This is a genomic window from Arthrobacter sp. Cza30, assembly GCF_059090765.1.
Genome location: NZ_JBNHGA010000008.1, coordinates 55932 through 113602, shown reverse-complemented (window position 1 = coordinate 113602; position 57671 = coordinate 55932). Strand labels below are relative to the sequence as shown.

Here is a 57671-nt window from a genome sequence, read left to right as displayed (position 1 = left end):
GGCCGCACAGCGCAAAGCACCAGACCTGGGCGAGAATACGCATCCGGGTGACGTTGCCGCCCGCCGCGATCAAGGCAGTCGGATGCTCCCCTGCTGCCTTCAAGTGCCTGACCAGGACGGTGTAACGGACCGCGAGCACTGCCGCAACGATAATGGCCCAACTGGCGTAGGTCAGGATTGAATGACCCGACAGGACAGCCCCCAACACCGGGATACCGTCGATGCCGGGGATGCTGACCGACGCCATGGCGGGGATTCGGTCGTCGCTGAGGGTTCCCTTGACGCCGAACAATGACCGCAACAGGTAGACCGTGGCGCCCGCGGCGAACACATTCAGAACGATGCCGGCCACAAAGACGTTCACCCGCAGGTACGTGATGAGATAGCCAAAGGCAGCGCCGCAAGCCGCGCCGATTAGGACGGTAAGTCCCACAGCTGCAATCCCGGATTCGGTGGACATGCCTATGACGACGCCGGAAAAGGCACCAAAGAGCATGGCCCCCTCGAGCCCAACATTCAGGTCCTTGGTCCAGGCGGTGGGAAGACAGGCCAATGCAGCGAGCAGGATCGGTGTGGTAAACCGAATCCCCGAAGCGAGAAAGGCATCAATCCAATCCATGTCTCAGTGTCCTTTCAGGTGGGCGAACCGCTGCTTCAGGGCGGTGAATTGACTAAAAATACCGGCACGGGCGGCGGCGGCGATGATGATGCCGGAAATCAGGACCAGCGACAGTTCCGACGGCACGGTGGACACCTGCTCGATGCCGCGCGCGGCGGACCTCATGACGCAGTACACGGACACCCAGATGATCGCTGGCACTGGACGCGCCCGGCTGATCAAGGCGATCAGCACGGCATCCCAGCCGATGCCCGTCCCGATTTCGGTCCAGAAACGGCCTTGGGACGCGGTGACCAGGAGTGCGCCACCGATGCCGCAGAGGGCACCACTGGTCGCCATCGACGCGATACGGGACTTTTTCACACTGATGCCCGAGGCGGCGGCGAAATCCGGGCTCTCGCCGGTCATCCGCCAGCGGTAGCCGGCCACCGAGCGTTCGCTGAGCCACCAGGTGGCGGCGCAGAGGACGATCACGACGAAAAGCGCGGAGGTCAGCTGGGTGCGCGGCATGATTTCGCCAAACATGGCGGTATCGAACACTTCTCTTGTTGTGCCGCTTTGCCGTGCCGGATCCCGCAACGGGGAGGTAGCCAGGTAGGCGCAGAACAGCATGATGATGTAGTTCGATAGCAGGGTGGACAGGACTTCGTCCACCCCCCAGACCGCGCGGAGCCATCCCAGACCTGCCGCTATGAGTCCGCCTGCTACAGCCGCGAAGACCAGGCAGAGGAGCAGGTGAAGGCCGCTGAACATGGGGCCGATATACGCGCCGGCCACGGCGGCCGCCATGGCCCCTGCATAAATCTGTCCTTCGGCTCCGATGTTGAACATCCCCGAGCGATACGCCAAGCAGACGCCGATCGAGGCGACAAACAACGGCAGCCCCCACGCCAGGGTCCGGGCAATGCTGGCCGGATCGCCCAGCGCGTAGCTGAGACCTGCGGCCAACGTGGAGAAGGGTTCGTAACCTTGGGCTGAAATCAGCACCACGGCCATGAGCAAGCCGGCCACAAGAACGAACGCAGGCTGGATCAAGCGGCGTGCCAAGGGCTTGGCCGCCAGCCCGCCCTGGGTCTTCGCCCGGTGCCGCCGGTCATGCTCGGGGACCGGGTTTGCCGTCGGAGAGCCGGTCTTCTGTGCGGGAGCGGTCTGGGTGTTCATTCTGCTGCTCCTAAGGCTTTCGCACCGGTCATATGCATGCCGAGATCCTCGCGTGTGGTTTCGGTCGCCTTTTCCTCGGCGACAATCCGCCCCCCGTACATCACCAGCACGCGGTCGGACAGCCGGAGGATCTCGTCCAGGTCTGCCGAGATCAGCACCACCGCACAGCCACGCGCCGTTGCTTCGGCAATGCGGTCATAGAGGAATTCAATGGCGCCGAGGTCCACGCCCCGGGTTGGCTGTGCCAGCACGATGCATTTGGGCTGTTCTTCCAGTTCCCGGGCCATGACAATCTTCTGCTGGTTTCCGCCAGAGAGGGTGTGGCACTTGGCGCTGCGGCCCGACGTCCTGATGGCGTATTTGCCGATCATCTCGGTACCCCACGTCTGCAGCGTGCGCGGGAAGGCGTTGGCAAGTACGTTCCAGCCCCTGTGCCGGCGAAGCCGGCCGGCCGCGAGCCCCTCGAGGACAGACCCGTTGATGGGAATGCCTTCACGGTGGCGGTCCTCGGAAACGTAGGAAAGCCCCAAGTTCCGGCGCAGCGACACCGCCAGCCTGGTCAGGTCGCTTCCGGCAAGTTCAATTTTTCCGGCGAGCGGGACCGCGGTACCAATGAGGGTTTCGGCCAGGGCAGACTGGCCGTTGCCTTCAACGCCGGCGATTCCGACCACTTCTCCCGCCCTGACGTGGAAACCGACCGAATCCAGCGCCGCATCGTGCTCGAATTTTCCGGTGCTGAGCCCGGAAACCGACAAGACGACGCCGTCTTCCGGCGCGTTCCGGGTGATTCGTCCCAGGTTGACGTCGCTGCGTCCCGTCATGGCGGCCACCACGGCGGCCGCGTCGAGGTCCTGGGCAGCTGCGGTGCTGACCGTGCGGCCGTTGCGGAGGACCGTGATGCGGTCGGCCACGGCAAAGACCTCCCGCAGCTTGTGCGAGATGAAGATGATGGACGAACCGTCAGCTGCAAGTTTCTTCAGCAGGACGAAGAGCTCGTCGGTCTCCTGCGGGGTCAAGACTGCCGTGGGCTCATCCAGGATGATGATTTTGGCTCCGCGGTACAGAACCTTCAGGATCTCAAGCTTCTGCTGCGTCGCCACGTTGAGACTGCCGGTGATCGTGTTCGGGTCGAGCACCATGCCTAGGCGTTCCATCGGACCGCGGATCGCATCCTCCGCTTGCCCTCGATCGAACAGCCCGCCGCGGCCGGGCTCTGCACCGAGGGTGATGTTCTCCAGGACCGAAAAGCTCGGCACCAGCATGAAGTGCTGGTGGACCATGCCGATGCCGTGCTCAATGGCGTCCATGGGCTTCTTGAGCTCGACTTCTGTGCCGGCGAGCCGGATGCTTCCGGCATTGGGCCGGTACATGCCGAACAGAATCCTCATCAGCGTGGTCTTTCCCGCACCGTTCTCTCCCACCAGAGCATGGATTTCACCCGGGTGCAGATCGAAATTGACGTTTTCATTGGCGACGACGTGGCCGAACGTCTTAGTGATTCCGTGCAGTTCCAGCACGGGGCTGGTGTCATGGTTATTGGACATCGATGGTCACTTCTCCGCTGGCGATCTTCTTTTCCAAACCGGTCAGCATGGCCGCGTTGTCGGCACCAACAAGCTCCTCGTCGTAGACCATCGCCCAACCGCCTTCGGCAAAGCCGTAGCTCTGCTGCGATCCGTGCTCCAGGTTTCCAGCCGCGAAGTCTTCGGTGAGCTGCTCGATGACCGCATCGACCTTCATTTCCACGCTGCCGGGCACTTTGCCCGGAGCGAGTGCCCCCTTGTCAGCGACGATGCCGATCGGAGCAATCTCGACGCCGGACTTTGCCGCATCGAAGATGCCTGCTCCGGAAAGACCCGCGTAAGCGTACTGTGCGTAGGCGCCCTTGTTCTTCAGGGCCAAACCGATCTCCCGGCCCTTGGCGGGATCCACGAAGGAGCCCACGTATTGGGCTGCGACCTTCATCTCGGGTGCGATGTGTTCAACGCCTTGGACGTAGCCCGATTCGCAGTTCTTGATCACGGGGGCGTTGACACCGCCGATGAAGCCGGCGGTGTTTTTCCCTGCGTCTTCATTGACCGTCGCCGCCAGTGCACCGGCCATGAAGCAGCCTTCGGCCGTGCGGAACTCTGCGGAAACAACCTCGGGACTGTCCACCACACCGTCGAGGAAGACAAAGGTCGTGTCGGGGTTTTGCTCGGCAGTATCGACCATGGCGTCGATAGCCTCGAAGCCCAGGACAAACACCAAATCGTTGGCATTCGCGGCGTCCTGCAGCAACGGGGCGAAGTTCTGCGCCTGCAGCTGCCCCTCGTAGGTGTTGACGACCGTTCCGTCGGCTTCCAAGGACTCTTGCGCCTTGGCCGCCTGGTCGAAGAAGTCGCCGTCGCCGAAGGCGTTGTCCACGAAGATGCCGACGCTGAGCCCTTCCTCCCCCTCTCCAGCAGTCGCAGGCGCTTTGCCGCCGCAACCGGTCAGCAGTATGCCTGCGCACGCCAGACCCGCTACGCCCGTCCAGGCTTTGAAGCTCAGAGCGCGGCGGCGCTCGGTAGGTGATGCAGCATGGGTTTGGATGGCGTTCATGGTCGTGCCTTTCATACGGGTGAACGGGGACTAATTGGCATTTACCGTGGTCTTCTTTCCAAGAAACCGCATGGCTTCCCGTGACTGGTGTCACACGCTAACATACAATCATCATATGATGTGATCAACTGGTTTACGGGATCATTACTCTGCTCAGCGAGTAGGACCTAAGCCTCAACAAGAACCTAGGGAGATGAAGCGATGAAGCGAGTTGTCGTAACAGATCACGCGTTCCGCGATGTCACGATCGAGGAATCGGCAGCAGCGGAGATCGGCGCCGACTTCGCCTGTTTCGCCTGCACTGATGAGCAGGAAACTGCTGACGCCGTGGCGGGCGCGGACGTCGCCATCGTGAATTTTGCTCCGATCACTCGTGCCGTCCTGGAGCGCATGCATCCCGGCGCGACGGTGGTCAGGTACGGGATCGGCTATGACAACGTGGATCTGGAGGCGGCGCGCGAACTCGGCGTGCAGGTGGCAAATGTTCCGGATTACGGAGTGGAGACCGTGGCCGATCACGCCGTCGCTTCGCTGTTGACCGTGTCCCGGCGCATCCCCCTTTACAACCACAGAATTCAGGCGAACGGTTGGGCCCGGCCCGGCGACGTAGGACCGATCCCGGGGTTCCGGTCCATGACGGTTGGCTTGGTGGGGATGGGGCGCATTGCTCAGGCCGTGCACAAGCGGCTCACACCATTCGGCTTCAGCTTCGTTGGCTTCGATCCGTTCTGTCCGCCCGAAGTCTTCACGGATCTAGGGATCGAGCAGGTGGGTCTCCAGGAACTGGCCGCACGCTCCCATGCCGTATCCCTGCACGCTCCGAGCACCCCGGAAACCCATCACATGATCGGCCCCGATTTCTTCGCGCATGTTCAGGGAGGCATCGTCCTGGTCAACACAGCACGCGGTCCCCTTGTCGACCTTGACGCCTTGGCCTCGGCCGTTAAAGACGGAAAAGTGGCTGGCGCCGTTTTAGACGTCACAGATCCTGAACCATTGCCGGCGGACTCACCTCTCCGTCTGATGCCCGAAGTGGTCTTTACACCCCATGCTGCCTTCTACGATGAAGATTCCTTACGTAGTCTGCAGCAGTTGGCCAGCGATGAAGCAGTCCGGGCTGTGCGAGGAGAGGAACTACGTTGCCGGGTTGCCTAAAGGGACCATTTTCCACGTCAAGCAGAGGGGAGCTGCCGCGATGGTAGCCACGAACAGCGCTGGGACCGTGGCTGTACCACGCAGCCAGTCCAAGACGGCACGTAATCGACGAAACCGTTTGTCGGACCAGATCGCCGAAAAAATCAAGAACAAGCTCATTGCCGATGGGCTCCAGCCCGGCGACAAGCTGCCCACTGAGCCGGAACTGGCCGATCTCTACGACGTTAGCCGCAGCGTGATTCGTGAGGCCGGCAGGATTCTCGACGAGCGCGGCCTGGTCGACATTCGCCCCGGCAGGGGGATGATTGTGGCCGAGTTTGACGGCACATCGATTTCACGGCAGTTCGAACTCATGCTTGAACTGAAGCACGGCGCCTTCCCGGACCTGATGGAGATGCGTCTGGTGCTGGAAGTCGGCATGACGGAACTGGCCGCCCAAAGGCGGACGGCGGCGGACGTAGCCCGGATACGCACTGCCCTGGATGAATTCTCCGCTGCCGGGGATGACCATGTGGCGGCCCTCGCATGGGACCTTGAATTCCACGAGGCCATTGCCGCGGCGTCCGGCAACCAGTTTTTCGTACACATCGTCAATCCGATCAACGAATACCTGCACCGCGTGTACGAAACGAGTCTCGGCTACGAGGCCGCGCAGAACCAGACGATGACGGAGCATACGCAGATTGCCGAGGCAATCTTTGCCGGCGACGCCGCAGCCGCACGCGAAGCCTCCTTACGCCACCTCACCCGCATCTACGACTCGGCTGAGCAACTCCTCGATCCACGCAGTGACGCCTAAGCGCTTGCCTCGGGCCTCCATGCAACTTCCGCTTACCCACCCTCTAAGGAGCAATTCATGACACAGGTCGCTGCCGACCCCACGTTCCCGGAAGACCTCGCCTGCACGCCATCGGACTTCAGCCTGTCCGGACGCCATATCGTGGTCACCGGTGCCGGCCGCGGGCTAGGCCAGGGCATGGCTCTGTCCGCAGCGCTGGCGGGTGCCCGCGTTACCCTCGTCGCCCGCTCGGCTAATCAACTCGAAGAAACTGCCGATCTGGCAAGGCGTGCCGGTCGTCCCGATTGCTTTGCCCATCCTGCCGACTTATCGAACCTTGAAGCGATCCCGGAACTTGTCGAAGCCATCAGTGAACGTGGCCCGATCGATGGCGTAGTACACGCCGCAGGCGTCCAACGCCGCAAGGACGCAGTGGACGTTACCCCTGAGGACTGGCGGTTCGTCCAGACGATGAATGCGGAAGCACCCTTCTTCCTCAGCACCGCCATCGCCAAGCGCCAACAGGCCGAATCCCGGCCAGGTTCCCACGTCTTCATCGGCTCCCTGAACAGCACAATTGCCCTGCCCCGGATCGCGCCATACGTGGCCTCCAAGACAGCCATGGTCGGCATCGCCCGCATCCTGTCAACGGAGTGGTCCCGCTTTGGCATCCGTTCGAACGTTATTGGACCCGGCTATTTCCAGACCGCATTGACCGAGGACCTGTTCAGCCAGCCTGGACAGCGCGAACGGATCATGGGCCGTATCCCGATGGACCGCTTAGGCACGCCGGCCGACCTCGGCGGGATGGCGGTCTTCCTGCTCTCGGACGCCTCCCGCTATGTGACCGGCCAGCTCCTGAACGTCGACGGCGGATGGCTCGCCGCCTGATCCGCCTTCAAATCAGCCACCCCTTCCCTCATGACTGAAAGAAACAACATGCCCATCACCGGACGATCGATCATCGCCAGCGAGCCCACCATCGGTTCCCACGGCCGCACCCGGGCCATCAACCCGGCCACCGGGCTAACCCTCGACCCCGAATTCACCTTCGTCGGCCCTGCCGACGTCGACGTCGCGGCGAAACAGGCAGCGGAGGCATTCGACACATACCGAACCACGACGCCAGACCAGCGCGCCAAGTTCCTCGAAACTATTGCCGCCAACCTGGACGACATCAAAGATGAAGTCGTCCAACGGGCACATGAGGAAACCGGGCTACCGCTGGCCCGGCTGCAGGGCGAGCATGGCCGCACCACGGGTCAACTACGGATGTTCGCGGCCGAACTCCGGTTGGGTGCCCACCAAGAGGTCCGGATCGACCATGCACAACCCGACCGGCTTCCAGCGGCGGCACCAGATATCCGACAGCGCCAAATTCCTTTGGGGCCCGTTGCCGTCTTCGGCGCCAGCAATTTCCCAATGGCTTTCTCTACCGCCGGCGGCGATACCGCCTCAGCCCTAGCGGCCGGCTGTCCCGTGATAGTCAAGGCACATAATGCCCACCCCGGCACGGCCGAACTCGTCGGCCAGGCCCTAACGCGGGCTGTCTCAGACAACGGGATGCCTGCCGGGACCTTCTCCATCCTGTTCGGCTCCGGCCGCACCATCGGTCAGGAATTGGCGGCCCACCCCGCCATCAAAGCCATCGGTTTCACCGGCTCCCAAGCGGCCGGAACCGACCTCATGCGCACAGCTGCGGCCCGGCCGGAACCTATCCCCGTCTACGCCGAGATGTCCAGCATCAATCCGGTGGTTATTCTTCCCGAAGTTATGGAGGCAGATACCGAGTCCCTCGCCGACGGATTCGTCGGATCGCTGACTTTGGGAGCGGGCCAATTCTGCACCAACCCCGGCCTCGTCTTTATCCCAAAGGGGTCGCAGCGGTTCCTTGAACGCGCCAGCGCAACGATCACCGAGGCGCACGGCCAAACCATGCTGTCCCCCGGCATCGCCGCATCCTACGATGAGGGGCTCGCGGCCCTGAATCACGCCGGAGTGGAATCGTTGGCTGCTGGCCTCCCCGGGGACACTCGCAACGCTCCTGCCCCTGCTCTCTTCCAGACCACGGTGAGTCACTTCCTGCAGACGCCTGAACTCCAGGAAGAAGTCTTCGGCTCGGCCGCGCTCCTGGTCGAGTATGCAGATGCCGCAGAACTACGCGAGGCGCTTGAGGGGCTCCAGGGCCAACTAACTGCCACCATTCACTCGGCAACAGGTGACGGGACGCTGGTCCATGACATCCTGCCGGTATTGGAACGTAAGGTTGGGCGAATCCTGTTTAACGGGTGGCCAACCGGAGTGGAAGTCAACCACACCATGGTTCATGGCGGTCCGTTCCCTGCTACGTCGGACAGCCGAACAACGTCCGTCGGCTCATTGGCTATCTATCGATTCCAGCGGCCTGTCAGCTATCAGAACGTGCCGGCCGAGTTCTTGCCCCCGGCCCTCCAGGAGGACAACCCGTGGTTGCTCCCCCGAAGGATCGACGGGGCCCTCCAAACCAACTGACGTTAGGACGCCCGAACATCCAGTGACAACAGCGGGGAGACCCTGGGATGGTCTCCCCGCTGCGCCGCAGTAAGGTGTGGTGCATGGGAAGGCGGGGCCGAGCATCTGCCCGGCCCCTCCTTCGCCGCCTGTCCACCTTGTATCGAGTGCTACCCCGCGAGGACGGGCTCGGACGGCCGCACCGGTTTCCACCGCAGGTGAGCGTTGGCCGTCGGGTCGTCGGTTTCCTGCAGCAGCGACAGGCGCGGGCGGACGGCGTCGGTCCGGGCGCTCGGCGGCTTGCGCCGTCCGGCGCGGAACTGCGGGACCCAGGCCACTCCGTCGCCCCGGTATTCCTGCTCGGCGGCTGCGTGCAGCGTCCAATGCGGGTCGTAGAGGTGGGTACGTCCCAGCGCAATCAGGTCGGCGCGGCCGGCCAGCAGGATCGAATTGGCATCGTCGTAGGTGGAGATCGCCCCTACGGCGATGACCGCGATCCCGGCCGGAACGGCCACTTCCTGCCGGATCCGGTCCGCGTACGGCGTCTGGTAGCTGCGGCCGAACCGCGGCTTCTCGCCCTTGGCAATCTGGCCGGTGGAGACGTCGATCCCGTCGGCACCGTGGTCGGCGAAGGCCTTGGCGATGTGGACGGCATCGTCCAAGGTATTGCCGCCCTCGATCCAGTCGGTCGCCGAGATGCGCACGGTCAGCGGCTTGTCCGCGGGCCAGGCCGCACGGACGGCGTCGAAGACCTCGAGCGGGAAGCGCAGGCGGTTGTCCACGCTGCCCCCGTACTCGTCGGTCCGCTGGTTGGCCACCGGGGACAGGAAGGACGAGAGCAGGTAGCCGTGAGCCGCGTGCACCTCCAGCAGGTCGAATCCGGCCTCCTCGGCCCGCCGTGCGGCGGCGATAAAGTCCGCGACGACCTTGTCCATGTGGGCACGGTCCATCTCCCGCGGGACCTGGTTGTCCGGCCCGTAGGGCAGCGGCGACGGGCCAATGACTTCCCAGTTGCCCGTCTCCAGCGGCTGGTCGATGCCTTCCCACATCAGCTTGGTGGACGCCTTGCGGCCGGCGTGGCCGATCTGAAGGCCGATCTTGGCCGCGGAGTGGCCGTGCACGAAGCCGACGATGTCCTGCCAGGCCGCACGCTGCTCGTCCGTGTACAGTCCGGTGTCGCCCGGCGTAATGCGGCCTTCTTCCGAGACGCAGACCATCTCGGTCATGACCAGTCCCGCGCCGCCCATCGCCTTGCTGCCCAGGTGCACCTTGTGGAAGTCGGTCGGCACCCCGTCGACGGCGGAGTACATGTCCATGGGCGAGACCACGATGCGGTTCTTCAGCTCCAGCCCGCCGATGCGGTACGGCTGGAACATCGCCGGCGCGACGGAATCCAGGCCCTGCGAAGCGGCGAAGTGCTCTTCCACCTGCTGGGCGAACTCGGGATCGCGCAGCCGCAGGTTGTCCTGCGTGATGCGCCGGCTGCGGGTGAGCAGGTTGAAACTGAACTGGACCGGGTCCTGGCCGGTGTACTGCCCCACGCGCTCGAACCACTCCAGCGATGCCTGCGCGGCGCGCTGGGTGGACTCGACCACCGGGCGCCGCTCGGTTTCGTAGGCCTCCAGCGCCGACTCCAGGTGGGGGTGTTCGTGCAGGCAGGCCGCCAGCGCCAGCGCGTCCTCCATGGCCAGTTTGGTGCCGGAGCCGATGGAGAAGTGCGCGGTATGCGCCGCGTCGCCCAGCAGCACCACGTTGCCGTGCCGCCAGCTGGTGTTGCGGACGGTGGTGAAGTTCAGCCATTTCGAGTTGTTGGCCAGCACCTTGTGGCCCTGAAGTTCGTCGGCAAAGATGCTGCGGATCTTCGCAATCGCCTTCTCATCCGAGACGCCCGGCGGGAACACCTCGGTCTCGGTCTCGTCGAAACCCGCGGCTCGCCACGTGTCCTCCGGCATTTCCACGATGAACGTCGATCCCTCGTCGGAGTACGGGTAGCCGTGGATCTGCATGACCCCGTGCTCCGTCTCCTTGATGAAGAACTTGAAGGCCTCGAATACCAGGTCCGTGCCCAGCCACATGAACTTGTTCGGCCGCGGATCAAGCTCCGGCCCGAAGGATGCCGCGTACTTGGAGCGGATCTGCGAGTTCACCCCGTCGGCCGCCAGCACCAGGTCGTAGCCGGCCTCGAGTTCCTCCACCGGCGGGGCCAGCGTGGAGAAGCGCACGTCCACACCGAGCTCCGCGCAGCGGCGCTGCAGCAGTTCCAGCAGCTCCTTGCGGCTCATTGCGGCGAAGCCTTGGCCGCCGACTGTGACCGTCTCCCCCTGATAGTGGATGTCGATGTCGGCCCAGCGGGCGAAGCGGCGGCTCATATACTCGGCCACCACCGGGTCCGCGTTGCCGATGCCGCCCAGCGTCTCGTCCGAGAACACGACGCCGAAGCCGAACGTGTCGCTGGCCGCGTTGCGCTCCCAAACGGTCACCTCGTGCGCCGGGTCCAATTGCTTCATCAGGGCCGCGAAGTAGAGGCCGCCGGGGCCGCCTCCAACGATTGCGATTTTCATGTCTGTTGTCCTTAAGGTCTGTCTACGCCGTGCTGCCGGCCAGGTCGGTTTCCTGCTTGCCGACCTGCTCACGCAGTTTGAAGTGCTGGAGTTTTCCGCTCGGATTGCGCGGCAGCTCGGTCACGAACCGCACATCCCGCGGGTACTTATAGGGCGCTATGGCCTTCTTGACGAAGTCCTGGATGTCCTTGCGCTTGGCATCGTCGCCGACGACGCCGTCGCGCAGCACGATGAAAGCGCAGACCACGCTGCCGCGCTCCTCGTCGGGCCGGCCGACGACGGCGTTCTCCACCACGTCCGGATGCTGGTCGATCGCCGCCTCCACCTCGGGGGCACCGATGTTGTAGCCGGAGGAGACGATCATGTTGTCCGACCGCGCCTGGTAGACGAAGTAGCCTTCCTCGTCGCGCAGGAACGTGTCGCCGGTGATGTTCCAGCCGTTCTGCACGTAGTTGGCCTGGCGCGGGTCGTCCAGGTAGCGGCAGCCGGTCGGTCCGATCACCGCGAGCCGGCCCGGCTGGTTCACCGGCGACTCGTTGCCGTCCTCGTCCAGCACCGTGGCCCGGTAGCCGGGGATGGCGACGCCGGTGGCCCCGGGCCGGATGTCGTCTCCGGCGGCGGAAATGAACACATGCAGCATTTCCGTGGCGCCGATCCCGTTGACCAGGGCGAGCCCGGTGGCCTCGTGCACGGCCTCCCATGTCTCCTTCGGCAGGTGCTCGCCGGCGGAGACCGCGATGCGCAGGCCGCGCAGCAGGTCCGCCCGCCCTTCCTTCAGGATGGCGCGGTAGGCGGTGGGGGCGGTGAACAGCACCGTGGCCCCGGCGGCGGCGGCTTGTTCGGCCAGTTGCACGGGGGTGGACCGTTCCGTCAGCAGTGCCGAGGCACCGAACCGCAGCGGGAAGACCACCAGCCCGCCCAGCCCGAACGTGAAGGCCAGCGGCGGCGAGCCGGCGAACACGTCGTCGGCGGTCGGCCGCAGGATGTGCCGGGCAAAGGTGTCGGCGTTCGCGAGGATGTCCCGGTGGAAGTGCATGGTGATTTTGGGCGTGCCGGTGGTGCCCGAGGTCGGTCCGAGCAGGGCCACATCGTCCGCGGCGGTCGGAACGTCGTCGAACAATCCGCTCTTGGCGGCGCAGCGGGCGGTGAGATCATCGGCGTCGTCCGATCCATAGGCGACGACGGCGGTGCCCTCCCCCACGGCCTCGGCCATGCCGCCCAAAAAGCGGGAGTCGCTGATCGCCACGGCCGGTTGGGTCAGGCGGCAAATGGTGGCCACTTCGTTGGCGCGCAGCACCGGCATGGTGGTGACGACGACGGCACCGGCCTTGAGCACGCCCAGCCAGGCGGCGACCAGCCAGGGATTGTTCGGTCCGCGCAGCAAGACGCGGTTGCCCGGGACAACGCCGAAGTCCTCGGTGAGCACTTGGGCGACCTGGTTGGCCCGCTGCAGCAGTTGGCTGTACGTCCACACCTCGCCGTCCGGAGTGAGCAGGGCCGGCCGGTCGCCGCCGAACTGGGCAGCGGCGTCAGTAATCAGGACCGTCGCGGCATTGAGACGGTCGGGGTACTGGAGCTCGGGGAGGGTGAATTCGAAGACGGGCCACTGCTCGTCGGGGGGCAGATGGTCGCGCGTGAACGAGTCCACATGTGCTGACGGGGACAGTTCCATGGCGTTCCTTTCAGTGGGTTGAGTGGACGGCGTGAGTCCGCCCTCCATCCGAGGGCCCGGATGGAGGGCCGGGTCTCAGCGCGCGGGGCGGATCATGCCTTCTTGCGCCACGGTGGCCAGCAGCCGCCCTTCGCGGTCGAAGAACCGGCCGGTGGCCAGGCCCCGGTTGTGCTGGCCGGAGACCGCTTCCTGGGCATACAACACCCAGTCGTCGGCACGGCCGTCGCGGTGGAACCACATGGAGTGGTCCAGGCTGGCGGTGACCAGTCCCGGCTCGGCCCAGTAGTGCCCCTGCGCGCGCAGGATCGGCTCAAGGATGGTGTAGTCGCAGACATAGGCGAGCGCGGTGCGGTGCAGGTCCCGGGTCGCACGGTCATCGGCCTGGTCGGGCAGCTGCGTGAACGCCTTCACCCAAACCGCCTGCTGCGGCACCTGCTCGCCCTCGACGCGCACGTACACCGGGCCGGGGACATGCCGCATGTCGAAACTGCGGCCATGGGACCAGTAGGCCGCGGCGTCGCCCTCGACGCCCGTCAGAACCTCGGCGGCGCTGCGCAGCGAGTCGGGGTCGACGGTGGCGGGCATCTGCGGCTGGAACTCCGGGCCGTCTTCGGGCACGTGGAAGGAACCCATGGCTGCATACACGGTCTTGCCGCCCTGCCAACCGCGCACGCTGCGGGTGGAATAGCCGCGTCCGTCCCGCAGCTTCTCCACCTCGTAGCGGACGACGGCGCCGATATCCACCGGCCGCATGAAGTAGCTGTGCATCGAGTGCAGCTGCCGGTCATCGGTGACCGAGCGCATCATGGCCGCGGCGGCCTGGGCGACCATGTCGCCGCCGTAGGCCTTCGGCCACGGCACGTACTGGGTGGTGGCCTCGTAGGCCTCGTCGTGGATTTGAGGTTCGACGGCCGTCAGTTCGACGGCCTTGAGGAACGTCTCGGCCGTGGGAACCTGGGTCTCGGAGGCGCTTGCGGCGTTCATGCCCGGCGGTATCCTTCCAGCATTTCGTCCGGAACCTCGTCCAGGTTGACCACAATGTTTTCCGGCGTGCGCGTGGTCAGCCAGACCAGCTCCTCGGTGACCGACATGTTGGCTTCCACATGCTGCATGAACGGCGGAACGAAGACCCAGTCCCCGGCCTTCATGTCCAGGTATTCGGAGTAGTTTTCGCCGAAGTAGATCCGGCCATGGCCGCGCAGTACGTAGCCACCCGTTTCCGCCTCACCGTGGTGGTGCGGCAGGGAGCGGTAGCCCGGGACGTTGGAAACCTGCCCGAACCAGATCTTGGTGGCCGGGGTGTGCTGGATGGAAACACCCGAAACACGGATGCAGTCCCCCGACTGGGCTGTGTTGGTGTCCTCGCTCCCCGCGCGGGTGACAACCGGGGCGACCTTGCCGTCGGCGCCTGCGTACATCGAGTTGTCGCCTTCGGTGCGGTATTCCGTTGTCGCATCCGTCATGATCGTTCTCCTTCTCGAGGGGTTAAAATGGTGCCTTAAGCGCGGGCGGCGGGCTCCGCCGTCGTTGTTCCGCCGAAGGGCGTCGTTGTTCCGCCGAAGGGCGGTGCCGGCTCGTGCGTGGAGCCGGCCGCGTGGATCCGGACGCGGTTTTCCAGCCGGCCGATGCCGTCGATCTCGGTGACGAGCACGTCGCCGTCGGCCAGGAAACGCGGCGGGGTCATGCCCATGCCCACTCCCCCGGGCGTGCCGGTCAGGACCACGTCGCCCGGGCGCAGCGTGGTGAACTGCGAAATGTAGGACAGCAGCCGGGCGGGACCGAACACCAAAGTGCCGGTGTGGTCACGCTGCACCAGCTCGCCGTTGACGTAGCCGCGGACCTCAACATCGGTCCCGTCGACCTCGTCCGGCGTGACCAGCACGGGACCGAGCGGGGTGGTCGCGTCGAAGGCCTTGCCTTGGAACCACTGCAGGGTCCGGCGTTGCCAGTCCCGCATCGAGACGTCGTTGGCCACCGTGTAGCCGGCGATGGCGGCCGCGGCCTGGTCTTCGTCCGCGCGTGTGAGGGCGGTTCCGACGACCACGGCCAGTTCGGCCTCCCAGTCCACGCTTTCGCTCCCGGTGACCGTCAGGTCGTCCGCCGGCCCGGCGAGGGTGTCCGCGAACTTGGCGAACAGCGTGGGGTACTCGGGCAGGTCGCGGCCCATCTCCTGGATGTGGTCGCCGTAGTTCAGTCCGCAGCAGATCACCTTGCCCGGGCGGGGCACCACCGGAGCCAGCTCCGTGGCCGAAACGCTGACGACGGCGGTGCTTGCGGCGGTGCGCACCGCCTCCTCTGCCCGTGCCCGCCAGTTCGGGTCCGCCAGCAGGGTTCCCACATCGGATGCGGGCAACGGCAGGTAGGCGCCGTCCGCCAGCTGGACGGCGGCGGTCGTGCTCTGGGGGCCGGTTCGCAAGGTGGCCAGTTTCATTCGGAGTCTCCTTCGGATTTTCATGTGTCGACTTTTTTACGGCCGTCACATATGCTCAACCTACACGATCGCAACGATCTGCACCAGAGTTTTTTCCGACGAATCAAACCGGCATTCCCATCGCCAAGGAGAGAGCACATGAGCAACGAGACAGCCCTCGGAAACCGCACCATCAACCCAGCGTCACTGCCCAAGCCGTCGGGCTACGCGCACGGCATCCTGGCCGGAAACACTGTTTACCTGGGCGGCCAGACCGCCCTGGACAAGGACATGAAGATTGTCCCCGGCGGCATCGTGGAACAGTTCAAGCAGGCATTTTCGAATGTGCTGGCCACCTTGGTAGAGGCCGGCGGACGCCCCGAAGACCTCGTCAGCGTCACCATCTACCTGACCGATGTGGACGACTACCTGGCCAACGGCCGGGAGATCGGCCGCCTCTGGCGTGAAATGGCCGGCACCGAATACCCGGCGATGGCCGGCATCGGCGTCTCCCGGCTGTGGCAGAAGGAGGCTCTCATCGAGATCCAGGGAGTTGCCGTTATCCCCACCCGGTGACCGAAGCGCGGCGCGGCGCGCCGGGGTACCGAACATCCGGGGGTACCGAACAACGGCGGCAGCCGGTCCGTGGTTTCCCCGGACCGGCTGCCGCCGTGAGCGACGGTTACGCCACGCCCAGGAGGGTCCGCGCCAGCGGCTCGTTCCGCCGGAAATCCGCCGTGCTGCTCTCGTGAACGATCTCTCCCTTGCGCATGACCGCGAGCCGGTCGGACACCGTGAAAGCCAGCCGCAGGTCCTGCTCCACCAGCAGGATTGCCATGCCGGTACCGGCCAGGTCCAGGATGATGTTCCCCACCTGCTCGACCACCGCGGGGGCCAATCCATCGGACGGCTCATCGAGGAGCATCAGCCGGGGCGAGCCCTGCAGCGCCCGCCCGATGGCAAGCATCTGCTGCTCCCCGCCGGAGAGCTGCGAGCCGAGGTTCGTCCGGCGTTCACGCAGCCGCGGCATGAGCTCGTAGACCCGCTCAACCGTCCAGTCCCCGGAACGCTTGTGCAGCGCAATCTCGAGGTTTTCTTCCACGGTCAGCGGCGCGAAGACGCGCCGTCCCTGCGGCACTATCCCCACGCCCGCCCGTGAGAGCACATGCGGGGCCTTCGCGGTGACATCCTTGCCGTCGACCCGGACGTGGCCGCCCTTGGCGCTCACCATCCCCATGATGGTTTCGACCAGGGTGGTCTTCCCGGCGCCATTGCGGCCGAGCAGGGCCACCGCCTCGCCCGAATCGACCGAGAGCGAGACCCCGCCGAGCACGCGGCTGCCGGCATAGCCGGACACCAGGTCCTCAACCTCCAGAAGCGGCCGCCCGCTCATGGTGTCGCCTCGAAGAGGTCTACGCTTTGCGTGCGCCCGAGGTAGGCCTCCTGCACGGCATCGCTGGTCCGCACTTCCTCCGGCGTCCCATCGGCGATGAGCCTTCCGGCCGCCAGCACGCTGACGCGTTCGGCCAGGCGGAAGACGATGTCCAAGTCATGCTCGACGACGACCACGGTCACCTCTCTCGGTAACGATTCCACGATTTCGGCGAAGCGGTTGGTCTCCGCCACGGACATCCCTGCCGTCGGCTCATCGAAGAGAACCATCCGGGGCTCGCATGCCAGCACCATGGCCACCTCGACCTGGCGCCGTTCACCGTGGGACAGCGCGCCGCACAGCGACGAGGCCCGGTCAAGGAGCCCCACGTTTTCCAAATGTGCCATGGCGGCATCGGTCACGGCACGGTCGGCGCCAAAGCTCGGCCAGGGACGCTTGGGCCGGCTCGTGGCCCGCTCCACCGCGAGGCGCACGTTGTCCAGCACGCTCATGTTGAGGAAGAGGCTGGAATGCTGGAACGTCCGCACGAGGCCGGCCCGCGCACGGCCCGCTTCGCTGAGCCCCGTGATGTCCTGCCCGTTAAACATGAGTGTCCCGTCCGTGGGGCGAAGGCGCCCGGCAATGACCCCGAAGAGTGTCGACTTGCCCGCCCCATTCGGCCCGATGAGCGCGTGCCGAACACCCCTAGGGATGTTCAGCGTCACCGCGTCAACCGCAGTGAGCGAGCCGAATTTGAGCGTGAGGTCGCGGATTTCCAGCATCGGTTCGTCCGCCGTCGTCATTTTGATTCACCTGCCTTTCGTCGCAGGGGACGCCAGCGGACTCCCGCGACACCCTTCGGCAGGACGTAGACGCCTATGACGAAGACAATCCCGAGCAGGAGCGTGCCCCGGCCCTCGAGGTATCCGCCCAGCCAGTCGCGCACGAAGATGACCAGGGCCGCTCCGATGACCGGCCCCCAGAGGCTCCCGGCCCCGCCGAGCACGACGCTGAGGAGCGCGAACGCGGCCATGTCGAAGCCCAGGTCGCCGGGGGAGATGAACTGCGTCTGCGCAACCCACGCCGTTCCCGCGGCACCGGCGATTCCCCCGGCGATGGTGTACGCGAGCAGCTTGACCGCGTACGTGTTCTGTCCCAGGGCGCGCAGTCGAAGCTCGCCGTCGCGCACCCCGCGCATGGAGCGGCCCAGAGGCGAGCGGCTCAGGAGCATCGCCGCACAGTAGCCGACGACGAATACCGCCAGGATCCACCAATAGACGTAGCCGGGCACGATCAAGGGCTCTCCGCCGGGGAACACGCTGATGGGCGGGATGCCGGTCAGGCCATTGCTCGCGCCGACCACTTTGAGGGAGTCGGCGCCGCGGTGGGCGAGCTCACCGATCGCGAGAGTGACCATCAGGAACACAATTCCGGCCGTGCGCACTGCCACGGCCCCGGTCACGAGCGCAAGCACCGCTCCCGCGGCCATGCCCACGATTACTTGGACCAGGCCGCTCGCGGAGAAGTGGATGCCCACGAGGCCGGCGGAGTAGGCGCCGGCGCCGAAGTAGGCCACCTGGCCCAGGGTCGGCATGCCCAACACGCCGGTCACCAGGTCGACGCTGACCACCAGCAAACCGAAGGCCAGCGCACGCCCCGCCAGGCTGAGGGGGTATGGCGCCAGGAAGAACGGCAGTGCCGCGAGCAGGAGGAGGATGACCACCCCGATCGCGCACTCCAGCATCGTGCGCCGGGGATCGCGGAGCAGAGGCATCCGCGCCTGCCCCCGCCCAGTAGCGAGGCCTGAATCTGTCACCGTCGGACTCATGCGTGCGCTCCTGCCCGTGCCGGCAGCAGCCCCTGCGGCCGGAGCAGGAGGACCACCGCCAGTGCTGCGAAGAGAAGGAAGGTAGCAAACTCGTGGACCATGACCACTCCGACCGTTTGCACCTGTCCGACCACCAGCGCTCCGAGCAATGCTCCGCGCAAGGATCCGAGGCCGCCGATGACCACGATGACCAGGGCGAGAAGGAGGATCTGGTCATCCAGGCCCGGCTGCGCACCCAGGATGGGCGCGGCCAGCAGGCCACCCACGGCAGCCAGCGCCGCCCCGCAGCCGAAGACGAGGGTCAGGACGACCTTGGTGCGGATGCCGATGGCCTCGACCATGGCCCTGTCCGCCACCGTGGCCCGCACGATCGCCCCGGCGCGGGTGCGCTCGAGCACGATGTAGAGGACAACGGCGACGACGATCCCCGCGCCGACCATGGCGAGCCGATAGACCGGGTAGGGGTTGCCGAGCATCGTCACCGTGCTGGAGAGGAAGTCCGGCGGGGGTACGGACCGCACGTTCGCACCGAACACTTCCTGGATGAGTTCAGCAACAATAAGCGCCATTCCCAGCGTCAGCATCGCCTGCCTGAGATGGTTCCGCACCGGCGACGTCATCGCCGCCAGCAGGCCGCCGGCGGCAAAGCCGATGACGGCCGCGACGACCACGGCCAGGAAGAACATCCCCGCTGCCGGCGGCGCACCAAACATCGCCACCCCCACATAGGCACCCACGAGCGACACGGCCCCGTGCGCCAGGTTCAGCACATCCATCGTGCCGAAGACGAGGGACAATCCGATGGCGATCAGGAACAGCACGGAGCCGAGTGCCAAGCCGTTGAGAATGGTTGCGGCGTTCGCATCAAGCCAACCCACGTCTGGCTGTCCTTTAGCCCTGTAGTTCTTGGAGGACGACGTTCTCGAGCGTGCCGTCGACGTCCTTGACCTCGCGGAGATAGTACGGCTGGTCGGGATCATGGTTTTCGTTGAAGCTCCAGGGGCCACGCGGGCTGTCCGTGAACTCCCCCACCTTGCCCAACGCGGCGGCGATACCTTCACCGTCAACGGACTCGGCCACTTCCAACGCTGCGGCGACGGCGGCGACGGCATCGTAGGTCGCCATGGCGTAGGTCGTCGGAACTTCGCCGTAGGCGGCCTTGTAGGCTTCCACAAACTTTTTGTTTTTCTCGGAGTCGATCGTATGGCTGTAGTTCAGCGAGGTCTGGATGCCGAGGGCGGCCTTGCCCTGGGCCTCCAAGACGTCGCCCTCGACCAGGAACCCATTGCCGTAAAGCTGGATATCCTTCGCCAGACCGAAGGTGGAGTACTGCTGAACGAAGTTGGCGGCTTCCGCTCCGGCGTAGAAGGCAAAGACGGCAGACGCCCCCGAATTGCGGATCTCACTGAGGTACGGCTGCCAGTCGCTGGTCGTGCCGAAGGGGGTGCGGGTTTCTCCGGCGATCTTGCCGCCGGCGGCCTCAAACTCCTCACGGAATGCTGAGATGTGCTCTTCCCCGGCGGCATAGTCGGCCGTGATGAGGTAGACCGATCCGTCTCCGACTTCCTCCGCCACGTGCTTGCCGATGATCCCGCTGACCATGCCGTTGCTGTACGACGTGCGCCAGATGTAGGGGGAGGGCTCGGCCGTGATGTCGTTGGCGCCCGCGTTGGCGAGGATGAGCGGCACCTTCGCCTGCACGAAGGTGTCCTTGAGGCCCAGGGCAGTCGCGGAGTTCACAATGCCGACGACGACGTCGGCCTGGTCCTGCGTGACCAGGCGAGAGGCAGCCGGGACACCCGTTTGCGGGCCCTCACCCGTGTCGGCAGAAACCACCTTGACGTCGTGGCCGCCGAGCTTGTTGCCCGCCTCCTCCAGGTAAAGCTCAAAGCCCTGCTTCATGTCCTCGCCGAGCCCCGCGTACACGCCGGACTGCGGGACGGCAAGGCCGATCGTTACGGCTTCACCGCTGTCTTTGCCGCCGCTGCCGCCGTCGCCGCCGCCGGTGTTGAGGCTCCCGCCGCCGCACGCTGAGAGCAGCATCATCGCGAGCGCGCTGGAAAGCAGGACGGTGGTGCGGCGTCCCGGGCGAGAGCCCTTCGAGAATGTTTCAGGCATGGTTGCATTCCTTCTGCGCATGCAATGCGCGGGTCGGTGCGTCAGTGAGATGTCGACGAGCGCGAGACCGTCTGGAACTGCGTTGTCCCTTCCTTCAGGCCCCAAGGCTGAACCCCGGCCGTGATGTGGGCCCTTCGCCATCTCGTGGTGATGAGTCTGGTGTTCCTCAGCATCGCACCGCTGCGCGTGATATGCAACACATATTGCGGGCGTAATTTTATCGTGATATCGGGGCGCCGAAGTTGATTCCCGGAGATGACCGGATCCCGCCATCCGGACGTGGCCGGGTGTCCGCCTTTTTTGTGCCGGCTCAGGCTGCCGCTGAGGATTCCACGAGGGAGAGCGCATGCGCCTCAGCCAGCGGGCCGATGAGGCGGTGAATGCCGAAAAACACTTCGCGGGCTTCCGGTCCGCGCCAGCCTTCGGGCAGGTACTTTAATGGCAGGCCGGGGTCACGGTACGGCAGCCGCCGCCACAGTGTCAGCATCGGAACGTAGTAGCGGAAGGCATCACGGCTGGCCTCCGGACCGGAGGCCGCCAAGGCGGCGGCAGGGTCCTCGCCAACGCGGGCGGTCCAGGCGGCCAGCGCTTCGCCGTAGTAGTCCATGAACTCGTCGATCTGGCCCGCGAGTGCCTCCAGGTCCCACCATTGCGCGACCTTGTCGCGCATATTTGATTCCTCTGAGTAGTCTCCGGTGAAAAATTCCACGTACTCGGCCAGGCCGCGTTCCGTGAGCCGCCTGCGGGCACCCTCGCGGACAGCGGCCGGCGCGATCCCCACGCCCGCCGACATCGAGCCGAAGCCGAGCCGGGCCAGTTCGGCGCGCAACTGGTGCCGGCGTTCGCGCATCGATTCGGGCACGGAGAAGATCGCCAGCACCCAGCGATCGTCCGAGTCGTCCGGGTGCGGATTGAAGATGCGTTCATCGCCTTCGCGGACCATTTCAACAGAGCGCGGCGACAATTCGTAGCGGGCGGCTCCCCCGCTGCGCACACTGTTGAGCACGCCCTTGGCTTTCATCCTCGACACCGCCGAGCGCACACCTGGCGGGTCGTGACCGAGGTCGCCGAGCATCTCGATCAGGACGGATACCGGAAGCGCGGATCCTCCCCGGCGCCCGTACAAACCGAAGATGGTCAGGATCAACTGCTGGTGCCGGAGCGGAGGCGCGGGAATCTGCATGGTTTGTTCCCCCTTAGCTCAGTACGCTCGTGCCGCAGATCGCAGTCCTGATGTTTTCGGGCCAGGGCTGCGCCTTGTCGCTGCCGGCAGGAACGAAAACGGTGGTGAATGTCCCGTCGGCAGCGAGCCCGCCGGCCGACTTCTCGTGTGGGTGCCCGTGCACCTCGAAGCCAAACGTCATGGACGTGCGCCCCATGTCCTGCACGGACAGGTTAACGGACACACGCTGTCCGAACCAGAGCTTGGCCCGGTAGTTGATGACCTGCTGCACGCGCGGGGCCTGCGGAAAGTAATCGGGCAGCTCCAACCGACGGATCAGTTCGGCCTCGGCCGCCTCAACCCAGCGCATCACGACCGAATTGTGCTGGTGCCCGGACGCATCCGTGTCGACCCACTCCACTGTGCAATCGATGTTTATCTCGACCAGGCCGCCCGCCTTCCCGCCCATCGTTTTCCCTTCACCGCCGAAACTCACCTGAAACCATCATATGGCCCAAAGATGACGGGCCAGATATCCGGTCGATATCCTGCCCGCAGTTCATCACGTGCTTAGCCTTCCTGGTCGCCGGCCTACTCTTTCGAGCCGATTGCGCAGCTCCGGAAAACCAACCGACACCGTCACCCACAGTGCTTGCTCGTCCACGCGGTCGTAATGGTGCACGATGAAGTCCCTGTTCCTGGCCGCCTGCCGCCAGATCGGCTCGAAGAAGGTCACGGATTCCGCGGTAAGGAGCCTTTTGCACAGGTCTCCGACACGGTTGCACAAAGCCTCGAAGGCCAGACGAAGCGCGGGATCGGAATCGAACGCTTCGCGGCCCCGGTTCACGAGCTCGGCCGCCAGATCAAGGTTGACCGCCAGGTCCTCCAGCCATCGTTGCGTCCGATCGGGACGGTCTGTCACAGGGGCATCGCTTCAGCCAGGATCGTCGCGTCGCGACGAGAATCCAGCTCCCGGCGCGAGACGACATCCACCCGGCGGGAGACCAGTTGCTCCATATCCTCGGCGAACTGCGCCAGATCGAACAGGCTGGCCTCATCGCATGGATCGAGCAATAGATCCACGTCGCTGTCCGGCTTTTCTTCTCCGCGGGCGACCGACCCAAACACTGCAACAGCTTCAATGCGGTTAAACGTAGCCAGGCGGGAGATCAGCCGGCGCCGCTGCCTGAGGAAATCCAGCATCGGGAGCGCTTCGCCGCCCCGGCCGGCGTCCATGCCGCGGTAGAGACGGATCGGCACAATCGCGGCATCAGCTTTTCGATGGGATCCAACCAGTACGGGGCGCGCACCCGGGACCGTTCGGAAGTGCCGCAACGTTGCCGGCAAGGCGGCGCGAGCCTCAGCTACCGTAAGGACGTCAGCGTCCGGCTGAACATCCAGTTGGTCTGCAGCAGCCTTCAGCTCATTCCGCATAAGGCCATCCTAGTTCCGGCAGTGGAAGATGAACATAAATCTGTACGTCTTCTCGCGCAGCGGATTTGCGAGGGGCGGGCGTCGAACGCGACGCCGGACCTCCAATATGGGTCGGCGGAGAACTCTGCGGTCCATGGCTCGTCGCAGACAAAGCGACGACGCTTGGCTCCAACGGCGAAGCGGTCCCCGGATCCGAAGACCCCAGGGACCGCTCCGCCCCAAAAGTTTCGCCGTCGAACTACACCTCAGAGTCGGACGACCTTCTTGTCCATGAATTCGGCCCCTGCCAAGCGGGCAGAGTTCGCGGCCGACGCCCGAACGCTTGATGTCGCCGAACGGCAGATCGGCTTGCGATCCGCCTGCCTCGTTGATGTAGACCATACAACTCGTCCGAGCGCTCATTGAAGACCTCGGCATTTCGCTGCACGATCTTGGAGCGGGTTTCTACCGGGGCGTCCTTCCAGGACAGGTAGCCCCGATGCGCCCGTTCGATGGCTTCCACGATCTGCTCATCGGTGGCTGTGGGGAATTCCTCGATGACTGTGCCTGTGGCCGGGTTCGTAACTTCATACACGAAGTCTCGCTTTCGTTGTCGTGTTCGTGGGGAAGGTAAACGTTCAGATAAGAGAGCGCTGACGCAGGTTCTTGATAAGAGCCCGAGTACCGAACTTCCACCGGGGGGCTGTTTCAGAGTGCTGAACCTTGTTGATCAGCGCGGTCGTGGATCCGAAACGCTGACGGGTATCGCCAAGTTCATGGGTGAATCCCACTTCCGGCGCTTTTCGGTCCTGGGTCGGCGCGTACAGAGTGCCGGTGAACAGCACGAGGCCGTCGGGATACTGGTGGTGGTCGCCGTAGGCATGTCCAATCAGGCTGGCGGGATCACGGCTGATGTTCTTCATCGAGCTCTGCCCGTCGAGCGTGAATCCATCCGGTCCCTGCACCCGCAGGCTAATGTCGAGTTCCCGCACGTCGTCCATTCCGAACCAATCGTCGAAGAGCCGGATGAACGGTCCAATCGCATAGGAGGCGTTGTCGTCCTTGGCTCCGGTCAGCAGCAGGGCACTGCGTCCTTCGAAGTCGCGGAGGTTAACGTCGTTGCCCAATGACGCACCCACTGCAGTGCCGTCGGAGCGCACGGCCAGCACGACTTCCGGTTCCGGGTTGTTCCGCGTGGACCGGGACAGCACCCCGATCGGCTCGCCGGTACCTACCGCCGAGAGGACCGGTGCCTTGGTAAAGATCTCCGGATCAGGTCCGATGCCAACTTCCAGGTACTGTGACCACAGCCCTTCGGCTTTGAGGATCTCCTTGGCCCGCGCTGCTTCCTCCGAGCCTGGCTGCACGCTCGAAATGGCACCGCCGATGGCGTCGGCCAGCTGCTCGCGGATGGCCGCCGCCTGGCTGGCGTCCCCCCTGGCTCGTTCTTCGATGACGCGTTCCAGCATGCTCTCCACGAAAGTCGGTCGGGCGGCCTTAATGACCTGCAGATCGATCGGTGCAAGGAGTCGCGGCTCGGCATCAACAGTGGCGGCGATGACATCGTCCAGTGCCCACCGGCGGCGGTTTCCCAAATCCTTTACAGCCGAGAGCAGGTCGGCCCGCTCGATGAGGGACGAGACTGTCGGCTCTACGTCGGTGATATCAACGACGTCCGTTCCGTCAACGACAACGAGGCACGGCTTATTTGCTTTCGGATCGAAGATCGTCCGATAAGGGTGGCTTGCTCCGCGTCGAGTGGTGGGCGCCCCGAAGACCTGGTCAGCGTCACCATCTACCTGACCGATGTAGACGACTACTTGGCCAGCGGTCGGGAAATCGACCGCCTCTGGCGCGAAATGGCCGGCACCGAATACCTGGCGATGGCCGGCATCGGCGTCTCCCGGCTTGGCAGAACGGCACCCCCGGCATTGGCTTCTGCTTGAAGCTGTAAGCTCCCTGGCGGAGAAGCCCGATTTGGGCATTTAGTGTCGCCACAGAACCGAGTGCAGGTCCTCGAAATGAACGACGACCCGACGGCCGGTGTGCGAGGCCTGCGACTACGGAGGTGTGGAAGGAGGGCAGGGGGAACCCGGCCCTCCTACTCTTGGCGGCCTAAGTTACGCCGCCTCCGCTTTTGACACCAGCGACATCGCGTGGGCCTCAGCCAATGGTGCGATCAGCGAATGCGTTCCGAAGAAGATGCGCCGCGCTTCAGGCCCCTGCCAGCCCTCGGGCAGGTACTCCAGCGGCAGACCCGGGTCACGGTAAGGCAACCGCCGCCACAGCGTAAGCATCGGCACGTAGTAACGGAAGGCGTCCCGGCGTAGCTGAGCCGAAGGCTCTGCCAGGGCTGTCACGGGATCATCGCCGACTAAGGCGGACCAACTGGCGAGAGCATTCCGGTAATAATCCATGAATTCGGCGATTTGACTGCGCAGAGCCTCCAGATCCCACCATTGAGCAACACGCTGGCGCATTTCCCCCTCCGCAGCGTAATCGCCGACGAAAAATTCCACATAGTCCCCCAAGCCACGGTCGGCCAGCCGCCGCTTCGCACCCTCGCATACGTCGGCCGGGGCAATCCACACGCCTGCCGCCACGGAACCGAATCCCAGTCGTGTCAATTCCGTTCGCAGCTGGTACCGCCGCTCCCGCATCGCCTCGGGAACCGAGAATATCGCCAACACCCACTCGCCGTCGGGCGATCCACGGTATGGGGCGAAGATCCGTTCATCGCCCTCGCTGACCATCTCGAGCGACCGTGGGGACAGCTCGTACTTTGCGATGCCACCGGACTTGACGCTGTTGAGGACACCCTTTGCCTTCAACCTGGACACCGCTGAGCGTACGCCAGGGGCGTCATGGCCGAGGTCGCCGAGCATGTCGATGAGGACCGATACTGGTAATGGACCTCCTCCACGGCGCCCGTACAAGCCGTAGATGGTCAGTATCAGCTGCTGGTGACGAAGAGGAGGAGCGGGGATTTCGATCATCGCACCAGACCTACCGTCAATACGAACGGCCGTATTCGGACCTCAGAGCCGTCTTGGCGGCCGCTCAGGGGGTAGTCCGTCCCAACGACCTTCGGGCCCCCTTCCCAACTCATCCGATGTTTCCCCCGGAGCTTCCTCCACGACAAGCCAGTCAACCTCCTTAAGCCAATGCCGAGTGGGCTTGCACTACTGCGGTGCGAATGTGCTCCGGCCACGGCAGTGCCCGCTCGGCTCCCGCCGGGACATAGGCAGTAGTGAATGTTCCGTAAGCGGCGAGGCCACCCTCTGACGTCCCGAGCGCCTGTCCGTGCACCTGGAAGGCGAAGGTCATAGATGATCTGCCCACGTTCTGCACGTGCAATTGAGCGGTAATTCGTTGCCCGAACCATAGTTTTGGCGCGATAGTTAATCACCTGCTGCACCCGCGGCGCGCGGGGAAAATATTCCGCAAGTCAAGCTGCCGGAACAGTTCAGCTTCGGCTGCCTCCACCCAGCGCATGATTGCGGAGTTGTGCTGGTGTCCCGCGGCATCAGTGTCGACCCATTCGACCGTTCGCTCCACACTGGCTCTAGCCGTGCCACCCGCTAGCTTGCTCGGCAACTTGCCCCCTTGTACTAGTACTTCTCCTTCACTCTATCCCCCAATATTGACGATCATCAATTGAAGATAATACCGCCCCCTGGGAAGGCGGAGAGCACTGACTGCGAAGGTGCTCGAAGAGGATGGGATGGTTACGCAGGCCACGAGCGTTCGAGGACCATGTGATGCCTTCACTTTGAGGAAGCGGGAGCCGCCCGTCCACAAAGGAGGCCAACGGACCGAGGACGCAGAGTCGGCCTGCGCCGAGAAGGCGCCACAAAACGAGGCAAGGGCTTCCCTCAGTCACTGAGGTTCCTTTTCCACGGGCTGGTATGTGGGAGACGATCCGCAGCCAACCGGACGGATGACCTGAAATCTCAAGTCGTATGGCCGGGGTCAGGAGGGAGGAGAGTTCGCGACGGGAATCGCACAGAGCTAGGTGTTGGGCCGTTATAGTTACCTGTCACTATCTGCCCTCACGCCCCAGTGTCGGCGGCGAATGTGCTTAATCCAGGTGGCCGGCGGCTAAGCTTGCGTGACCATACCTACCAACGGAGACCGCACATTCAGTGCGCGGCCTCCGTTGGAAGTAATGTCGCAATCTGTGCCGGTATCAGAATTCAGTCGACCCTCGACGCCCGATGGTATTCATTGCGAGCAGTTGAATTACGATCACCGGGCAGGGTCGCCCCGTTTCGTGACTTCAATCAGTCATGCGTTGTGATAACCACAACTGCGAGGACACCAGCAAATTCTCATTAGTTGAAGTATCCATCCGGGTCGTGCACTGCCCGACCACCCATCACTGTGAAGGCAGGAGACAAGGAAGGCAGATCGTCCAGATCGACTTGAAGCGGATCCTCCCGGTAAGCGACTATATCCGCCGAATAGCCCGGCATAAGCCGTCCCCGTACATCCCCCTCTCCGGTGAGCCGCCATCCGGCTTCAGTGTAGAGAGAGAATGCGGTGCGTCTGTCGATCGCCTGACGGGGACCTTGGACTCCCCCGACCTTCGTGTCGCGGGTGATGAACCCCCATATCGCAAGCAAGGGGTCATACGGAGCCACGTTGCAGTCCGAACCACCAGCGATAAGGCCTCCGTCCTCGAGCCACTCGGCTACGGGCATCACTTGTGCCGTTCGATCCGGCCCCCAGTGTGTGAGCATGTTGCCGGCCAATGCATACAGTAAGGGATGCTGGACCGTCACCGGGATACCGGCTGCAACCGCCCGCGCTCGCGACTCGGCGTCGGCCATGAAGGCGTGTTCGATGACCAGTTGGCCCGGGCGAACTTTCCCAAGCCTATTGATCACCCTTTCGTAGACATCCAGCACGAGACGCACGGTCTTGTCACCCACCGCGTGCGTCCCTACCGTCCACCCTTCCCGTACGGCGGCCTCAACCATCGATTCCAGTTCGGGCTCCGCGAACATCGCATGGCCGCAGTAGTCGGGCTGGTTCGTGTAAGGCTCGGAGAGCCACCCGCCCTCGACGCCGCCATCGGCCAACAACTTTATGCCTTCAACACGCAACACATCGTCTCCGTCATGCTGGCGGACGCTAAGCGATCGGAGGTATTCGATGTTCTCCTCTGCCGGTTTGGCCGGGTCGAGCATGAAGAGAGGTCGTGCGCGGACGGTTAACTCTCCCCGTGCGTGCACTTCCTGGTACACACGGAAACTGGCCTCGTCAATGCCTGTGTCACGGACAGCGGTCAAGCCGCGCGCACTAAACTGGGCAGACGTCGCCGCGAGACTGTCCGTATTCACCCCGGCAAGAAACCCTGCCGCATTGTCGGAATCGGGATCCCCTCCGAGGATCGCGTGAATTGGAGCCATTGCAGGAAACTCAATAAGGGGCCCGAGAGGCGCGCCATCGTGATCCCTTACGATTGTGCCGCCCGGCGGGTCGGCACGCATGGAGTCGATGCCCGAAAGTCGCAGGGCTATGCTATTGGCCGTCCCCACGTGGCCTCCGCGCTGCACGAAAACCGGGTGGTCAGTGGACACTTCATCGAGTTCGCGTGCTGTTGGCAGCCTACGTTCAGCGATGGTCGACTCATGCCAGCCTCTTGACGCAACTACCCAATCGCCCGGTCTGGTCTTTGCGGCCCGTTCCCTCAATGTGCTGATTATTTCCGGGATGGAGCCACAGTTGGAAATGTCCACGTTGTATACGTCTGCGCTGGCCATAGTCAAGTGATTGTGTGTATCGAAGTACCCGGGCAGGAGCGTCAGTGACGAATCGTTTACGACTTTCGTCTCAGTGCCAATTAATGCTTGGACCTCAGCAAGCTCATCTGCAAAGGCGACCACCTCGCCGCCTTTCAGTGCGAGTACGCGTCCCACTGAATTGTCCGATCGGAAGTCATGCACCCGACCGGCAACAATGACAGTATCTGCTTTTTGTGACATCACAGCTCCTAGCTTTTCGATTTTGATGATCACCACCACAGCGTGGGGACCGTTTAGCACTGCTCAGATACGGATTGACCTAGACCATGTCACAGGCTCCGTCGAAATGAGCCTGGTCCCCTAGAGGCTCCGATCAACGTATCGCGGTCTTGTGGCGACAGTCAATACTACGCGATATGCAATTTGTTGCGGGGGGACACCAGGACAGAAAAGAGATGGCCGCAATCAGACTGCAGTTAGCAGAGCGTTATGACGGGCGCATAGGTAAAAGTGACTTCCGGAACTAGGCGTGCTATTTCCCGGGCCTTACAGAGGCCCTTTGCGGCCGCTATCGAGTCTGAATACCTAGGCTTGAGAGGCAGGCACGGAATTGTCCAAGAAACGCTGTTCCTGTTAGTCGGCGGAATTCCCATTCGCTCGACACGTTGCCTCTCGGGCTGGTCCTGCTGACCTGCATGTGCGGGCTAAAAAGGTGATGGACAAGCTCTGACTGCACCAAATATGCGACCAGGCCACAGTACTGCGTCCGACCGAGGTGCGGCTGACTGAGCCGCACTGCGGGAGGAGGGAGTCGTTCTGCGTGCAGGCAGCCGAGGAGTGTGGCGCGGTACCTTGCTGCAGGTCTTTCGACTACTCCCCTATATAGGATCATCCGGACCGTGACTGGCGCGTGCACGACAGCCACGGTCCGGCGCGCTCATTCGGGAAGCGCTTCTCTTGGCGGCTTGAAGACCGCGGAACAACGCGATCGACTCCTCAGGCTCTTCAAGCGTCGCGCCTCATTGAACACATGGACTATAGATCCCAAGCGCTGTTTCGCAACCCTTTCATTTAAGGGAACGAACAAACCGTGGGCAATGAGCTCTGATGTCGCGTCATTCCGCGACCACAGCTGCCGAGGTTTCGCGAGGATCTCCGGTTGCCTTATCGGCATTCCCGGAGAAGAAAAGTCGGGCCATTATCGCCACGATCACGCCGGCCATGAGGAGAGGGAGCGCAGTACCGAGGAGGATCATGCTCGCGGGCACCCCCAGAGCGAGCAACAATCCCCCGATAGCTGGGCCGACAATAGAACCAATTCGTCCAAGAGCTGCCGACCATCCCACGCCGGTTGTGCGGGCGGCCGGGTTATAGATCCGGACCGCCAAGGCTGACTGTCCCACCGTGCCGGTAATCTGGCCAGCACCGGACAATCCGACGAGGAGGAGCAGCCCAACTGCGCCGAGCGGTGCGAGCGCCACAATCCCGATCGCGAGGACAGCTACCCCTTGCCCGGCCGCTATCAGTCTCGGTGCACCAAAACGTGCAGACAGCAGCGCGAGTGCCAAGCCGCCTGCGAGTCCGCCGAACCCCAAGGCCGCCGTCCCGAGTGGAACTTGCTCGGGGGAGAACCCGTACTCGATCAAGAACGTCGGCATCCACGACTGCAGAATGTAGCTTGTTATGAAAGCGAAGAAGGCGAGGCTCCAGAGCAAGGAGGTGCGGGCGCGCAAGCCCTTGGCAAACAAGGAGAGGACGCCGATGCCGTTGCCTTTTTCTTGAACTGCAGCGCTGGCGAGCGGAGTCCGCGGCAACTTCCACCACATGAACGGAACGAGGGCCATCGCGGCGACGCCAGGAAACCAGAATGCAGCTTCCCAGCCGAAGTTCCGAATAATTACTCCGCCCACCAGTCCGCTGACAGTAATTCCGAACGCGAGCCCGAGAGTAATGAAGAGCGCGACGGCGTCGCGGCGGCGAGGTGAAACGAGATCGACGGCAAGCGAAACCGCCGCCGGGAGCACCGCTCCGAGTCCGATGCCAGTCACGAAGCGAAAGCCCGTGAGTTCTGCGACAGAGCTAGCCAGTGGGGTTAGAACGATCGCGACTGAGTAGAACGCGACAGATCCCCAAACCACTGTATGGCGGCCGAGGCGGGCGGAAAGACGGCCACAGGTTACATATCCGATAACGACGCCGAGGTTGGTCATGAGGAGCGGCAACGTCATATCGGACGGTTTCAACCCCCATTCCGAACTCAGTGTCGGGATAACGAACCCAAGGGCAGCCGTGTCGAATCCGTCGGCGACGATCGAGAGAAACAGTAGGAGGAGGGGCAACACGGCCCCAGTTTTCTTGAGAGGTGTTGCTTTGGCCATTTCCATTTAACACTCCTTAGCTTTGCAGAGTCGTCTTCGGCTCTTCGTCGAGGATCGGGACTGGTGTTGGACAGTGCGATGTCGTAAAGCTTGCTGCTCAGTTTTGGTGAGAAGGGGCGGGCAAGTCGCTAGAGTGACCTAAGTATGCGCCGATTTTGTAACCATCGTCAATACTTCGACATATAGAATTTTCGAGACTGCCGCGGGAAGGACGACTGGCCAAGGCTCGGAATTTCGCCTCAGTCCGAGCCCGAAATGGGATGCCGCAGCTGGCCCGACGGGTTATGCCCCTAAGGAGTTACGTAACTTAAAATTCTGCACAGCTCATCAGGTGAAGCATGCAGTCCTCTCCCGCATCCTGCCTAGCTGCCTCTGCCAGTGCGCCTGCGCCCCGATATCTCAAGGTGTAACCCAGCCGGTTAGGGGGTGGCCGCGAGCACGCCTCCACCACCGAGACTTACCAAATCGTCAGCGGCGACTTCCTCCGTGCGGTCTATGCTCGGCATACTTCACAGCCGTCTGTATGGCGTGGAGCTGTATGTAAGGGCAGCTGACATGCGTCTGAAAGGCTTTAGCCGCCGAACCTGGGCAGTCGCAGATCAACGGGTTTGGGTGATGTGCGAAAATGGCACCCGGCCTGCTGATGCCGACCGGGTGCCGTTGCGTGTTTGCGTGCCTGTGACTACCCAGCCGCCGCGGCGAGGGACGGGGATGCCGCGGCGACCGGGGTCTCCGGATGCCCGCCCTCCAGGCAGGCGATGATGTTCCTGGCTGGCAACGCCACGTATTCGCGCAGCGAGATGTTGCTGCGGTACGCCGCGTGGGGCGTGACGATCGCCGAGGGGTGGAGCACCAGCGGGTGGTCGGCCGGGGCCGGTTCCTCCGAGAGCACGTCCAGCATGGCCCCGGCGATGTGGCCGGAGTCCAGGGCGGCGCACAGCGCCTGTTCGTCGACGAGGGCGCCGCGCGACACGTTCACCACATAACTGCCCGCCGGCAGGACGGCGAGGTTCCCGGCGTCGAGCAGGTTCCGGGTTTCCTCGGTGAGCGGGGTGTGCAGGCTGACCACGTTCGACGCCGCCAGGACCTCGGCGAGCTCGCCGCGGCGCACGTCCGCCGGCCAGGCCTCGTCGGGGACGAAGGGGTCATAGGCGATGACGGACCCGAAGACCGGGGCCGCCAGGCCCGCCAGGTACTGTGCGATGCGCCCGAACCCGACGAGCCCAAGGGTCAGCTCGCTGATCCGCGGCGGCACCGGGATCCCCTCCCCCGTCCAGTCCCCGCGCCGGGTGGCCGCCTGGGAGCGCGGGAGCTCGCGGATGAGCGAGAGCATGCCCGCGAAGGCGTGCGTGGCCACGTCGCGGGTGGCCACCGAGGGCACGTTGCACACCGTGATGTTCCGGGCGGCCGCCGCCTCCAAGTCGACCATGTCGAAGCCCGCAGACATGGTGGCAACGGCCTTCAGGTTCGGCATGGCGGCGATCATCTCGGCGTCCAGGGTGGCGTAGCCGAGGATGATCCCCTCGCACCCGGCCGCGGCGTCGAGGATGGCGCCGCGGTCACGGGTGTTGAGGTACTGCGCCTCAATGCCGGCCTCGGCCAGCAGCTCCAGGGCAACGGAGTAGTCGAGGTCCTCGGCGTCGGTGATCAGGACGCGCGGGCTTCCCGTCATGCCTGGCCGTCCTGCGCGAACAGCTGCGCGGGGACATGGATCAGCTGGACTCCGCCGTCGGCCAGGGCCTTGCGGATGGCCGGGGCCAGCTCGGCGGCCTCGTGGATCCGCCGGCCGGTGCCGCCGAAGGCGGTGGCCAGGGCGGCCCAGTCGGGCTGCACGAGCTCCACGCCCACGGGCTCGATGCCGCGGTCCAGCTCGTTCTGGCGGATCTCGCCGTAGCCGCCGTTGTCGGCGCACACCACCACCAGGTCCAGGCGCTGCTCGACGGCGGTGACGAGTTCCTGCACCGCGAACATCAGCGCGCCGTCGCCCACCACGCAGACCACCGGGCGGTCCGGCGCGCCGATGCGGGCGCCGATCGACGCCGGCAGCCCGTACCCGAGCGTGGCGTAGGCCGGGGTGTAGAGCAGCGAATGCGGCCGGTCCTGCGGCACGAAGCTCGCCGTGCCCAGGTAGGTGGCCTGGGAGGAGTCGCCGCCGATGATGGTCGACGCCGGCACGGCGGCCGCCACCTGTTCGGCCAGCGCGGCGAACTCCGGGGACAGCGCACGGGCGGCGTCGCGCAGCCCCGGACGCAGCCGGGCCGCGCGGTCGGCGCCGCTTTCCGCGCGCGGCGGGACACCGCCGTCGTTGTTTTCCCGCAGTGCGGCGAGCAGTTGGGGCACGACGGCGGCGCTGTCACCGACCAGCGGAACGTCGGCCGCGATGTTCTTGGCCATCTGGCCGGGCAGGATGTCCACGCGGATCACCGTGCCGCTCGGCTGCAGCTGGTTGAACCACAGTTCGGCCTCGCCGACCTTGGAGCCGATCACCAGCAGGACGTCGGCCTCCTCGCAGAGCTGCTGCGCGGCGGGCAGCCGGATGTCCGAGCCCAGCGAGAGCGGATGCGATTCGGGGATGGCGCCCTTGCCGTTGAGCGTGGTCACCACGGGGGCGTCCAGCGCTTCGGCCAGCTGCAGCAGGTGCTCGACGGCCCGCAGCGACCCGCCGCCGGCCAGCAGCACCGGCCGGTGCGACTCGGCCAGCAGCTGGGCGGCGTGCCGGATGGCCTGGTCGGACGCGCCGGCCGGCTCACGCCGCGGCGCAGCCTGCAGCAGCTCCGCCGGCGCGTCGCTCGGTCCCTCGAGCACGTTGAGCGGTACCTCGATGTGCACCGGCCGCGGGCGCCCGTAGCGGAAGAGTTCGAAGGCGTCGTGGATGCCCTGGACCGCCTCGGTGGCGGAGGTGACGCGGCGCGACCACTCGACGATCGCGCCGACGGCGGCCGTGGCGTCCTTCGTCTCGTGCAGCGAGCCGATGTCGGCGAACTCCTCGCCCTCGGGCACACCCGGGGACAGGATGATCAGCGGGCGGGACTCGCAATAGGCGGTGCCCGCGGCGGAGAGCGCATTGAGCAGGCCGGGCCCCGACGTCGTAATGACGACGCCGGGCAGGCCGGTCTGCTGTGCCCAGCCGTCGGCGGCGTAGCCGGCGCCCTGTTCGTGCCGCGTGGTCACCGGGCGGATGCCCAGCGGCGCCAGGTGGCGGTAGAACTCCAGGTTGTGCGTGCCGGGGATGCCGAAGATGGTGTCGATGCCGTAGTTCCGCAGGACCGTCATGACGGCCAGGCCGGTGTTATCGGCGACGACTCCCTCGGGCAGCGTGACCGTGGGGGTGGCCGCCGGGGTGTGCTCAGACATGCTGGACCTCCGGGTTGAGGCGTGCGGGGCGGTCGGCCGTGAAGCGCTGGATGCCGTCCACCCAGGTTTCCAGCACCGGGATGTCGGCGATCTCGGCGGCGTCGACGGCCAGCGGGTCGCCCGCGAGGACCACGAAGTCGGCCCGCTTGCCCTCGGTCAGCGAGCCGAGGTCGTCCTCGCGGCCCAGGGTGTGGGCGGCGTTGATGGTGTGTGCCGCCAGCGCCTGGCGGGCCGTGATGAGCAGCGAGTCCGACCCGAGCTTGACGCCGGAGCGGGTGATGCGGTTGGTGGCGGCCTGGATGGCTTCCAGCGGCTTGGGCTCGGCCACGGGGGCGTCGGAGCTGATGGTCACGCGCACGCCGGCGGCCGCGAATTCGCCCAGCGGATTGAAGCGCTCGCCCGGGGTGCCGACGGCTTCCTTCACGCCCTCGCCCCAGTTGTAGTAGTGCTGCGGCTGGTTGACCGGGTGGATGCCGGCGGCGGCCATCCGGTCGATCTGCTCCAGCGTGGGCAGCCCGCAGTGTTCGATCCGGTGCCGGGCATCGGTGTCGGGACGCTCGGCCTGCGCGGCCTCGATGGCGGAGATGACCATCTCCAGCGCCGTCGGGGACTGCGCGTGGGTGGCGGTCTGCAGGCCCAGCCGGTGGGCCTTGGAGATCAGCGCGGCGTAGTCGGCCGGGTCGTGGTAGAGCTGGCCGGTGCGGCAGGGGTCCCCCACGTAGCCGTCCGGGAAGTACGCGGTCCAGCCGCCGAGGGTGCCGTCGGCGTAGAACTTGAAGCCGGCGAAGCTGAGCCGCGCGTTGCCGAACTGGCCGTGCAGGCCCATCTCGGCGGCCTCGTCCAGCAGGTGCGAGAGCAGGTACATGCTGACCCGGACCTTGAGCTGGTTTTCCTCCGCCATGCGCAGGTACATGTCGAACTCGCGCCGGGACACCTGGGCGTCGCCGATGGTGGTGACGCCGCCGGCCAGGAAGTTCTCCTGGGCGATCTGCAGCTGGCGCAGGTGCTCCTCGGGGGCGTCGGCGAGGTGGAAGTTCGGGCCGTGGTGGCCGATCTTCACGCCCTCGAGCCCGGTGAGGATGTTGCAGGCGGCGTCGGAGAGCTCGCCGGTCAGCTCACCGGAGGCGTCGCGGAAGAATTCGCCGCCGGCCGGGTTGGGGGTGTCCTTGGTGACGCCGTGCAGTTCGAACGTGTAGGAGTTCACCACGCCGCCGTGGCCGGAGGCGTTCATCAGGTACACCTCGCGGTCGGTGGCGACCTCGTCGAGCTCCTGCCGGGTGGGGTGGCGGCCCTCCGCCAAGTTGGTGTGCTCGTAGCCGAAGCCGCGCACGGGCAGGCCGTTGGGGGTCTCGGCCGCGCGTTCCTTCAGCAGCGCGACGATCTCGGGGATGCTGCCGGCGCGTTCCGGCCCGCAGTCCACCCAGGTCTTCAGCTGCCCGTACATCAGCGGGTGCGCGTGGGCGTCGATGAAGCCCGGCACGATGGTGGCCCCGCCGGCGTTGTGTTCCTTCGGGTCCGGCAGGCCGAGGTTGACGGCGGCGGCGCGGCACTGTGCCTCGGTGCCCACGGCGAGCAGGTAGCCGTCGTGCACGAGCATGGCCTCCGCCGTCGGGCGCTCTTCATCCATGGTGTGGATGGTGGCGGCCGTGATCAGCTGTGGGATGAAGCTGGTCGCGGGAGCGTCGAATGTCTTGAGTTTCCTCACCGGAAGGCCTCCAGGTTGGTGTTGCTGTTGTTCGTGGTTTCGGCGCCTTCGGCTAAGTCGGCGTCGTCGTGTTCGTCCTCGTCGCGGTGCTGGGGAGCGATCGCCAGGCAGACGATGCTCAGCACGCCCATGGCGCCGAACATGATCAGGACGGGCCAGATGCTGCCGGTGCTGCTGTACAGGTAGGTCGCGGTCAGCGGCGAGAGGGCGGCCCAGATGGCGTTGGCCATGCCGTAGGCCAGCGAGATGCTGGTGTAGCGGGCCTGTGCCCGGAACAGCTGGGAGAGGATGGTCGCGGTCGGCGCGTAGGTGGCGGTCATGACCAGGCGCATCGCGGCGAACGCCAGGAAGATCAGCCATTCCGGACCGGTGGACATCAGCAGGAACTGCGGAACGATGAGCACGATCGAGCCCACCAGGCCGACGAACATGACCCGCTTGCGGCCCCACCGGTCGCCCAGCCAGGCGACGCCCAGGGTGCAGATGAGCTCGACCAGGGCGGCCACGGACAGCGCGTTGAGGATCATGGTTTCGTTCAGGCCCACCGACGGGTCGGTGCCGTACGCGGTGGCGAACGTGGTGGCCAGGTAGTAGCCGCCGGTGGAGATGGGCAGCAGGCCGATGCCGATGAGGATCGGCTTCCAGTTGGTGACCAGCGCGTGCTTCAGCGGCAGGGACTGGACCTTGCCCTCGACCTTCTCCTCGAAGACCGGGGATTCCTCCACCCGGTAGCGGACCCAGAAGCCCACGCCAATCAGCACCACGGAGAGCAGGAACGGGATGCGCCAGCCGCCGTCCACCAGGAACGTGTCGCTGATCCCGGACAGGTAGGCGAAAATCAGGGTGGCGCCCAGCGCGCCGGCCGGGTTGCCCAGCTGCGCGAAGCCGCCGTAGAAGGTCTTGTGCTTCTCCGGCGCGTGCTCCACCGCCATCAGCACGGCGCCGCCCCACTCGCCGCCCACGGCCAGGCCCTGCAGCGCGCGGAGCACCACCAGCAGCACGGCGGCCCAGGAGCCGATGTTCTCGTGCGTGGGCAGCAGGCCCACAAACACGGTGGACAGGCCCATGATCAGCAGCGTGATCACCAGCGAGGGGCGCCGGCCGAACTTGTCGCCGATGTGGCCGAAGATGATGCCGCCCAGCGGGCGCATGAAGAACCCGACCGCGTAGGTGGCGAAGGCGGCGGCGATGCCGGTCATCCGGTCCGCTTCCGGGAAGAAGAGCGGGCCGAACACCAGGGCCGCGGCCGTGGCGTAGATGTAGAAGTCGTACCACTCGATGGCGGTGCCGACGAAGGCCGCGAATCCGGCGCGGCGGGCCCGGGCGTGGCTGAACTGCGGCCGGGCTGCTGATGTATGAGACATGGTCTTCCACCTTAAGGTGTGGGCATGAGTGCCGTTGTGATCTCTGCGACTGTAGGGCCTAAATCACAATCCAACAAGAGCAGAAATCTTGCGTTACGGACCCCTGAATTCACTTCTGTTCCGATTTCGGCGCATGTTTTTGCGCAAGCGCTTGCATGTGCGTCGTATCACTGGATAATTGACGACGGCGGTGCTCACTTGGGAGGTTAAGGAAACTTTGGCGGACCACACCGAAATGATCGACACAAAACTCGTCCGTGCCCTCCAAAAGGAGGGCCGGGCCAGCTACCAGGAGCTGGCGCGCGAGCTCGGCCTGCCGCGGGCCACGGTCTCTGCTCGGCTGCGGGAGCTGCTGGACAGCCACACGGTCCGGGTGGTGGCAGCGGTGGATCCGGCGTTCCTGGGCCAGCACGTGATCGCACACGTCTCTGTGGTGGCGTCCGGGCCGGTCCGCCATATTGCCCAGCGGCTGGCGGAATGGTCGGAGGCCGTGCTGGTCTCCGCGGTCGGCGGCACCCATGACCTGATCGCCGAGATTCGCGTCGCCACGCACGACGAACTGCACGCCGTGCTCACCCAGCTCCGCGAGCACCCCAACGTCGCCTACATCGACACCCTGGTCTACACGAGGGTGGTCAAGGGCCTCTTCATCTCGCAGTACGCCGGCGAGGTCGCCATCGACGGCGTGGACACCCACCTCATCGAGATCCTGCAGCATGACGGCCGCACCAGCTACCGGGACCTCGCCGCCGCCGTGGGGCTCACCCCCACCGCCGTGCGCTCCCGGGTGCAGCGGCTGCTGGACGCGCGGATCATCCGGATCAGCGCAGTGGAGTCCCGCGGCGCCGGCGGACGGCAGCTCTCCATGGGCGTGGGCCTGAACCTCTCCGGCGACAACGACGCCGTCCTGGAACTGCTGCGTGGCTCATCGCACGTGGAGTTCGTCGCGCAGACCGTCGGCCGCTTCGACGCCATCGCCACCCTCGCCGCCCAGTCCCCCCGCGACCTCCTCGCCCAGCTCGAGGAAATCCGCAGCCTCCCCGCCGTCCGCCGCACCGACTCCTGGCTTCACCTCGAAGTCGTCAAGGAAGACTACGCGAGGCGGATTTCCTAGAAAACATGTCCTCTAACTTCAGAATTCTCATGATCTATCGAACATCAAGAGTCGCCCCAGCGGAATTGACCGAGACATTCTTGGCAACACAATAAACAACAATCACTAGCTATCGTCGACTATCGGACACGCGACTTGATTTCTACAACGCTAGGTACCCATGGCCAGTAAGACCTGGAAAAGACGCTCATACTTACATGACCGGATTATCTCCTAGGCGTGAAGGTATAAATACCGCGGATCGAGCAGCGCTAACATAGGAGACAAGCCTGAGTAATCGTGATGCTTAGACGCTTCATTCATCTACATGAGATTCAGGCACCCATACAGTCGCACAATAACTGAACTGCTATGCAAGTATGTCATCATTATGCCCCTCAGACCCCACCAGCACGTGCAATTCAAGATCTACTGCCCTCGTGCGTTCATCCTCGACGGCCAAAACAAAGGAGACTGCGTCACCCACATTCAATCGAGAGTAAGACAGCCCTGCACCTAGACCCGACTTATGAAAGTAGACACGTTCCAATTGGGTCGAGCTTTCAATGAACCCATATCCGCCGAGAAGCGAATAGATCGTTCCCTCAAGCCGGGGTTGCACGGCAGCTGGAACACCACGAGCACTGTCCAAGTCGCCTATGGCCTTTAACAATCGAGACAAAGGGTAAGAAAGATGTCTTACGCTCGCGTTCCTATTGACGATCTGAACCAGATAGGGCCATTTATCGGAGGGACGCACCTGACTTACACGTCGGGTTAGCTTGTCAAAGAAATCCGGCATTGTGTCCACGTCACGTTCGAAGTCGCGGCACTGAAAAAGATACTTCATCGCACTGATCGCGGCCTCACACGCTGCATCCCGTAACTTCTTATCTGCCGCACCACGGTCAAGTTCGTCGGAAGCCAATTCGAAGGCAGCAATGGCGTCATAGGCTGCTTGGACGGGGTTCCGGGCTTCAGTGAAAGCCGAGCCAGCTCTTCTGCAATATGCATCGGCCAAGGCCGTAAGAACAATTAGTCGCAAGCGACCCTCAGCTTCAGCGACCGCCGTTTCCAGGAGATCAATACCTTCGTCAAACTTGTCATGCCAGACTAAAGTCGTTCCAAGAATATAGGCCGTATCCGGCACTTGAAGAACCTGATGCGCCTCTTTAGCAAACGGAACAGCCAATTCCGGTTCGCGCATGGTACGAGCCAAATGGCCGGCATAGTAAAAAGCTACGACCGCCTTATGCTCGGCAGTTTCCGCCATTTCATAAGCGACCAAGTACGATTCCCTTGCCGCGAGCTTGTCGCCATTTCCTGAATGCACGAAAGCTTCGACGCGGTGGACTTCCCAAAATTCCGGATTCAATCTTTTAGCTTCGTCAATGAGTATAAACGATTGTTCATAGTCCTTGACCCTAGAGGCACTTAATGCTCGGCGGAGTAACTGAGCACTTGGCGCATCGGTCTCAAAACGGACTCGAACGACATTTGGGCCGAGGGATCGCTTGCCCGCTTCCGCCGATCTGCGCTCCTCCTCCCGAAGGAAATCGGCTTCGTTCTTCTGCACCTTCGTGCGAATAGGATGATTGCGGGGGACGACCGTTGACGTGAATTGCCGCGCAGTATCTGTCAAAGATATCATTGTCGCCATAGCAGTATCGCCCGTGATCCAGGAGCGCACGAGTGATCCTCTAGTAAGTTCCCGGACAGATGACCCCACTTCTTGAACGGTTTTACCAAGTAAGACAACGAGATCATCCTGAGTGACAGGTCGGCGAAGTGCCTCCATGGCGATGAAGACCTCAGTTGCGGCACGGCTTAAATTATCGTATACGGATCTTACACAGTAGTTTAATAACTCATCCTGGTGCCGAATGGACGTAAGGGGATCATGCCCTGCCTCCGTAGCGAGAATGAACCAGCGAATGGCCAACGGCGAGTAACGAAGCTTTGATACGATAACTTTGCGAGAATCACCAGATATTTTCTTCAACGAAGCTACATCACGGTACCTAATAAGCTGGTTTAAGAGATAGAGTGCATCTGCTTCACCTAGAGGCCGAACATCAATCCTGCGTTCAATTTGCCCTACTCCCTCGCGACTTGTGATCAGAAAGGAAGCTTCGTCCGGCAATCCCTCGTAAAGCTGCAAAAACTCGTCGCCATTGAGCGTTTCTAGGTTGTCGATTATAATCAGAGGGCGGAATCCGTCAATAACGGACGACAGTTCTTGAATGCCGCCTAAAAAGTTTGGGGAGGCAGCGACACCTAGTGCTTGGGCAACGCCGACTAGGTCCGATGCGTTGTTTTTTAGCTCCTGCACTCCTGTCCCAGTTAACCGCTCACTCTTCAGCGAGGACCACAGAATCAGGTCAAAGGGTTCGTCGGGGTCGTCCAACAGCTGATATGCCACCTCAACGGCCAACGCAGTCTTGCCGATTCCGCCTTCCCCGCAGAGCGTTATGACTGGATCTCTTTTTCGTTTCAAGGCCGCACAGATACGCTTAACCTCATCATCACGACCAACCAGCCCAGTCTCGTCATAATCAGAGTGAGGAAGGTTGTGTCGAATTTTGTCTTCAAGCGGCTCAAATATATTCTCAGGCAGCCAGGTCTCATCAGCGCCTAAGATTTCAAGAACTTTCGCAGTCCCGCTCCAGAACTGGCGATCAAATTTTGTAAGTGAAGACCTTATCCGTTCGAAGTCGCCTGGCGCTAGGGGACGACTGTGCATGACCCTATGACGTATAGGGAGAATCACGTCCAATTCCGACGTGAGTTCACGTGCTTCACCCGCCAAGCTAGACGGCAGGTATCGGCGGTGCCGATTCAACAGATCATAGGCAGCCCGCAGATCAAGATACTCAATGAGCTCCGTCTCATTGCCCATAGGGTCGTCGTCGCGCCTCCTCTTGAGCTCGACAAGGTTTGCTCCGAAGATCGTTGCCTCGTCATCCTCGATCGGAAGAACAAATCTGTTGAGCAGAGAACGGACGTCCCTCTCAAATGCGTCGATGAGAGCATACATCTGTTGCGAGCTCATTCCCCCAGCTTTCCGTTACGTCATTCTCGACTGCGATAACGCTTTGAGCATAGCGGAAGCGATCCCAGACTCGCGTCATGACCATTACGCTGGGAAGACTGCGATAAATATTCGTTGCAATAGCGCAGCCACTGGGATTAGTCACTCGACGGCGGGTGAACCAAGTGAAAGTACTGCAGCCGTAAACCAAGTGGTCGAAGATGTCCGCGGTGCCGTAAAGTGAAATTGGCCCCCTAGACGGGTTTGGTCCCGGTCAGGGACCGGGACCAGCAATCCTAGGCGGGATTCGAACCCGCGACCTCGAACTACGTTTCAAGTAGGCGCTCTATCCGCTGAGCTACTAGGGCACGAAGTGCTGGCGAAATTCAGTTTCTGGGCCCTGAACAACACCAGCGCTCAGTGCGAGGTGGATTTACCCTATCAGACCTCACCCCGATCGTGTACTGTCGCCGACGAGATTCCCTAGATTGCAGAGATGACGCTGCTTCCTGGCAATCGGTAGCGCTCGCCAGGTCTAACGAAGTCCACACTAGTTAAATAAATAGGACAGCTTGGCGACGCAGCCAACTGATCGCATCTAGAACTAGAGGCATCTATAGGCGTCAGCCCTTAGATTCCGACAAACGCGAGCAAACTGAGCTGCAACAGTTTGAGCAGGCTATACCCAACCGGCCGTTGCGGCTCAAGCTGAAAGGTAATAGAGGTTGCCCTCCGCCATGAGCTCGTGCCGCAATAGATCTTCCAACGCCTTGAACGACAGTCCAGCCGGTTTGACGTCCTTGGAGATCACCGCGCCGATTGACAGCGAGTAGAGGTATTCAAGGCTGCGCTGCCGCAAGGTGTCGGGATTCTGCCCGGCTGGCAGGGCACCAAGGTGCCGCTTGATGGCCTCGAGAGCGATCTCCCCGACCCCTTCCAACCTGTCGGTCTGGGGGCGGGCTCCTGCCGTGAAGGTGATGACGAGGTCGTAGAAAGGGACAAGTTCGGCCCCACTTCGCCCTTTGTATCCCTTCATGGAGCGCTGCACCTTGTCTAGGACGCTGACGTCGGTCTGCACCAGTCCTGCATGGTCGGTGGCGCCGAGCAGCGCCGACCACACTTTGTCGTCCGCATTGTGGAAGACAACGCTGGCACGGGCTCCGGGGGCCAGCACTCTTCGGACCTCCTCAAACGACCTGGAGAGAAGTTTTTCGTAGTCATCAAGAGTCTTGCCGCCTGCAGCCGTCGGCAAGGACCGGTTTACCACGATTTCTTCGGCGAGGTCCGTGACGTCGCCCAGCCACGACTCCCATACAACATTGCAGTCGGCATAGAAGAGGTTTGCTCCGAAGGGAGGGTCTGTGAAGACATAGTCGATGCTGTCATTGGGCAGCCAGGAAAGGTCCGTCGCTGACGAGCGGCGGGCCAAGGCTAAGCCAGAGCTCTGCTGCAGATTGCCTAGTGCTGGGTGGGTCGCGTAAAACCGGCTAATTTGTGAGAGTTGGTGGCGGAAGATCTCGAAGACATTTCCCTCTGCCACAAGCTGCGGGATGTAAAGCGTCCCGGTCAATGGGCGCTGTCCACCGAAGGCGTTGTAACGGCGCATCCTAGTTGAGTGCCAGGCAGTATTCGTGAAAGCAAATTTCAGGGCTGGCTGGACCGCCCTATCAGCCCGGGTCGTGATGTATTGCCACAACTCGGTGAGGGCAAGCTGGCTGCGGTGGTTCCAAAAATCCGCCACTTCAGTAATTCCCCGCAGGTGCAAGGCGGACCGTCGATACATTTCACGGTCCGGGCCGAGTGGGACCCGCGGGAGCCAGTAGCGAACCGGTTTCTGGGCTAGCGATGCTAGGAGTTCAATGTCCCGCTCATTCGCCGGTCCCCGCTGAAGTTTGCGGCAGGACGTGCATGCTACCGCCTTTTCAGCAGGTTCCGCAGGCACACCTCGGATGCCTGACCGGCTTTGTTCATGACCACATGCCTGGCAAGTGAGTGTCCTGGAGGTACTACCGCTTTCCTGTCGCTGGTCCCACACACGGAGCGCGTGCCCGCATCTGGAGCACGAGTGCACGTCCGTCCACACCATGTGCCGCATCAAGTCTCGGCGACCGCAGGTTGGGCAGTCCGAAGCATAGAGAATCTTCTCCAGTTCGCTCATGGCTTGCGTGAGGGAGACCGCGGCTCCTGCAAGAGCCGCGACCGGCACAGGATGGCTATGGTTGTGGGCGAGGTGCACCGCACCGGGAGCAAGATCCGACATCAAGGCCCGACGACCGGTGTTCAAAGCTGCCAGTCCCGTCATGCCGGAACCACAGAAGGGATCGAGGATCACGGCGTCGGGCTGTGTGCTCGCCAGAATGAAGGGCTCTATAGCCCCGGGGGGGACTTTGGTGGGATAAGTGTGCACTTGGTAGGCGCTGCTGCCCTTCGAGGCGGCAGCTTCTAGCGGAACGGGCCGCTGCGCCGCGCCACCGGTTCCGCTCAGGATGCTGTTGAGTTGTTCGTGGCTTGACAGCTCTTCGCTGCTGGTAAGGCTCATGGCGTTCCTTGGGGAGTGGTGACGGGAACGGGCTCTTGGTTCCGGCGGAGCCAAGAGCCGTTTTCGTAGTCGAAGTGCGTGGTCAAAAGCGTCTCAACCTGGCCGTACGAGTAGCCGTTGAACGAGGCTCCGCGTTCCAACAGGTACCTCATGACGAAGGAATGGAGGTAGGGGGTGCTCCGCCGGCGGGCCGTAGCCCCGCCGATGTGTTCTGCAATCGCAGAGACGACGTCGATCTCCTCAACGGTTTTGGGAACGGAGGCGCGTCGGCTACTCCCGTGGCCAGCAGAGGAACGCAGATGGAGGACGAGGTCGAAGCTCGACACTTTCTCTTGTCGCGTCATCTGTTTGACGCCCTTGAAACTGGGCTGTGACTTGTCAAAGGCCACTGCTGACTCCAGCTTTAGGTCCGCGCTCTCGATGGCCCGTTCTAAACTGCTCCAGACTGCGTCATCGCTGCTGTGGAACATGACACTGGCCCAAGATCCTCGTTTGAGCACGCGGGTGATTTCCCGAAAACTCGCCGACATCAGCTTTTCGTAGTCGTCCAGAGTTTTACCGCCGTGCTCTGCGGCGAGCGAAGTGGAGACCACCGCTTCGTTGGTGGTGTCAGTGAATTGGTCGAGCCAGGACTCCCAGAGGAAGGATGCGTCAGAGTAGTAGATATTGGCCCCAAAGGGCGGGTCCGTAAAGACAAAGTCAATGCTTTGATCCTCGATATGGCTGAGGTTCGTGGCTGAGGAACGGGTTACTTCGCACGTACCGGGGGCTTGTGCCACGGTTTTCGCTAGCTGGACCACCGCGTTGACTTTTCGGCGCAGCAGGGAGAAGACGTTGAATTCATAGGTCAACGACGCAATGTAGAGCGTGCCAGAAAGCACGTTAGTGGGCCTCTTAGGATTCCATTGGTAGCGCCGGGATGCCCGGTTGACGATTGCGGTAGTGGCGAACCTGAGGGCGCCTCGCTCAGGCGAACTGCTAGCCGCCGCCCAGATTGCTGCCAGTGCTCGGAGGTTGCGCTCAGTGAAAAAGTCCGCGGCGGTGGCGATCCCCATCTTTCCGTGTTGTGCCCTCCACATTTCACGCCAGTCCTCCAGTGGCGCAGTGGGATACCAGTCAGTCATACCGGATCTATGGGGTCGGTGGGCGGTCGCAGTTTCGGTGGGCGTCAGGGGGCGCTGCTCCCGAGTCCGACAGCTACCACAGGCGACGGAAACGAGTACGGGGGAGCTCGAAAGCAGCTCAGCCTCGTTTTTGCGGAAGGAGCTCGAACACTGCGGACATTCAAGGTTTTTAGAAAGGGTTCCGTTAGCCTGCCGCGCGGCGTCCCAGAACAGAATCTCCCGCCGGCATTGAGGGCAGGACACGGTGTCCGACCACACGGTGTATTCGATCCGGGCGGCGCCGCTGCAGTGTGTGCAATGCGTTCCGTAAAGTTCCCGCTCCAACTCGGCAAGTCCGGTCAGCAGGTCCTTGCCTGCTGCTGCGACCGTCGCGGCCTCCTGTGCGGCGGTGTACCCGGTGGCGATGTGGACCGCGGCCGGAGAAAGATCGGAAAGGATGCCGTGGCGGCCGGAAAGCAGGGAGGCTACACCGGTCATGCCCGATCCACAGAAGGGGTCCAGCACGGTATCTCCGGGTGAGGTGTAGTGCTCGATGACTGGAACGATGCCTTCCGGCGGGACCTTCGTGTGGTAGCTGTGTGCCCTGTAGAAGATGGACCCCTTGGCGCCGGTGATTTCTTTACGGAACGGCTCCGTGACCTCACGACTCACTCGGCGTCCGCCAACGAGCCGAAACTTACGGTGTACACGACGCCCAGCGCGTCAGCGATCCGCGTTAGGGTTCCCATGGTGATCTCATGTTCCCCACTTTCCCACCGTGCGACGGTGGACTGTGTGGAGTTCATGCGAGCGGCCAACTGCTGCTGGGTCAAGCCCTGAGCTTCACGGCTCAGACGCGCCATCGAGGCAACTTCGGCCCTGGTCCCCCGGCACTGGTGAGCCGTCCTTGCGTAATGGTCTTTGATGGATTGCACAGCTCTCATGTTATGAGCTGATGGGAGTTCCAAATGGCCGACACGCTCTGCGAAGCAGGAGGATTTGTTTCCCACAGTCTTCAAACCGTATTCAGGTTCGAACATCAACCCGCAGTAATGACCGCTCGAGTGCTTCCGCGAAGGGCAGCCCCGGGTAGTGACGCGATGTGTGTCGTTGCCAGCGCGATGGGTGCCTGGGTTGCTCACTTACGGACCACAATCTGCTGCCGCCGGCCTCTAATTCGCCGTACAGCCAATCGAGTTGCGATCTAAAGTGCTGGCGAACCAAACCGGTTGGCTCCTGGCATCCAAAAGCCAGGAGGACGTCTGAGGCCCCGGTTAGCACCTCAGAGATCCCGCTTTGAGCAAATTTCCAAAGCTCAGAATCAGTACCGATCTCATTGACCTGCAGGACGCTGACCGTGGGCAGCGGAAAGAGGTTCGTGACTACGGCTTCCTCGTAGCCCAGAATCCGGGCAGCGAGTCTGACGCGGGCTAGCGTCCTCGAACCGCCGCCGGACGAGGGGTTGAATAGCACGGCCCTCAGCCCGTGCGTCACCTTTTCCCCCCGCCCCCAAGTGCCTTACGAAAAGCTTCCAGCCCGATGGCCGCCTCAAGCACCCGCGCCTCCCTACAGCTTGTCGATCCAGGTGTCTTCTTCACGGTCGTCCCACGCCGATCGTTTGGCCGTGCCTCTCTCTGGACTTTCTTGATGGCGCCGTCCTAACAATTCTTCAATGACCCTCAGGGCTTGAAACCGTGATAATGACCGGAGGCTGGCGACGCTCGACCCGATAACGGATTGCACCAGTGACCGTCGCTCAGCCTGATCCTCGATGCCCGCCACTTCGAAAAGCTCGCGGATTCGGCCAACCTGCTGTTCCATAATCGGTGCGGGACCAACGTCCGCGCCGGAAGGCGCCGACTGCTGGCGTGGAAGATCGAACAACCCGTCTGTCAATGTGAATCCCCGTCGTCGAGAGCAAGAAAACATCCATTCTACGAAGTTCCGGCACATCACACTTCATCCGCTGGCCGGTGCGCCCTACGGGTTAGCTGTCAAAAGCCCCTGGCAGGGTCGTAGCCGTTCCTGGCCCAGGGCTATTCCGGACGCTGGCGTGAACCAGTGAGCGCAGCCGGGTTGTGAATGCACAAGACTCGCATGGCGAAAGCCGAGATGAGCTTGTACAACTGGGACGATTCTGGACGGATTGTTCACGACGGAGGTCCGGGATGGCATGCATCTACAGTCAGGCGGGGTTTTGCCCGCGCTTGAGGAATACTTGGCGTGGCATCATGGCATTTCTAGATGGAAGAACAGGTTGCACCATAACGTGTTTGCGCCCGGCCAGCGGGCCGAAAGGATGAAGTTTGAAGACAAGGGCTGCCTCAATGGTGGTGAACGTCGACACGGGAGAGGACATTTGGGTACTCATTCTTGTAGCCGTCATCGGAGCTTTCGCTGTTCTTGTCTCGGCGTGGGTAGCTAATCACGGGCAACTGAGGAGAGATCGGCATTCTATTGCGCAACAAACTCGAACAGCTGCCATAGAAGCAGCCTCTACATCCATTGACTACTTGGGACAGATTAAGACCCTGATGGCCTGGTCGCGTAGTCCATCGCCCGACGGCCTGTCGGCGCATGCGAGCAAACAATTTCAGGCAGAGTACATGGAAAAGTTGAAGGAGCTCACGGCCGATGCAACGCGGGAGTACTCTCGGGCACTCAAGGCAGTCGCCTTGCTGGCAGGCGCCGCCGACATTGAGGTCGCGAAACAAGGTGCCATGTTGCGGGCCTCCCTTATCGGAATGTCGGACACGGTCATACCCCTCGTCAGGCAAAGAAAGTTTGCCGATGCTGCAGCAGAAGTTGAGGTGCGCGGCCCTGATATCGAGAGAGAAGCAAACGTACTGCTGTTCATGGTGCAGGCCGGCAGCCGGCTCGAAAGCACAAGGGCTTGGGGTCCGTACTTCTTTCGGAGCCGCGACCAAGCGAACGTGCACTACGACAGCGTGACCGCGCGCGAGTGAGTGCTGGAGCCAATGCACCGGGTGCTGCTGGGCTTGCCACATCACCTTAGCGCGCCCCATTGGCATTATTACGCGCCCCATTGGCATTATTATTAGTCCTCAGAGCCAGCATGCCCCGGGGCAACTACTCGACGGCTGACGTCTCGGCAGCGAGTGGGTCTAAAGATGCCTGCCCTCCCGCCGCTACCGACCCCATTGCCGATGAATGCAGGAGAGGAAGCTAGACGTCAATGGCTAGGGGACTATTTGCGCTCGTGATCTTAAAGACGTTGCAGGAGGCTGCATGCCTGCTCATAGATATGTCGATCGCACTTGTCGCTAACGCGGTTCCTAACGATGCCGATGGTGAGCAGCAAACACTAGATAACCGGGTAAGGTTACCGGATGCTTTCTACGTAGGATCAGAGCTAGGACTTGAGGAATGCTGCGCAGGGCTGAAAATGTAACACTCTATCATCGTCCCGGTTTTTGGACAGGGAAGGGCCCAGTTGAACTGACCATCGGCAGAAGAGTTTATCTGCTTGGCAAGCTATCGAGGGCTGAGTATGAAGATCGCCACCAAGCTCAAGGCCGACATCCTGCCGCAATCACTACTATCGGCGACCGGAGATACTGGCAATTCCAGAATAGGTTCTACTGGGAAAACGACGGCCTTACATCTGACGAAGTTTATGCTCTGATAGTCACCAGGGAGCAACGAAATCGACAGAGGATTGACCGTGCCCAAGCTACGGTGGCGATGGGATCTATGCCACGAAGTGCTTCGGCCCGAAGGGCCATTCCTGATGATCTGAAGCAGTACATTTGGACTCGCGATGAGGGCCAGTGCCGCAATTGCGGTTCGACCAGCGATCTGCAATTCGACCACATCATCCCTATAGCCCTGGGCGGGAGCAACACCGGCGAAAACTTGCAGGTATTGTGCGGCCCCTGCAATCGCTCGAAGGCTGCAGGTCTGACAGTGCGCCGCTGATGCGCATGACTACGATTTATCAGTAGACACAATAGAGTACGTAATTCCTGGGACTGACCACTCATGGCTGCGAGCACATGCATAACGCAAGGGCTGCCATAACTCCCAAGTCCGACAGCTGGTGCCACCCATGAAGCGGCACGAGAACGCAAGGATGAGTTCATGAAGCGAGCGTTCACGTAAATCGCCTTCCGACTCGTACCCCAGGACATGGAGCCGGGGTCCAACGACGTAGGGTTGCAAGCCTCGCATGAGACCCCTGCAGCAGAACCGCAAACGTGGACCAACAGTTGACTGCAGGATGCAAGCTAATAGGCGATGCCGGGAATGGTTTCGCACGCATGGTCCAAGACTGATCTGCCATTCGGTTGTGCATCAACCGCAAGGCCCCTGTGGTTTCCTGATACATGGACACCTGCGGACCTCCGTCGAGGCATAAGACTTGTCAGCACTTCGCTAGAATGCCTCGCTTAATCACCATGCACGCCTTGCGGAATTGGCGCCTTACAACTCCTGCCAGAATGGCGCGCCGAGCTGGACCTCCCAGTCAAACGTAGACTGATGCTCGAACGGGTCACAGGCATAACTACTGTGTGCGACACATTGGGCGTCCCTTCACGACGCCGGATGACGAACAGCGTGGACCCTCGTCCCCACAGAACGGAATATCATTCGAAAGGGACAAGCACCGATCTTCACAACGAAAATGGGCCCCGTGGAAGACATTGATCAACTGATGATGATCCAGTCGTCTTTCATTGGGGTCGTGTCGCTCTCGATTGATAGCTGCATCAACTTATAGCATCAGAACGGTGCCGGCAGATACGGAGAAGTCCTCGCGTTCAAGCCGCACAACAAACACCGAGGTTATTGGGTTCAAACGTGACGTCCGTCAGATGCTCTAAGCCGAGGTGTGCGTGGGCTATGGTCCACAGTGAACCAGTGCCATATCGCCAAGGGGGTCCCCACTTTGCCCGCGCTCACCAAGGCTGAGCTCCACGAGCGCATACTCGCGTCTCTAGGTTCCCATGTCGTAGTCCACGGCCCGGTTGACTCTGCACCACTCTGGCTTGAGGTCGCCGGCGTTGTGCCGCTAGCGATTTGGGCGTTCACGCTGACTAATCCCCCAGGAGGGCGGCATCCATCCGAATCCAAGATTCAACTCATTGTGCCTGGCCAGGGTCGTCGTGACCGCGCCAACCTGACCGGCCCGCCGGAATGCTTCAAGCTTCTTGTAGGCGTCCATCCGAGCGATAACCTCTATGTCCTCTGGGACGCCTACAAGCAAAGGGACTTCACTTGGTCCAAGAATGTTCAGGTGCGAGGCCAACTGCTATGGGACGCTCAGGTCGAAGGCATAGCGACCGGCCATCGTCGTCTTGCAAATGCAACCGAGACTGTGATCGTGGCGCGTGGTGATCAGCTTCGCGACGCCATCACGCTTCGAATTGGGACCGATTAATGACCGGCCTAGCGTGGCGCGCATGTTGACTGACGTCTCTCTGCGGAGGCGCTACAGCAGCGGGCGTGAAGATCTTACGGCGACCTTCTTCACGCCTTGCCTGGCCGAGTCAGTACGCTATGACCGTGCCGTCGGCTTCTTCAGCAGCACCCTCTTCGTGCTCGTCGGTGCGCAGGTGGCGAATTTTGCGCGCCGGGGCGGGCGGCTAAGACTCATCTGCTGCCCGCGTCTCAGCGTGAGCGATATTCAGGCAATTGAGCGGGGATACGAAGCCCGGACGAGCATTGGCACCGCGCTCCAACGAGAACTTGAAGAGGTCCTTCTCGATCCGGTCGGGAAAGCTGCTGCCACGGTGCTTGCGACCCTTATCGCTTGCGATGCCCTTGAGATCAAAGTTGCCTTCCGGGCCGGCGCGAGCGGGATCTTTCACGACAAGGTCGGTATCTTCACCGACTCTGAACAACACCAGGTCAGCTTCAGCGGCTCGCTCAACGAGTCATGGTCCGCCTGGTCCGGCGCTGGCAATTATGAAGGATTCCATGCTTTCAGCTCCTGGCGCGATCCTGAACGAACCCTGGAGGACGCCCAGTACTTCGAAGCCCTATGGCGTGGGGACGAACCAGGTATTGAAGTCATCCCATTCCCAACCGTGGTGCGTGACCAACTGCTCGCACATGCCGACCCCGACGGGCTCGTCATCGCCGAGGAGCAGCTCCGTGAGACCTTGGAACGAGAACGTGGCGAACAGGCTGCACGACTCCCACAATTGCGGCGCCACCAAACAGCGGTCCTCGCGGACTGGGAGCGTTCCGGTTTCCGTGGCCTTGTGGAGCATGCCACCGGCAGTGGCAAGACACTTACCGGACTCACCGCAATCCGGGCTGCTCTAGACGCCGGCCATGCAGTGCTCATCCTCGTCCCGGCAGTTGCCCTGCTCGACCAGTGGCAGCGCCATCTCAGCGCGCATTTTAAAGCAGGAACTACCCTTCTTGCTGGCGGAGGCCATAACGAGTGGAGAAACGGAGCTGTTCTGCGCAACTTCCTCTCCCCCGGACGACGACGGATCGTGCTCGCCACGATGGACACCGCTGCGAGCGAGGGATTTACGGGCCGAGTCCGCGGTCTCCACCCACTCTGCCTAGTAGCCGACGAGGTGCACAACCTCGGCAGCCCGCGACGCCGCCGCCTTCTCCAAAGCATTGATGCGGACTGGCGGCTAGGGCTCAGTGCGACTTGGCAACGCGAAGGAGATCCAACCGGAACCGCTGCAATCCATGACTACTTCGAGCACGTCCTCGCGCCCGTCTACACCCTGGCAGACGCAATCGCTGACGGGCACCTGTGTCAATACCGATACGTAGTCCACGAACTGGCCCTCAGTGAGACGGAACAAGCACAGTGGTTGGCTGAGACCAGGCGTATCGGCCAAGCGCTCGGCCGCGCGCAAGGCGAGATTACGGAAACGGTACAGCAACTGCTGATCCGTCGGGCACGGATCGTGAAACGTGCGACAGCAAAGACACGCCTCGCGGCCGATGTGCTCGTACATCATTACAAGGATGGGGATGCCTGGCTTGTGTACTGTGACGACACTTCACAGCTTCGCGAGGTGCGGAAAGCTATTGAATCGCGAGGACTAGCCTGTATGGAATATCACCGTCAGGCTTCCGGCGACGAGTCAGAGGCGTTGTCCGAATTCGAACGGAACGGAGGGATTATGCTTGCGATCAAGTGCCTCGATGAGGGCGTCGATATCCCTCGTATCGACCACGCATTGATTCTCGCCTCGTCGACCACCCGCCGGGAGTTCATCCAACGACGGGGCCGAGTTCTTCGAAATGCTGATCGAAAATGGCGGGCCGAGATACACGACGTGATCATTGGCGCGACTGGCTTCGACGACCCTAACGCTGCGTCGTTTCTCCGAACCGAATTAGGGCGCGCGCGCGAATTCGCCGCCAGCGCAATTGATTCGTCCGCAGCGCAGTACACCTTGGAACGACTTGAACGCGAGCTCGGCGCCGCTTCCGGCGCATTCACCGCGCCCAATTCCTTTGAAGTCTCGGAAGGAGACGACACATGACGGATGACCGACCGGACCCTTTCACCGCGCTCCAGACAGCGGTGAAAACCTTAGGGCTTGATCTTCCGGACGAACTTCTCAAGCAAGTCCTGGAGCTGGAGTTGGCCGCCGACCCACATGGCAACCGCGACGAACGGCGGGCTCGGCTGCGTCGGCTTCTTGAACAGGCCGGAGGGGCAGGCGAATGATTATCACACGACTGAAGGTCACCAACTTTGGCCGGTTCTATGGGGCTCAGCAACTCGACTTGGGCCAGGGCGTGTACGTGATTCACGGCCGAAACGGACTGGGCAAGACAACGCTGCTGAACGCTGTGCGTTGGGGTCTGTACGGGCACTACAGCGACCGACAAGGCCGCCCTGTCCCTCCCGCCATCATGCTCAACCGTGCCGCACGGCGCGAGGGCGAACGGCAATTCAGCGTGGAGCTTCATCTCCAAAACGGATCTGACGTCTACCTCATCCGGCGCACGCAGGTGGTATCCGACACCGGATCACCTGCGTCCGAACAGTACATCGAGCGCAACTCCGCCCCGCTTAGTGCAGCCGACCGCCGACGGGCCATCGACCACCTCCTCATGGAGGACATCTCACGCTTTTTCCTGTTTGATGGGGAACAGCTACAGCAGTATGAATCCTTGCTATTTCGGGACGACACCCGCAGCCGAACGATCAAGGAATCGATCGAGCAGATTCTAGGTTTGCCCGTGCTCGAGCAAACGATGACTGACCTCGAAGCGGTCAAAGATGACTTCGGCCGAAGCATGGCTCGCCATGCACGACACAACAATCAATTGCAACAGTATGCCCTGCGTGCCGAACAGCTCCAAGCAGACTATGAATCCAAACGCGAAGACCTCGACGAGCTCAAGGCGAAATGTTTGGTTCAAGAGGAGATCGTCGCTCAACGCGATGCCACCCTGCAACAATTCGACAATTCTGCTGCAGCCGTTGCAGAGCTCGACTCATTCGCTCAAAGGGGACGAGACCTTCGACAGCGCCGTGAAGATCTGGGCGACATGCGTGCCGCGAGCCTCCAACACGCCTGGCGAGATATGCTGGCGTCCGTCGTTGCGCCCGTTCGGGCACGCATGGAGGCCACGCACGCCCAGGAGCAGGAACATCTCCGTGCCCAATACCGGCAAGAACTGCTCCTCGAATCGATCAGCCATGGTCAGTGTGCGATCTGTGAAAAGTCGCTCGACGTCGCCCACCGACACAAGATCGAAGCAGAACTAACCCAGCCGGCACTGGGAAGCGACATCTACCTCAACGCCCCAGACGCCGCGCTTCTTACTCAACTGGCAAGCATCACCGATACAGGACAACTCAGTTCGGCAATCTCACTAGACGAACGACTGGCAAACCTCGACAGCGAGGAAATCGTGCTTCGTCAAGAAGAGGGCCGGTTACGAGCAGCCCTGCAGGAACTTCCCACTGCTGAAGTGCAGACCGCCGCCCGTGAGCGCGACCAAGCTCAACAGGAAATAGGGCGACTCCGTGAGCGGATCGACGAAGCCGAAGCCGTCTTGCGCGACATCGATAACAAGCTCCGCGACGCGCGGAGCCGGCTACGCGGCGGATCAAACGAGCCCAGCCTGGTTCGAGCATTCGATCTCGCCGCCGATCTTCAAGCCGTATTCGACGCCGCGAGGAGCCAGTTCCGCAACGAACTCCGGGAGGCGGTAGAGGCCACGGCCTCGGAGGTATTCAAGGAACTCACAACCGAACCCGCCTACTCAAGGCTCAGTATCACCGAAAACTACGGCCTCGAGATCCTTGGAGACCACGGAGAAGTAGTCACGGGTCGGTCCGCGGGCCAGGAACAGGTCGTTGCTCTCGCACTGATCGCTGCTCTGAACCGAAACGCCACTCGCCGTGCCACCGTCATCATGGACACGCCCTTCGGGCGCTTGGACCCCGGCCACCGCACCAATATGCTCCGCTATTCATCGCGCCTTGCCGAACAAGTCTTCCTCCTCGTCCATGGAGGCGAGATCGCCCCAAACGATCTGCAGTCGATCGCAGACAAAATCACAGGCGAATTCGAACTTCAATATGACGACCCCGATCGGACAACCCTCGCCACGCGGAGTGCCCTATGACCACGACAGCAGCACCACAGGATAAGACCCAGCTCGGGCTGAGTGTGCAGGCCTCTGATGACCTTGAGTACATCAGGGAACATCTAGGCTTGGCCCAGAGGCTCGACGCCTACCGGCTTGCCGTTGCCTCAGCCATGGCCCGAGAACTCGAACCCACGGACGAAAGCATCAGCCGCACCACGGCATACAACGCCACCGGCACCCTCGACCTCGACGGCGCTATTCGAGCCGCTGTGCTCGCCATCCGTACAGATCATCACGGCCGGCCTTACGCGCTGGTCGAGCGGCTCGCGGAAGCAGGACTTAGGGAAATCCGCGAGCATTTGGAGAACGGACTACCAATACGCGATTACCTCGCCACCATGAAACCATCGCCGACCTCCGCAGAGAGGGGGCAAGTGCTACCTTCCTGAGGTAGCAGTTGCAGTAAGCGTGGAGCATCCATATCAGGTCATAATGCCGAAACCCCCTCGTTGCACACCTAGAGAGTCTGGGCTTCGACTGTTGCCGAACGAAGTCCACCAACGAACGTAACGCTCCGTGTCGCTCCTCTTGAGAAAACTGCGTCCCTTCTGGACCCGGCTCATGCCGCGCTCAGAGCATCGTTCTTTGAACTTAGCCGGCCGTATCTGTCGACCGTGAATTAAACGCCATTTTTTTCGCGGGGCTTCCTGGGGGATCCGAAAAGCCTTAACAATAAACTCGTTAGGTTTGTGACAGCGAGCTTGCAGAGAAGCTAGGGAATTTTCGCCGATGCCAAGGAGACCGCGGCAGGTTTCCTCCTCAAACTAACTAACTGCCCGCGTGCGCCTTTAGGAATGAATACACTTCTGTCTCATCCACCCCCGGGAAAGCGCCGGGGGGCAGGGCCGCTAGGAGGTGGGAGTTGGCGCGGGCGCTGGGCCAGGCGTGGCCGGCCCATTGGGCGGCGAGGTCGGCGGGTGGGCGGCGGCAGCAGGATTCGTCGGGGCAGTTGGAGACGGAGCGTTCGGGGGTGTCGCGGCCGCGGAACCACTTCACTTCCTTGTAGGGAATACCGATGCTGAGCGAGTACTCACCCGACGAGTGCCGCTCGGTGATGGCCGTGCACCAGAAGGTGCCGGCCTTGGTGTCCGTGTACTGGTTGAAGGCGCGGAACTTGTCCGGCACGTCGAACACTGCCCGTGAGGTCCAGTTGCGGCACACAGGCTGGCCTTCGATGGCGCCGGTGTGGTCGGCCGGAAAGTTCACGCCGTCGTTCTCGTAGGCTTTATGGATGATGCCGGAGACGTGCACCTTCTGGAAGTGGCAGGTGATGCCCAGGTGATGAGTGGCCAGGTTGGTGAAGCGGTGGGCGGCCGTCTCGTAGGAGACGCTGAAGGCGTCGCGCAAGTCCTCGATGGCCAACTCCTTGGAGGTTTTGGCTTTCTGCAGAAAGTCCACGGTGGCATGCTCGGGCATCAGCAGGGCGGCGGCGAAGTAGTTGGTGTAGACGCGCTGGCGGAGGAAGTCCGCATAGTCGGTGGGCGCCTGGTGGCCCAGGACGTAGTGACCGACGGCCTGCAACAGGACGGACCGGGGATCGTGTTCGGACCGGTGGCCCTGGGTCAGGTAAATTCTGTTGTTCTTCAAATCCGTCACCGACCGGGTGGAATGCGGCAGGTCGCTGACGTACTGCAGGCTGAAACCGAGGTGCTCGGCGATGTCCGCGGCCACGTGATGGGAGAGCGGCCCGCCCTTGAACCCGACCGCCTTGAGCAGCTCCTGAGCCTGGGCCTCGATGTCCCCGTAGTGGTTGTTGCGCGAGCGCATTTCCGCCCGCAGTTCGGTGTTGGCCCGGCGGGCCTCTTCGGGTGTGGCGGCCTGCTCGTCCAGCCGGCGTTCCAGCTCGTGCTGCAACCCCACCAGTGACTCCAGCACGTCCAAGGGAAGCCGCGAGCTGACGCGGACCTTCGGCAGGCCGAGTGATTCGTACAGTGGCCCGCGCTGGTAGCGTTCCAGCTCGATCTCCAAGGCTGCCCGGCGGCTGGGCGGCTCCGCCCCCAGCAGCTGGTCGATCCCCACGCCCAGCGCCTTTCCAAGCGCCTGCAGCATGCCGAGCTTCGGTTCGCGCTTGCCGTTTTCGATCAGCGACAGCTGTGACGGCGCGGCGCCAACGGCGGCACCGAGATCGTCCAGGGTCATGCCCTGGGCCTTGCGCAGGTGCCGCACCCGCCGGCCCAGGCTGATGACGTCGATTTCGGGCTCGGCGGAGGCACCGCCGTCGTGCTTGGCGGGACGATTCCAGCTGGTGGTTGTCATTTCTTGAGAATACGAGAAGAAGTGCAAATCTTTCCAGCATTTTCTCTGGTTTGCGTGTTGCAGAGTGCGGAATAGTCGGTTTCACGAAGGATTTGGCCCGGACCGATCACCGAGGATCGGAACCTGCCGGACCCAACACCGAACAGGAGACAGCAATGACTGCA

47 protein-coding genes, 1 tRNA gene and 1 pseudogene (2 of these 49 cut by a window edge) are annotated in these 57671 nt (G+C 62.7%); 16 read left to right on the top strand and 33 right to left on the bottom strand.

Features of this window, described 5'->3' with window-relative positions; all coding sequences use genetic code 11:
* The 4 genes in view from AC5RVZ_RS25315 to AC5RVZ_RS25300 are tightly spaced (at most 3 nt apart) and all read right to left on the bottom strand, a layout consistent with a single transcriptional unit that may run on beyond the window.
* Window positions 1-619, bottom strand: partial view of an ABC transporter permease gene (locus tag AC5RVZ_RS25315; RefSeq protein ID WP_494068386.1) — the 5' portion only. 302 nt of this gene lie to the left of the window's left edge; only the first 619 of its 921 coding nucleotides appear in the window; its start codon is at window positions 617-619; its stop codon lies beyond the left edge, outside the window.
* 3 nt (window positions 620-622) lie between these two features.
* Window positions 623-1780 carry an ABC transporter permease gene (locus tag AC5RVZ_RS25310; protein WP_494068385.1) on the bottom strand — a complete coding sequence of 386 codons (1158 nt, stop codon included), beginning with the start codon at window positions 1778-1780 and terminating at the stop codon, window positions 623-625.
* Complete coding sequence (locus tag AC5RVZ_RS25305; protein ID WP_494068384.1) at window positions 1777-3324, bottom strand: ABC transporter ATP-binding protein; 1548 nt, start codon at window positions 3322-3324, stop codon at window positions 1777-1779. The genes AC5RVZ_RS25310 and AC5RVZ_RS25305 overlap by 4 nt, the downstream gene beginning before the upstream one ends.
* Complete coding sequence (locus AC5RVZ_RS25300) at window positions 3314-4363, bottom strand: BMP family lipoprotein (RefSeq protein WP_494068383.1); 1050 nt, start codon at window positions 4361-4363, stop codon at window positions 3314-3316. Before AC5RVZ_RS25300 ends, AC5RVZ_RS25305 begins: the two co-directional genes overlap by 11 nt.
* A 201-nt stretch (window positions 4364-4564) precedes the next feature.
* Between AC5RVZ_RS25300 and AC5RVZ_RS25295 the strand changes: the two genes are divergently transcribed.
* From AC5RVZ_RS25295 to AC5RVZ_RS25280, 4 genes are all read left to right on the top strand, one after another.
* Window positions 4565-5518 carry a C-terminal binding protein gene (locus AC5RVZ_RS25295; RefSeq protein ID WP_494068382.1) on the top strand — a complete coding sequence of 318 codons (954 nt, stop codon included), beginning with the start codon at window positions 4565-4567 and terminating at the stop codon, window positions 5516-5518.
* Between the two features lie 118 nt (window positions 5519-5636).
* Window positions 5637-6317: a FadR/GntR family transcriptional regulator gene (locus AC5RVZ_RS25290; protein WP_494068381.1), complete on the top strand. Its 681-nt coding sequence runs from the start codon at window positions 5637-5639 to the stop codon at window positions 6315-6317.
* Between the two features lie 57 nt (window positions 6318-6374).
* Complete coding sequence (locus AC5RVZ_RS25285) at window positions 6375-7187, top strand: SDR family NAD(P)-dependent oxidoreductase (RefSeq protein ID WP_494068380.1); 813 nt, start codon at window positions 6375-6377, stop codon at window positions 7185-7187.
* A gap of 30 nt (window positions 7188-7217) precedes the next feature.
* Window positions 7218-8807, top strand: a complete 1590-nt coding sequence (locus AC5RVZ_RS25280) for an aldehyde dehydrogenase (NADP(+)) (protein WP_494068379.1) — start codon at window positions 7218-7220, stop codon at window positions 8805-8807.
* A 149-nt stretch (window positions 8808-8956) separates the two neighbouring features.
* Here the strand turns inward: AC5RVZ_RS25280 and AC5RVZ_RS25275 are convergent, their stop codons facing one another.
* The 5 genes from AC5RVZ_RS25275 to AC5RVZ_RS25255 form a co-directional block, all read right to left on the bottom strand.
* Window positions 8957-11347, bottom strand: a complete 2391-nt coding sequence (locus AC5RVZ_RS25275; RefSeq protein ID WP_494068378.1) for a bifunctional salicylyl-CoA 5-hydroxylase/oxidoreductase — start codon at window positions 11345-11347, stop codon at window positions 8957-8959.
* Window positions 11348-11369: 22 nt separating this feature from the next.
* The gene (locus tag AC5RVZ_RS25270) at window positions 11370-13019 is read right to left on the bottom strand and encodes an AMP-binding protein (RefSeq protein ID WP_494068377.1); all 1650 of its coding nucleotides are present in this window, start codon (window positions 13017-13019) and stop codon (window positions 11370-11372) included.
* Between the two features lie 75 nt (window positions 13020-13094).
* On the bottom strand, window positions 13095-14003 hold the full coding sequence (locus tag AC5RVZ_RS25265) for an acyl-CoA thioesterase (protein WP_494068376.1): 909 nt from the start codon (window positions 14001-14003) through the stop codon (window positions 13095-13097).
* Complete coding sequence (locus AC5RVZ_RS25260) at window positions 14000-14482, bottom strand: cupin domain-containing protein (protein WP_494068375.1); 483 nt, start codon at window positions 14480-14482, stop codon at window positions 14000-14002. The genes AC5RVZ_RS25265 and AC5RVZ_RS25260 overlap by 4 nt, the downstream gene beginning before the upstream one ends.
* A gap of 35 nt (window positions 14483-14517) precedes the next feature.
* Window positions 14518-15450, bottom strand: a complete 933-nt coding sequence (locus AC5RVZ_RS25255) for a fumarylacetoacetate hydrolase family protein (protein WP_494068374.1) — start codon at window positions 15448-15450, stop codon at window positions 14518-14520.
* 138 nt (window positions 15451-15588) lie between these two features.
* Between AC5RVZ_RS25255 and AC5RVZ_RS25250 the strand changes: the two genes are divergently transcribed.
* The gene (locus AC5RVZ_RS25250; protein WP_494068373.1) at window positions 15589-16005 is read left to right on the top strand and encodes a RidA family protein; all 417 of its coding nucleotides are present in this window, start codon (window positions 15589-15591) and stop codon (window positions 16003-16005) included.
* A gap of 106 nt (window positions 16006-16111) precedes the next feature.
* On the opposite strand, the gene AC5RVZ_RS25245 is transcribed toward AC5RVZ_RS25250, so the two are convergent.
* The 11 genes from AC5RVZ_RS25245 to AC5RVZ_RS25195 form a co-directional block, all read right to left on the bottom strand.
* Window positions 16112-16822: an ABC transporter ATP-binding protein gene (locus tag AC5RVZ_RS25245; RefSeq protein WP_494068372.1), complete on the bottom strand. Its 711-nt coding sequence runs from the start codon at window positions 16820-16822 to the stop codon at window positions 16112-16114.
* Window positions 16819-17604: an ABC transporter ATP-binding protein gene (locus tag AC5RVZ_RS25240; RefSeq protein WP_494068371.1), complete on the bottom strand. Its 786-nt coding sequence runs from the start codon at window positions 17602-17604 to the stop codon at window positions 16819-16821. The genes AC5RVZ_RS25245 and AC5RVZ_RS25240 overlap by 4 nt, the downstream gene beginning before the upstream one ends.
* Window positions 17601-18575, bottom strand: a complete 975-nt coding sequence (locus AC5RVZ_RS25235; RefSeq protein ID WP_494068370.1) for a branched-chain amino acid ABC transporter permease — start codon at window positions 18573-18575, stop codon at window positions 17601-17603. The genes AC5RVZ_RS25240 and AC5RVZ_RS25235 overlap by 4 nt, the downstream gene beginning before the upstream one ends.
* 50 nt (window positions 18576-18625) lie before the next feature.
* Window positions 18626-19507, bottom strand: a complete 882-nt coding sequence (locus AC5RVZ_RS25230) for a branched-chain amino acid ABC transporter permease (RefSeq protein WP_493952168.1) — start codon at window positions 19505-19507, stop codon at window positions 18626-18628.
* 13 nt (window positions 19508-19520) lie between these two features.
* Window positions 19521-20747, bottom strand: a complete 1227-nt coding sequence (locus tag AC5RVZ_RS25225) for an ABC transporter substrate-binding protein (protein WP_494068369.1) — start codon at window positions 20745-20747, stop codon at window positions 19521-19523.
* 310 nt (window positions 20748-21057) lie between these two features.
* The gene (locus tag AC5RVZ_RS25220) at window positions 21058-21930 is read right to left on the bottom strand and encodes a PaaX family transcriptional regulator (RefSeq protein ID WP_494068368.1); all 873 of its coding nucleotides are present in this window, start codon (window positions 21928-21930) and stop codon (window positions 21058-21060) included.
* A 13-nt stretch (window positions 21931-21943) separates the two neighbouring features.
* Window positions 21944-22405 (bottom strand): acyl-CoA thioesterase, encoded by a 462-nt coding sequence (locus AC5RVZ_RS25215; protein WP_494068367.1) that lies wholly within the window; start codon window positions 22403-22405, stop codon window positions 21944-21946.
* A gap of 66 nt (window positions 22406-22471) precedes the next feature.
* Window positions 22472-22831, bottom strand: coding sequence for a HepT-like ribonuclease domain-containing protein (locus AC5RVZ_RS25210; protein ID WP_494068366.1), 360 nt, complete (start codon window positions 22829-22831; stop codon window positions 22472-22474).
* Entirely contained in the window at window positions 22828-23343 is a 516-nt protein-coding gene (locus AC5RVZ_RS25205) for a nucleotidyltransferase family protein (protein WP_494068365.1), read from the bottom strand. Before AC5RVZ_RS25205 ends, AC5RVZ_RS25210 begins: the two co-directional genes overlap by 4 nt.
* 238 nt (window positions 23344-23581) lie before the next feature.
* Window positions 23582-23917 (bottom strand): aldehyde dehydrogenase family protein, encoded by a 336-nt coding sequence (locus AC5RVZ_RS25200; protein ID WP_494068364.1) that lies wholly within the window; start codon window positions 23915-23917, stop codon window positions 23582-23584.
* Between the two features lie 43 nt (window positions 23918-23960).
* A complete protein-coding gene (locus tag AC5RVZ_RS25195) occupies window positions 23961-24917 on the bottom strand; it encodes a fumarylacetoacetate hydrolase family protein (RefSeq protein ID WP_494068363.1) in 957 nt (318 codons plus the stop codon).
* A 162-nt stretch (window positions 24918-25079) separates the two neighbouring features.
* Between AC5RVZ_RS25195 and AC5RVZ_RS25190 the strand changes: the two are divergent.
* Window positions 25080-25268: pseudogene (locus AC5RVZ_RS25190) on the top strand (hypothetical protein); the annotation flags it as partial.
* Window positions 25269-25442: 174 nt separating this feature from the next.
* Here AC5RVZ_RS25190 and AC5RVZ_RS25185 read toward each other — a convergent pair.
* The 7 genes from AC5RVZ_RS25185 to AC5RVZ_RS25155 all read right to left on the bottom strand — a co-directional run bounded on the left by AC5RVZ_RS25185 (window position 25443) and on the right by AC5RVZ_RS25155 (window position 37873).
* Window positions 25443-26318, bottom strand: coding sequence for a PaaX family transcriptional regulator (locus AC5RVZ_RS25185; RefSeq protein ID WP_494068362.1), 876 nt, complete (start codon window positions 26316-26318; stop codon window positions 25443-25445).
* A 1338-nt stretch (window positions 26319-27656) separates the two neighbouring features.
* A complete protein-coding gene (locus AC5RVZ_RS25180; protein ID WP_494068361.1) occupies window positions 27657-29345 on the bottom strand; it encodes an amidohydrolase in 1689 nt (562 codons plus the stop codon).
* 842 nt (window positions 29346-30187) lie between these two features.
* Window positions 30188-31456 (bottom strand): MFS transporter, encoded by a 1269-nt coding sequence (locus AC5RVZ_RS25175; RefSeq protein ID WP_494068360.1) that lies wholly within the window; start codon window positions 31454-31456, stop codon window positions 30188-30190.
* A gap of 676 nt (window positions 31457-32132) precedes the next feature.
* Window positions 32133-33122 (bottom strand): C-terminal binding protein, encoded by a 990-nt coding sequence (locus AC5RVZ_RS25170; RefSeq protein ID WP_494068359.1) that lies wholly within the window; start codon window positions 33120-33122, stop codon window positions 32133-32135.
* The gene (locus AC5RVZ_RS25165; protein WP_494068358.1) at window positions 33119-34804 is read right to left on the bottom strand and encodes a thiamine pyrophosphate-binding protein; all 1686 of its coding nucleotides are present in this window, start codon (window positions 34802-34804) and stop codon (window positions 33119-33121) included. Before AC5RVZ_RS25165 ends, AC5RVZ_RS25170 begins: the two co-directional genes overlap by 4 nt.
* Window positions 34797-36509, bottom strand: coding sequence for an amidohydrolase (locus AC5RVZ_RS25160; RefSeq protein ID WP_494068357.1), 1713 nt, complete (start codon window positions 36507-36509; stop codon window positions 34797-34799). Before AC5RVZ_RS25160 ends, AC5RVZ_RS25165 begins: the two co-directional genes overlap by 8 nt.
* Window positions 36506-37873, bottom strand: a complete 1368-nt coding sequence (locus tag AC5RVZ_RS25155; protein WP_494068356.1) for an MFS transporter — start codon at window positions 37871-37873, stop codon at window positions 36506-36508. The genes AC5RVZ_RS25160 and AC5RVZ_RS25155 overlap by 4 nt, the downstream gene beginning before the upstream one ends.
* 217 nt (window positions 37874-38090) lie before the next feature.
* Between AC5RVZ_RS25155 and AC5RVZ_RS25150 the strand changes: the two genes are divergently transcribed.
* Complete coding sequence (locus AC5RVZ_RS25150; protein ID WP_494068355.1) at window positions 38091-38987, top strand: Lrp/AsnC family transcriptional regulator; 897 nt, start codon at window positions 38091-38093, stop codon at window positions 38985-38987.
* A 349-nt stretch (window positions 38988-39336) separates the two neighbouring features.
* Here AC5RVZ_RS25150 and AC5RVZ_RS25145 read toward each other — a convergent pair whose 3' ends face one another.
* From AC5RVZ_RS25145 to AC5RVZ_RS25125, 5 genes are all read right to left on the bottom strand, one after another.
* Window positions 39337-42018, bottom strand: a complete 2682-nt coding sequence (locus tag AC5RVZ_RS25145; protein WP_494068354.1) for a hypothetical protein — start codon at window positions 42016-42018, stop codon at window positions 39337-39339.
* A gap of 271 nt (window positions 42019-42289) precedes the next feature.
* A tRNA-Phe gene (locus AC5RVZ_RS25140) sits at window positions 42290-42365 on the bottom strand.
* A gap of 335 nt (window positions 42366-42700) precedes the next feature.
* Window positions 42701-44536, bottom strand: coding sequence for a DNA methyltransferase (locus AC5RVZ_RS25135; protein WP_494068353.1), 1836 nt, complete (start codon window positions 44534-44536; stop codon window positions 42701-42703).
* Window positions 44533-46311, bottom strand: coding sequence for a DNA methyltransferase (locus AC5RVZ_RS25130; protein WP_494068352.1), 1779 nt, complete (start codon window positions 46309-46311; stop codon window positions 44533-44535). The genes AC5RVZ_RS25135 and AC5RVZ_RS25130 overlap by 4 nt, the downstream gene beginning before the upstream one ends.
* The gene (locus tag AC5RVZ_RS25125) at window positions 46308-46502 is read right to left on the bottom strand and encodes a helix-turn-helix domain-containing protein (RefSeq protein WP_494068596.1); all 195 of its coding nucleotides are present in this window, start codon (window positions 46500-46502) and stop codon (window positions 46308-46310) included. The genes AC5RVZ_RS25130 and AC5RVZ_RS25125 overlap by 4 nt, the downstream gene beginning before the upstream one ends.
* 1464 nt (window positions 46503-47966) lie before the next feature.
* On the opposite strand from AC5RVZ_RS25125, the gene AC5RVZ_RS25120 reads away from it, so the two are divergent.
* The 8 genes from AC5RVZ_RS25120 (at window position 47967) to AC5RVZ_RS25085 (ending at window position 55640) form a co-directional block, all read left to right on the top strand.
* Complete coding sequence (locus tag AC5RVZ_RS25120) at window positions 47967-48605, top strand: hypothetical protein (protein ID WP_494068351.1); 639 nt, start codon at window positions 47967-47969, stop codon at window positions 48603-48605.
* A 545-nt stretch (window positions 48606-49150) separates the two neighbouring features.
* Window positions 49151-49285: a hypothetical protein gene (locus tag AC5RVZ_RS25115; RefSeq protein WP_494068611.1), complete on the top strand. Its 135-nt coding sequence runs from the start codon at window positions 49151-49153 to the stop codon at window positions 49283-49285.
* 59 nt (window positions 49286-49344) lie between these two features.
* Window positions 49345-49578 (top strand): HNH endonuclease, encoded by a 234-nt coding sequence (locus AC5RVZ_RS25110; RefSeq protein ID WP_494068595.1) that lies wholly within the window; start codon window positions 49345-49347, stop codon window positions 49576-49578.
* Between the two features lie 970 nt (window positions 49579-50548).
* Window positions 50549-51040, top strand: coding sequence for a hypothetical protein (locus tag AC5RVZ_RS25105; RefSeq protein WP_494068350.1), 492 nt, complete (start codon window positions 50549-50551; stop codon window positions 51038-51040).
* A 22-nt stretch (window positions 51041-51062) separates the two neighbouring features.
* Window positions 51063-53123 carry a DEAD/DEAH box helicase family protein gene (locus AC5RVZ_RS25100; RefSeq protein ID WP_494068349.1) on the top strand — a complete coding sequence of 687 codons (2061 nt, stop codon included), beginning with the start codon at window positions 51063-51065 and terminating at the stop codon, window positions 53121-53123.
* A complete protein-coding gene (locus AC5RVZ_RS25095; protein WP_494068348.1) occupies window positions 53120-53311 on the top strand; it encodes a hypothetical protein in 192 nt (63 codons plus the stop codon). Before AC5RVZ_RS25100 ends, AC5RVZ_RS25095 begins: the two co-directional genes overlap by 4 nt.
* Window positions 53308-55227 carry an AAA family ATPase gene (locus tag AC5RVZ_RS25090; RefSeq protein ID WP_494068347.1) on the top strand — a complete coding sequence of 640 codons (1920 nt, stop codon included), beginning with the start codon at window positions 53308-53310 and terminating at the stop codon, window positions 55225-55227. Before AC5RVZ_RS25095 ends, AC5RVZ_RS25090 begins: the two co-directional genes overlap by 4 nt.
* Entirely contained in the window at window positions 55224-55640 is a 417-nt protein-coding gene (locus tag AC5RVZ_RS25085; protein ID WP_494068346.1) for a hypothetical protein, read from the top strand. Before AC5RVZ_RS25090 ends, AC5RVZ_RS25085 begins: the two co-directional genes overlap by 4 nt.
* 379 nt (window positions 55641-56019) lie before the next feature.
* On the opposite strand, the gene AC5RVZ_RS25080 is transcribed toward AC5RVZ_RS25085, so the two are convergent.
* A complete protein-coding gene (locus AC5RVZ_RS25080; RefSeq protein ID WP_494068345.1) occupies window positions 56020-57534 on the bottom strand; it encodes a helix-turn-helix domain-containing protein in 1515 nt (504 codons plus the stop codon).
* Window positions 57535-57662: 128 nt separating this feature from the next.
* On the opposite strand from AC5RVZ_RS25080, the gene aceA reads away from it, so the two are divergent.
* On the top strand, window positions 57663-57671 hold the start of the coding sequence (gene aceA, locus AC5RVZ_RS25075) for an isocitrate lyase (RefSeq protein ID WP_494068344.1). 1308 nt of this gene lie beyond the right edge of the window; the window shows 9 of its 1317 coding nt (coding positions 1-9); the start codon lies at window positions 57663-57665; the stop codon falls past the right edge of the window.

Coding starts and splice junctions, on each gene's coding strand:
- AC5RVZ_RS25170 (WP_494068359.1), bottom strand. CDS start 33,122: ATGACGGGAAGCCCGCGCGTCCTGATCACCGACGCCGAGGACCTCGAC.
- AC5RVZ_RS25225 (WP_494068369.1), bottom strand. CDS start 20,747: ATGCCTGAAACATTCTCGAAGGGCTCTCGCCCGGGACGCCGCACCACC.
- AC5RVZ_RS25240 (WP_494068371.1), bottom strand. CDS start 17,604: ATGACGACGGCGGACGAACCGATGCTGGAAATCCGCGACCTCACGCTC.
- AC5RVZ_RS25245 (WP_494068372.1), bottom strand. CDS start 16,822: ATGAGCGGGCGGCCGCTTCTGGAGGTTGAGGACCTGGTGTCCGGCTAT.
- AC5RVZ_RS25090 (WP_494068347.1), top strand. CDS start 53,308: ATGATTATCACACGACTGAAGGTCACCAACTTTGGCCGGTTCTATGGG.
- AC5RVZ_RS25235 (WP_494068370.1), bottom strand. CDS start 18,575: ATGCCTCTGCTCCGCGATCCCCGGCGCACGATGCTGGAGTGCGCGATC.
- AC5RVZ_RS25300 (WP_494068383.1), bottom strand. CDS start 4,363: ATGAACGCCATCCAAACCCATGCTGCATCACCTACCGAGCGCCGCCGC.
- AC5RVZ_RS25175 (WP_494068360.1), bottom strand. CDS start 31,456: ATGGAAATGGCCAAAGCAACACCTCTCAAGAAAACTGGGGCCGTGTTG.
- AC5RVZ_RS25205 (WP_494068365.1), bottom strand. CDS start 23,343: ATGCGGAATGAGCTGAAGGCTGCTGCAGACCAACTGGATGTTCAGCCG.
- AC5RVZ_RS25250 (WP_494068373.1), top strand. CDS start 15,589: ATGAGCAACGAGACAGCCCTCGGAAACCGCACCATCAACCCAGCGTCA.
- AC5RVZ_RS25120 (WP_494068351.1), top strand. CDS start 47,967: ATGGTGGTGAACGTCGACACGGGAGAGGACATTTGGGTACTCATTCTT.
- AC5RVZ_RS25095 (WP_494068348.1), top strand. CDS start 53,120: ATGACGGATGACCGACCGGACCCTTTCACCGCGCTCCAGACAGCGGTG.
- AC5RVZ_RS25115 (WP_494068611.1), top strand. CDS start 49,151: ATGAAGATCGCCACCAAGCTCAAGGCCGACATCCTGCCGCAATCACTA.
- AC5RVZ_RS25260 (WP_494068375.1), bottom strand. CDS start 14,482: ATGACGGATGCGACAACGGAATACCGCACCGAAGGCGACAACTCGATG.
- AC5RVZ_RS25295 (WP_494068382.1), top strand. CDS start 4,565: ATGAAGCGAGTTGTCGTAACAGATCACGCGTTCCGCGATGTCACGATC.
- AC5RVZ_RS25165 (WP_494068358.1), bottom strand. CDS start 34,804: ATGTCTGAGCACACCCCGGCGGCCACCCCCACGGTCACGCTGCCCGAG.
- AC5RVZ_RS25285 (WP_494068380.1), top strand. CDS start 6,375: ATGACACAGGTCGCTGCCGACCCCACGTTCCCGGAAGACCTCGCCTGC.
- AC5RVZ_RS25270 (WP_494068377.1), bottom strand. CDS start 13,019: ATGGAACTGTCCCCGTCAGCACATGTGGACTCGTTCACGCGCGACCAT.
- AC5RVZ_RS25305 (WP_494068384.1), bottom strand. CDS start 3,324: ATGTCCAATAACCATGACACCAGCCCCGTGCTGGAACTGCACGGAATC.
- AC5RVZ_RS25275 (WP_494068378.1), bottom strand. CDS start 11,347: ATGAAAATCGCAATCGTTGGAGGCGGCCCCGGCGGCCTCTACTTCGCG.
- AC5RVZ_RS25085 (WP_494068346.1), top strand. CDS start 55,224: ATGACCACGACAGCAGCACCACAGGATAAGACCCAGCTCGGGCTGAGT.
- AC5RVZ_RS25155 (WP_494068356.1), bottom strand. CDS start 37,873: ATGTCTCATACATCAGCAGCCCGGCCGCAGTTCAGCCACGCCCGGGCC.
- AC5RVZ_RS25310 (WP_494068385.1), bottom strand. CDS start 1,780: ATGAACACCCAGACCGCTCCCGCACAGAAGACCGGCTCTCCGACGGCA.
- AC5RVZ_RS25220 (WP_494068368.1), bottom strand. CDS start 21,930: ATGCAGATTCCCGCGCCTCCGCTCCGGCACCAGCAGTTGATCCTGACC.
- AC5RVZ_RS25265 (WP_494068376.1), bottom strand. CDS start 14,003: ATGAACGCCGCAAGCGCCTCCGAGACCCAGGTTCCCACGGCCGAGACG.
- AC5RVZ_RS25185 (WP_494068362.1), bottom strand. CDS start 26,318: ATGATCGAAATCCCCGCTCCTCCTCTTCGTCACCAGCAGCTGATACTG.
- AC5RVZ_RS25145 (WP_494068354.1), bottom strand. CDS start 42,018: ATGAGCTCGCAACAGATGTATGCTCTCATCGACGCATTTGAGAGGGAC.
- AC5RVZ_RS25135 (WP_494068353.1), bottom strand. CDS start 44,536: ATGAGCCTTACCAGCAGCGAAGAGCTGTCAAGCCACGAACAACTCAAC.
- AC5RVZ_RS25100 (WP_494068349.1), top strand. CDS start 51,063: ATGTTGACTGACGTCTCTCTGCGGAGGCGCTACAGCAGCGGGCGTGAA.
- AC5RVZ_RS25255 (WP_494068374.1), bottom strand. CDS start 15,450: ATGAAACTGGCCACCTTGCGAACCGGCCCCCAGAGCACGACCGCCGCC.
- AC5RVZ_RS25125 (WP_494068596.1), bottom strand. CDS start 46,502: ATGGCGCGTCTGAGCCGTGAAGCTCAGGGCTTGACCCAGCAGCAGTTG.
- AC5RVZ_RS25280 (WP_494068379.1), top strand. CDS start 7,218: ATGACTGAAAGAAACAACATGCCCATCACCGGACGATCGATCATCGCC.
- AC5RVZ_RS25110 (WP_494068595.1), top strand. CDS start 49,345: ATGGGATCTATGCCACGAAGTGCTTCGGCCCGAAGGGCCATTCCTGAT.